Consider the following 57,244-nt stretch of genomic DNA (forward strand, 5'->3'; position numbering starts at 1 on the left):
TTGTTTCTTTATCTCGCGCGCTCCCCAAAAAACCCCCCCCCCCCCCCCCGCTCCCCCCGCCCCCCCCCCCCCCCCCCCGCGGGGGGGGGGGGCCCCCCCCCCCCCCCCCCCCCCCCCCCGCCCTTCGAGACGTGTGTGGAGAACTCAGCTCTCCTCGTCCTGGCCGTCCTGCTCCGCCAGACTCTTCTCCAGGACGCGGCCCTCGCCGGGCGCGAGAGTGCCGAGGATCCTCTCCAGGTCCTCCACCGAGGCGAACTCGACCGTGATCTTCCCGCGCTTCTTGCCCAGGTCGACCTTCACCCGGGTCTCGAACCGGTCGGACAGACGCGAGGCGAGGTCCGACAGAGCGGGAGCCATCAGAGAGCCGGCCCTCGGTCCCTTGGGCTTGGTCTCCGTCGCCGGCTGGGAGTTCATCAGCTTGACGATCTCCTCGGTCGTACGCACCGAGAGCCCCTCGGCCACGATGCGCTTCGCGAGGTGGTCCTGCTCGTCGGACGCTTCGAGCGTCAACAGGGCCCGTGCATGACCGGCCGACAGCACACCGGCAGCCACGCGCTTCTGCACGGGCGGGGAGAGCTTCAGCAAACGCAGCGTATTGGAGACCTGCGGGCGCGAACGACCGATCCGGTCGGCCAGCTGGTCGTGCGTGCAGGCGAAGTCCTGGAGCAGCTGGTCGTAGGCCGCGGCCTCTTCCAGCGGATTGAGCTGTGCCCGGTGGAGGTTCTCCAGCAGAGCGTCCAGCAGAAGCTTCTCGTCCTCGGTGGCGCGGACGATCGCGGGAATCCGCTCCAGGCCGGCTTCCCGGCAGGCCCGCCAACGACGCTCACCCATGATGAGCTCGAAGCGCTCCGCACCGGTCTGCCGTACGACGACCGGCTGAAGCAGCCCCACCTCCTTGATGGAAGTGACGAGCTCCGCGAGAGCATCCGGATCGAACACGTCACGAGGCTGCCGAGGGTTCGGGTTGATCGCCCCGATCGGCACCTCCGCGAAGAACGCACCGGCAGGCGCTTCCAGCTTCTCCGCCGCAGGCCGCTCGGGATCCCGGTCCTGTGCCGGAACCTCTGTTTCACGTGAAACATTCGACGGCAGCGCGGCCACCTTCGCTGCGGCCACCCCCCGCTCCGCCGTCAGCACCGGCGCCGCTGCCGGAGCGACGTCCGGGGCAGGAGTCTGCTTCTCCTGCGGGCCCTGCGGGAACAGCGCGCCAAGCCCGCGTCCCAGTCCTCTAGGTCGATTGCTCATTGGACACCCTCCGCCATGCTGTGCTGATTGTTCGGGTCGACAGCATGGGCGTGCTGCGCCTCGTAGAAGACACCGGCCCCCCGCAACGCGATCTCCCGCGCCGCTTCGAGATACGAAAGCGAGCCGCTGGAGCTCGGGTCATAGGTGAGCACGGTCTGCCCATAACTGGGAGCCTCCGAGATCCGGACGGACCTCGGGATGCTGGTCTTGAGGACTTCCTTGGCGAAGTGGCTCCGTACTTCTTCCGCGACCTGCGAGGCGAGCCGGGTCCTGCCGTCGTACATCGTGAGCAGGATCGTCGACACATGCAGTTCGGGGTTGAGGTGCCCGCGCACCAGCTCCACGTTCCGCAGGAGCTGTCCGAGACCCTCCAGTGCGTAGTACTCGCACTGGATCGGGATCAGGACCTCCGCACCGGCGACCATCGCATTGACGGTCAGCAGGCCCAGCGACGGCGGGCAGTCGATGAGGACGTAGTCCAGCGGCTGCTCGTACGCCTGGATAGCGCGCTGAAGTCTGCTCTCCCGTGCCACCAGGGACACCAATTCGATCTCCGCACCGGCGAGATCGATGGTGGCCGGGGCACAGAAGAGGCCTTCGACGTCCCTGACGGGCTGGACCACGTCCGACAGCGGCTTGCTGTCGATGAGGACGTCGTAGATCGAGGGAACTTCGGAGTGATGATCGATTCCCAGCGCCGTGGAGGCGTTTCCCTGCGGATCGAGGTCGATCACCAGAACCCGTGCGCCGTGAAGCGCGAGCGAGGCGGCAAGGTTGACCGTTGTCGTGGTCTTGCCCACCCCACCCTTCTGGTTGGCGACCACCATCACACGTGTCTGCTCGGGCCTCGGCAGCCCCTCGCCGGTACGGCCGAGGGCATCTACCGCCAGGTGGGCAGCACGACCAATAGGGGTGTCGTCAGGCAGGGCCGATGTTTCACGTGAAACATCGTCTCCCGCTGCTTCGGAACGGGGGCCGGGGACCGGATCGGTCATCGGTCCCGCGATGTTGGCGTCGGACCGCAAGGATTCACTCTCCTCGACTTCAGGCTCGTAATGCTCAGAGCCTGTCACGCTTTGGGGGTCGCGAACCAGTGAGGCCCGTTCTCCTGTGGAAGAACCCGCCTTTGTGGACAACCCTGTCGTCCTTTCGGGTCTTGACCCTTGCGGCGTGGCGGCCGCGCGGCCCCGGCTGATGATTCCTTGCAGCAGCGAGCGACGTTTCACGTGAAACACGATGCACGGATGGGCTCACCCGGGGCCCCCGACACTCCGCACCGCGCTTGGGCGGCAGCTTGTATGGAGCATCAGGGCCTGCAGACGACAGGGCTCTCGATGACGAGGGGGCTGTCAGCGACGGCGTCGGGAGCGTCCGGTCCTCGCGGCCTTGGCCCGCTTGGCGGCAAAACGTACCCCGCCGGGGCTCTCCCCGACCTCTACGCGCACCACCGTGGAGAGCGGGTCCACCACTCCCGCACCGACCTGGAGCACTTCGGTCTTGACCACACCGAGCTTGCTGAGCGCGGCCCGCGCACCCTTGAGCTCGTCCTCGGCGGTGTCTCCCTTGAGCGCGAGCATCTCGCCGTACGGCCGCAGCAGCGGAACGCCCCAGCCGGCCAGCCGGTCCAGCGGGGCCACTGCACGGGCAGTCACCACGTGCACGGGCTCGACCTTGCCCATGACCTCTTCGGCGCGACCGCGTACAACCGTGACGTGGTCCAGGCCGAGCAGTTCGACGACTTCCTGGAGGAAGTTCGTGCGCCGCAGCAGCGGTTCGAGCAGGGTGATCTTCAGGTCCGGGCGGGCCAGGGCCAGCGGGATCCCGGGCAGTCCCGCGCCCGAGCCCACGTCGCACACCGTGATGTTCTTGGGCACCACTTCCGAGAGCACGGCGCAGTTCAGCAGGTGCCGTTCCCACAGACGCGGCACCTCGCGCGGGCCGATCAGCCCGCGCTCGACACCCGCGTCCGCGAGCAGCTCGGCGTACCGAACGGCTTGCGGGAAGAACTCGCCGAATACCGCCCGGGCCTCTTCCGGCGCCTGGGGAAGCTCTGCTGCTGCCTCCGTCACGGGGACCGTCCTTCCGTACCGCACTGTGGTGGCTGACTATCAGGCTGACAAAGATCGGCCCCGCCTGCGAACAGACGGGGCCGAAAGGCAATGCTCCGGTCAGGCCGGGAGCACGACGACGAATCGCTGGGGCTCCTCGCCCTCCGACTCGCTGCGCAGGCCCGCCGCGGCGACCGCGTCGTGTACGACCTTCCGCTCGAAGGGCGTCATCGGGTCGAGCTTCACGGGCGCACCGGTGCTCTTGGCCTCGTTGGCGGCCTTCGCACCGATCTCCGCGAGCTCCTCGCGCTTCTTCGCCCGGAAGCCCGCGATGTCCAGCATCAGCCGGCTGCGGTCGCCGGTCTCCCGGTGCACGGCGAGCCGGGTCAGCTCCTGAAGTGCTTCGAGCACCTCACCGTCACGGCCCACGAGCTTCTGCAGGTCACGACCGCTGGAGTCGCTGATGATCGAAACTGCCGCTCGGTCGGCTTCGACATCCATGTCGATGTCGCCGTCCAGGTCGGCGATGTCGAGCAGACCCTCGAGGTAGTCGGCCGCGATCTCGCCTTCCTGCTCCAGGCGCGTCAGGGTGTCGTTGCCCTCGGCGGGTGCGGAGGAAGTGGTGGTGTCCGTCACGGGAGGACTCCTTCTTACTTCTTGGACGGGTGCTTGGGCCGCTGCGGACCCTTGCGCTGCCCGGGCTTGGCTTGGCGTGCGGAACCGGCGGGCTTGCCTGCCGACGTGGGCTTGGCGTCCTGCGGCGTGTCCTTCTTCTCCAAGGAGGTCTTGGAGTCGGAGTCCTCGGGCGTCTTGGCCGCGCCCTGCTGTGCGGTGGCGCTCTGGCGCTTCGCCTTCGTCTGGCGCTTGGGCTGCTGACGCTTCGCGGCGGGAGCACCCTCGGCCTCGGCGAGCGCGGTGGCGCTCTTCACGACCGAACCGTCCGCCTCGGCGGCCAGGCCGGCCTTGGCCAGACCGTTGATGAACTTGCGCTCGACGTCATTGCGGTCGGTGCCCTTGGCGACGATCACCTTGATGACGTTGCGCTTGCGCTTCGCCTTCACCACACCGCCCGCGTCCACCGTGGACTTCAGCAGGCGCTGGAGGTAGGAGTCCTGCGCCTTGCTGCCGGGCGTCGGGTTCTGGTTGATGACGTACATCTGCTGGCCCATGGTCCACACGTTGGTGGTCAGCCAGTAGACGAGAACACCCACGGGGAAGTTGATGCCCATCACCATGAACATCACCGGGAAGATGTACATCATCATCTTCTGCTGCTGCATGAACGGCGTCTTGACCGTGAGGTCGACGTTCTTCGTCATGAGCTGGCGCTGGGTGAAGAACTGCGAGGCCGACATCATCACGATCATGATCGCGGTGACGATCTTGACCGAGGTGGCGGAGGCGTCGAGGCTCGCGATCTTGTCCGCGCTGTCCGTGAACTTCGCGGCCAGCGGGGCACCGAAGATGTGCGCCTGACGGGCGCTCTCCAGCAGCGTCTCGTTGATGACGCCGATCTTCTTGCCATCGGCGATGCCCGACAGCACGTGGTACAGGGCGAAGAAGAACGGGGACTGCGCCAGGATGGGAAGGCACGAGGAGAGCGGGTTGGTGCCCGTCTCCTTGTACAGCTTCATCATCTCTTCGGACTGACGCTGCTTGTCGCTCTTGTAGCGCTCCTGGATCGCCTTCATCTTCGGCTGGAGCACCTGCATGTTCCGCGTCGACTTGATCTGCTTCACGAAAAGCGGGATCAGGCAGATACGGATCAGCACCACCAGCGACACGATGGACAGGCCCCAGGCCCACCCCGTGTCGGGGCCGAAAATGGCGCCGTACACCTTGTGGAACTGGACGATGACCCAGGAAACGGGCCAGGTGATGAAGCTGAACAGACTGGCAATCGTGTCCACTAATCAGGCTCCTTGAGCATTGGGCGAGGTCTCTGCGGCCGGGCTCGGGGTTTCGGGGGCCGATCCCCGAGAAGACACGCCAACGGCGGACTTCTCGCCCTTGCTACCGCGCCACGCGTCGCGCAGCGCTTCGTGCCACCGCCGTCGGGTGCGGGGCGGGACATGGTCCACACCACCGGGCGACCACGGATTGCACCGCAGGATGCGCCAGGCGGTGAGAGCAGTGCCCTTCACCGCACCGTGCCGGTCGATGGCCGTGAATCCGTAGTGGGAACACGACGGGTAGTACCGGCAGACCGGCCCGAGCATGGGGCTGATGGTCCACTGGTACAGCTTGATGAGCGCCAGCAGCGGGTACTTCATCGCGTGCCTCTTCCCCGACCTTCGGTTTGGGGATCCCCGCCCAGCAGCCGCTGAAGTGCGGCGTCCAGGTCTCGGGCCAGCTGTGCGTGGTCGGCGTCACCCGCTCCGGGCAGCGCCCGTACAACAACCAGGCTACCGGGGGGCAGCTCGGCGATCCGGTCGCGCACGAGGTGGCGAAGTCTCCGCTTCACCGCGTTGCGTACGACGGCGACACCGACGGCTTTGCTCACGACGAAACCCGCACGCGCCGGGGGAGTGCTCTCCCCTGCCGCATGCGGGTCCGTTGCACCGCTACTGCGTAGATGGACGACGAGAAGCGGGCGGCCTGCGCGGCGCCCTCGTCGTACCGCGGTCGCGAAGTCCTCGCGCCGCCTCAGCCGATTCTCGGTAGGCAGCACGTCATGATCCCTACGGGATCAGGCGGACAGCTCAGTGCGGCCCTTGGCACGGCGGTTCGCCAGGATGGCGCGGCCGGCGCGGGTACGCATGCGCAGACGGAAGCCGTGGGTCTTGGCACGACGGCGGTTGTTCGGCTGGAAGGTGCGCTTGCTCACTCGGGGGCTCCAGAAATGAATCGGGGTTGGCGGGACATCGCCTGGCTGTCACCGTGCGCCCACGAGGAAGCTCGCAACGCTCTCAGTGCACCGCTTCACGATCATTGATCATGATCTTTGCCCATCGGAGGCAGGCGGCAGCAGCCATCGACAACTCGACCTGGTTACGGTACGCGCGGCTACGCCATCCGGTCAAACCGGGGCTTGTCGGGGGTCCACTGTGCACAGGCTGTGGACAACAACTTGAACCGCGTGAGCTGCCACGACTACCGTGGCCCAACCTGGATTCAGGCTTTCGTAGGCATGCAGCCCATGTGTCCCTGCCTGTCCAGCCTGAACTTCCCGTCCCGTCCCGAGAACCACACCTTCGTGGGACCTGTGAGAGAGCGTGCCCTGTGGCTGACGTACCTGCCGATCTTGCCGCAGTGTGGCCGCACGTGCTGGAGCATCTGCTCGGCGAGGGCCAGCAGGGCGTCGAGGCCAAGGACAAACAGTGGATCGAACGCTGCCAGCCGCTCGCGCTGGTCGCCGACACCGCCCTGCTCGCCGTACCCAACGAGTACAGCAAGCAGGTCCTGGAGGGGCGCCTCGCGCCGCTCATCAGTGAGGCCCTGAGCCACGAGTGCGGCCGGCCGATCCGCATCGCCATCACGGTCGACGACTCGGTGGGCGAGTCGCCCGCACCCCAGCCGGCACCCGCGCGGCAGCAGCCCTCCTACCCGGGCCAGCACCAGAACCAGCAGCTTCACACCCAGCACCCCCAGCAGCACGACGACCCCCCGCAGCGCGACGTCCACCGCGACGCCCACGACGCGCGGGACGGCCGTGACTCCCGGGACTCGTACGACTCCTACGGGCACCGCCCCCAGGACGACGGCCTCACCGCCCGGCCCGCCTACCCCGAGTACCGCCAGCAGTCGCGCCCCGCGCCGGGTGCCTGGCCCGGGTCCCAGGAGGACCACGGCGGCTGGCAGCAGCAGCGGCTCGGCGGCTTCCAGGAACGCGACCCGTACTCCCGGCCGCCCCAGCACGACTACCGGTCGCAGTTGCCGGACCGCTCCTACGACCAGCAACAGCAGTCGTACGAGCCGCAGCGCCAGGACCGTGCCGAGCGCCAGGACCAGGGACCGCGGCACGGCGGCGGCCCCGCGCTGCCGGCCGCCAGCGGTGCCCCCGGCCCGCTCGCCGCACAGCCCGCACCTGCCCCCGGACCGGGCGAGCCGCACGCGCGCCTCAACCCGAAGTACCTCTTCGACACCTTCGTCATCGGCTCGTCGAACCGGTTCGCGCACGCGGCCGCTGTCGCCGTCGCCGAGGCTCCCGCGAAGGCGTACAACCCCCTCTTCATCTACGGCGAGTCCGGACTCGGCAAGACGCACCTGCTGCACGCCATCGGGCACTACGCGCGCAGCCTCTACCCGGGCACGCGGGTGCGGTACGTGAGTTCGGAGGAGTTCACCAACGAGTTCATCAACTCCATCCGCGACGGCAAGGGCGACGCGTTCCGCAAGCGCTACCGCGACGTGGACATCCTGCTCGTCGACGACATCCAGTTCCTGGCGAGCAAGGAGTCGACGCAGGAGGAGTTCTTCCACACCTTCAATACGCTGCACAACGCGAACAAGCAGATCGTGCTGTCCTCCGACCGGCCGCCCAAGCAGCTGGTCACGCTGGAGGACCGGCTGCGCAACCGCTTCGAGTGGGGTCTGACCACCGACGTGCAGCCGCCCGAGCTGGAGACGCGGATCGCGATCCTCCGCAAGAAGGCGGTGCAGGAGCAGCTCAACGCCCCGCCGGAGGTACTGGAGTTCATCGCCTCCCGCATCTCCCGCAACATCCGTGAGCTGGAGGGGGCGCTGATCCGGGTCACCGCCTTCGCGAGCCTGAACCGGCAGCCGGTGGACCTCGGTCTCACCGAGCAGGTGCTCAAGGACCTGATCCCCGGCGGTGAGGACGCCTCTCCGGAGATCACCGCGCCGGCCATCATGTCGGCGACCGCCGACTACTTCGGCCTGACGGTGGACGACCTGTGCGGATCCTCGCGCAGCCGGGTGCTGGTGACGGCGCGGCAGATCGCCATGTATCTGTGCAGGGAGCTCACCGACCTGTCGCTGCCGAAGATCGGCGCACAGTTCGGCGGCCGGGACCACACGACGGTGATGCACGCGGACCGGAAGATCCGGGCCCTGATGGCCGAACGCCGCTCCATCTACAACCAGGTCACGGAGCTCACCAACCGCATCAAGAACGGCTGACGACAGCGCCGTTACGCCCCAGAAGGCGCCCGGATCCATCCTCCGGGCGCCTTTTCGCGCCCGGATTCCACGCTTCGAGCGCCCGGATCGGGGGCCCGGGGGCGTTGTCCCAAGCCTGTTGATACCTGCCCGACGCCCAGCCCTGTTCGATTAACGCCAAGGGGGCTGCGGTTCTCCACAGATCTTGGGACCATGTCCCGTCCACACCCTGGGGACTGTCAGGTTGTCCCGATTCCATCCACAGGAGCAGTTGTTGAGGGTCCATCACCCCAGGTCAGGTGGTTGTGGAATTGTGGCAAACCTTAATCCACAGCCTGTGGACAGAATTTTCATCCACAGGGGTCGCGGAAGGTTGTCCACCGTCGACCCACAGCTGTCCGTAGCTTGCCCACAGCTTTTCCCCAGGGCTGTCCACTGTTCGGCAACACGACACCCCGTCTCACCGGGTCGAGTGAAAGCCGTCACACCAACGTCCCCGATTGGCCTGTGGGGAAGGTGGGTAAAGCTGGGGACACAGCTGTGGGGAAGTCAGGGGTGCCTGTGCATCGGGTGTGCAGAACTTCCGCCCGTCCACAGAAGCACCGAGTTGTCCACGGGTTCCGCCCACAGGCGCAGTGGACAAAAAAGTGGGCCTGAGCTGCGGAAACGGGGTTATCCACGGTTTCCACAGGCCCTACTACTACTCCCACTAAGAGTTAGCCCGGAATCCGCATCGAAGAAGGCCCTGTGTACAACTCGGCCCGGTGGTCCCTCGGGCCTCTCTCCACGACTTGACCCACGGCCGCACCGACTGTCGGTGGCGTACGTCAGACTGGTCCCCGGTGAACCTCCCCAGCCGACGGCCGGGAGACACCCGTCAGACGAAGAAAGCCAGCAGGGCGAGCCAGCAACAGCAGGAGGCGGTTCCGGTGAAGATCCGGGTGGAGCGCGATGTACTCGCGGAGGCGGTGGCCTGGACGGCTCGCAGCCTCCCGGCCCGTCCGCCGGTGCCCGTCCTCGCGGGCCTTCTGCTGAAGGCCGAGGAGGGCGCGCTGAGCCTCTCCGGCTTCGACTATGAGGTCTCGGCCCGGGTGTCGGTGGACGCGGAGATCGAGGAGGACGGCACGGTCCTGGTGTCCGGCCGGCTGCTGGCCGACATCTGCCGCGCACTCCCCAACCGCCCGGTGGAGATTTCCACAGACGGTGTACGGGCGACCGTGGTCTGCGGTTCCTCGCGATTCACACTCCACACCCTTCCTGTGGAGGAGTACCCGGCGCTGCCGCAGATGCCGACCGCCACGGGCACCGTCCCCGGTGAGGTCTTCGCCTCCGCCGCCGCCCAGGTGGCCATCGCCGCCGGCCGTGACGACACGCTGCCCGTCCTCACCGGTGTGCGCATCGAGATCGAGGGCGAGACGGTCACGCTGGCGTCGACCGACCGCTACCGCTTCGCCGTCCGCGAGTTCCTGTGGAAGCCGGAGGACCCGGACGCGTCCGCGGTCGCCCTGGTGCCCGCCAAGACGCTCCTGGACACCGCCAAGTCGCTGACCAGCGGTGACACGGTCACGATCGCGCTGTCGGGCTCCGGTGCCGGTGAGGGCCTGATCGGTTTCGAGGGCGCGGGACGTCGCACGACGACCCGTCTCCTGGAGGGCGACCTGCCGAAGTACCGGACGCTCTTCCCCACCGAGTTCAACTCGGTCGCCGTCATCGAGACCGCCCCGTTCGTCGAGGCGGTCAAGCGTGTGGCGCTGGTCGCCGAGCGGAACACTCCGGTGCGGCTGACCTTCGAGCAGGGCGTCCTGATCCTCGAAGCGGGTTCCAGCGACGATGCACAGGCTGTGGAGCGCGTCGACGCGAACCTCGACGGCGACGACATCTCGATCGCCTTCAACCCGACCTTCCTGCTGGACGGTCTGAGCGCGATCGACTCCCCGGTCGCCCAGCTGTCCTTCACGACGTCCACCAAGCCGGCGCTGCTCAGCGGCCGTCCTGCCGTGGACGCCGAGGCGGACGACGCGTACAAGTACTTGATCATGCCGGTGCGTCTTTCCGGCTGATCGCCCAGCAGTGCGGTGCAGGCCCGGGGCCCAGGGGGCGCCGGGCCTGACGTGCCCCTCGGGCCGTTCGCACAAGCCGGGCGTAGGCTCGGACCCGGGTACGAATCGCCTCGAAGCTTAAGGAATCTCTGATGGAGCTCGGTCTCGTCGGCCTCGGCAAGATGGGCGGCAACATGCGCGAGCGCATCCGCCGCGCAGGCCACACCGTCATCGGTTACGACCGGAACCCGGACGTCGCCGATGTCCACAGCCTGGAAGAGCTTGTGGGCAAGCTCAAGGGCCCGCGCGTCGTCTGGGTCATGGTCCCGGCCGGTGACGCCACCCAGTCCACGATCGACGCGCTCGCTGAGCTGCTCTCCCCCGGTGACATCGTCGTCGACGGCGGAAACTCGCGCTGGACGGACGACGAGAAGCACGCGGAGGAGCTCGCGGCCAAGGGCATCGGCTTCGTCGACTGCGGTGTCTCCGGTGGCGTCTGGGGCCTGGAGAACGGCTACGCGCTGATGTACGGCGGCGACGCCGAGAACGTGGCGAAGGTCCAGCCGGTCTTCGACGCCCTGAAGCCCGAGGGCGAGTTCGGCTCGGTCCACGCGGGCAAGGTCGGCGCCGGCCACTTCGCCAAGATGGTCCACAACGGCATCGAGTACGCCATGATGCAGGCGTACGCCGAGGGCTGGGAGCTCCTGGAGAAGGTCGACTCCGTCACGGACGTGCGCGAGGTCTTCCGCTCCTGGCAGGAGGGCACGGTCATCCGTTCCTGGCTGCTGGACCTGGCGGTCAACGCGCTCGACGACGACGAGCACCTGGAGGGCCTGCGCGGCTACGCCGCCGACTCCGGCGAGGGCCGCTGGACCGTCGAGGCCGCCATCGACAACGCCGTGCCGCTGCCCGCGATCACGGCCTCCCTGTTCGCGCGCTTCGCCTCGCGCCAGGACGACTCCCCGCAGATGAAGATGATCGCCGCGCTGCGCAACCAGTTCGGCGGCCACGCGGTCGAGTCCAAGAAGTAAGCGCGGTCGGGGGAAGGTCGGCGCACCACCATGCACGTCACGCATCTGTCGCTGGCCGACTTCCGCTCGTACGCCCGGGTCGAAGTTCCCCTCGACCCGGGCGTCACCGCTTTCGTGGGGGCGAACGGGCAGGGCAAGACGAACCTGGTCGAGGCGGTCGGCTATCTCGCCACCCTCGGCAGCCACCGGGTGTCCTCGGACGCGCCGCTGGTGCGGATGGGCGCCGAGCGCGCGGTGATCCGGGCGGCCGTCACCCAGGGCGAGAGGTCCCAGCTGGTGGAGCTGGAGCTGAACCCCGGCCGCGCCAACCGGGCCAGGATCAACAGATCGTCCCAGGTCAGGCCCCGGGATGTGCTGGGGATCGTACGGACGGTGCTGTTCGCGCCGGAGGACCTGGCGCTGGTGAAGGGTGATCCGGGTGAGCGCAGGAAGTTCCTGGACGAGCTGATCACGGCTCGTTCGCCCCGGATGGCCGGAGTGCGGTCGGACTACGAGCGAGTGCTGAAGCAGCGCAACACGCTTCTGAAGTCGGCGGCGATGGCGCGGCGGCACGGTGGCCGGTCGATGGACATGTCCACCATCGACGTGTGGGACCAGCACCTGGCGAAGGCGGGGGCGGAGCTGCTCGCGCAGCGTCTGGACCTGATCGCGACGCTCCAGCCGCTGGCGGACAAGGCCTACGAGCAGTTGGCCCCGGGCGGGGGACCGGTGGCGTTGGAGTACCGCAACTCCGCGCCCGGTGAGGCGCAGTCCCGCGAGGAGCTGTTCGAGCAGCTGATGGCCGGGCTCGCGGAGGCGCGCAAGCGGGAGATCGAGCGGGGCGTGACGCTGGTCGGCCCCCACCGGGACGAACTCGTCCTGAAGCTCGGCCAGTTGCCCGCCAAGGGCTACGCGAGTCACGGGGAGTCCTGGTCGTACGCGCTGGCGCTGCGGCTCGCTTCGTACGACCTGCTGCGTGCCGAGGGCAACGAGCCGGTTCTCGTACTTGACGACGTGTTCGCCGAACTGGATGCCCGACGACGTGCCCGGCTTGCGGAGTTGGTGGCTCCGGGTGAGCAGGTGCTGGTGACGGCGGCGGTGGACGACGACGTTCCGGAGGCGTTGGCGGGTACGCGGTTCTCGGTGGCCGACGGCGAGGTGACCCGGCTGTGAGCGGCGAGGAGAAGCCGAAGCCGCGCATCGGGAAGGAAGGCGCTCCGGTACCGGGGGCGTCCGCGTCGGGAGTGCCGGAGTCCTCCGGGGTCGATCTGGCCCGGCAGGCGCTGGCCGCGGCGAAGGAGCAGGCGCGGGCACGGGGCGCTGCGGCACAGCAGAGGAAGACGGTACGGCGGGGCGGCAGCCTGCGTTCGGGGTCGGGTGCGGACGGGCGGGATCCGCTGAAGCTGGGTGCCGCGCTGGACCGGTTGAAGACCGAGCGCGGCTGGGAGATGCCGATCGCGGTCAGCGGGGTGATGGGGCGCTGGAAGGAGATCGTCGGACCGGAGGTGGCTCAGCATTCGGAGCCGCTGAAGTACGACGAGGACGAGCGCATCCTCGTCGTGCAGTGCGATTCGACGGCGTGGGCGACGCAACTGAAGTGGATGTTGCCCAATCTTCTGAAGCGGCTCAACGGGGAACTCGGGCGGGACACCGTGCGGCAGATCAAGTTGCACGGGCCGTCGGGCCCGCAGCGCCGGTACGGGCCGCTGCGCGCGCCAGGGAGCAAGGGGCCCGGCGATACGTACGGGTAGTCCGGTTCTGCGATGTTTCACGTGAAACGGAGACTTCCATGTTTCACGTGAAACCGGACAGCAGGAGTGAGGCGTCCCTCACCGTAGTGGGAGGTTGACAGCCCGAAGCGCTGGACGCCGGTGTGAGCAGCCTGGGGCCCCTCCCCGAATATGGGGAGTCGTTCGGCACCGGTTCGGGGCGGCACATGCGGACTCAGGTACCGGCAAACCCCCATTCGTGTCCGCGCTACCGGTAGACTGGTGCGTAGTCCTCGCTTATGTCGCGGGGCACGTCGACTCACACAGAACGACGCAGCCGCTCCTGCCTGCCTGGGGATGGGGAACCCCCCCAGCCAAAGGCAGGGGATGGGCCTGTGCTGTGCCAGAAAGGGCGCTTCGTGGCCGATTCCGGCAACCCCAACGAGATCAGTCCGTCCATCGCCGGCGAGGGCGGCGAGGTCGTCTCCGCGGAGGTGACCTCTTCGGGGGGTACTTCCGCCGAGGTCACCTCGTCGTACGACGCCAGCGCGATCACAGTGCTTGAGGGCCTGGACGCGGTCCGCAAGCGACCCGGCATGTACATCGGCTCCACCGGTGAGCGCGGACTGCACCACATGGTGCAGGAAGTCGTCGACAACTCCGTCGACGAGGCCCTGGCCGGGCACGCGGACACCATCGACGTCACGATCCTCGCCGACGGCGGCGTCCGCGTGATCGACAACGGCCGAGGCATCCCGGTGGGCATCCACCCCGTCGAGAAGAAGCCGGCCGTCGAGGTCGTGCTGACCGTGCTGCACGCGGGTGGCAAGTTCGGCGGCGGAGGCTACGCGGTCTCCGGTGGTCTGCACGGCGTCGGCGTCTCCGTCGTGAACGCGCTCTCGTACAAGCTCTCCGTCGAGATCCGGACCGACGGCTACCGCTGGACGCAGGACTACAAGGCGGGCGCCCCGACCGCGCCGCTGGAGCGGCACGAGGCGACCGAGGAGACCGGCACCTCGGTCACGTTCTGGTCCGACCCCGAGATCTTCGAGACCACCGAGTACTCCTTCGAGACGCTGTCGCGGCGTTTCCAGGAGATGGCGTTCCTGAACAAGGGACTGACCATCAAGCTCACGGACGAGCGGGAGTCCGCGAAGGCCGTCGCGGGTGCGGACACGGCCGAGGCCGTCGACGAGGAGCAGGCCCGCACGGTCACGTACCACTACGAGGGCGGCATCGTCGACTTCGTGAAGTACCTGAACTCGCGCAAGGGTGAGCTCATCCACCCGACCGTCATCGACGTCGAGGCCGAGGACAAGGAGCGGATGCTCTCGGTCGAGATCGCGATGCAGTGGAACTCGCAGTACAGCGAGGGGGTCTACTCCTTCGCCAACACGATCCACACGCACGAGGGCGGTACCCACGAGGAGGGCTTCCGCGCGGCGCTGACCGGTCTGGTGAACCGGTACGCGCGCGAGAAGAAGTTCCTGCGCGAGAAGGACGACAACCTCGCGGGTGAGGACATCCGCGAGGGTCTGACCGCGATCATCTCGGTCAAGCTGGGCGAGCCGCAGTTCGAGGGCCAGACCAAGACCAAGCTGGGCAACACCGAGGCGAAGACCTTCGTGCAGAAGGTCGTGCACGAGCACCTCAACGACTGGTTCGACCGCAACCCCAACGAGGCCGCGGACATCGTCCGCAAGGCGATCCAGGCCGCCACGGCCCGCGTCGCCGCCCGCAAGGCACGCGACCTGACCCGCCGCAAGGGTCTGCTGGAGTCGGCGTCGCTGCCGGGCAAGCTCAGCGACTGCCAGTCCAACGACCCGACGAAGTGCGAGATCTTCATCGTCGAGGGTGACTCCGCCGGTGGTTCGGCGAAGTCCGGCCGCAACCCGATGTACCAGGCCATCCTGCCGATCCGCGGCAAGATCCTGAACGTCGAGAAGGCGCGCATCGACAAGATCCTCCAGAACACCGAGGTCCAGGCGCTGATCAGCGCCTTCGGCACCGGTGTGCACGAGGACTTCGACATCGAGAAGCTCCGCTATCACAAGATCATCCTGATGGCGGACGCCGACGTCGACGGTCAGCACATCAACACGCTGCTCCTGACGTTCCTGTTCCGCTTCATGCGGCCGCTGGTCGAGGCGGGACACGTGTACCTGTCGCGCCCGCCGCTGTACAAGCTCAAGTGGAGCCGCGACAACGTCGAGTACGCCTACTCCGACCGTGAGCGCGACGCGCTGCGCGAGGCCGGCGAGCAGCAGGGCAAGCGCATCAAGGAGGGCGACCTCCAGCGCTTCAAGGGTCTCGGTGAGATGGACGCCGAGGAGCTGCGCATCACCACGATGGACGTCGACCACCGTGTGCTCGGCCAGGTCACCCTGGACGACGCGGCCCAGGCCGACGACCTGTTCTCGGTGCTGATGGGTGAGGACGTCGAGGCGCGGCGCTCGTTCATCCAGCGCAACGCCAAGGACGTTCGGTTCCTCGACATCTGAGTCGGTCCGTCGCTGACCGCTTCGAAAGGATTTTGACCAGCAATGGCCGACGAGATCACCCCTGAGACCCCCGCTGACGAGGGTCAGACCGTACGGATCGAGCCCGTCGGGCTTGAGACCGAGATGCAGCGCTCGTACCTCGACTACGCGATGTCCGTCATCGTGGCGCGTGCGCTGCCCGACGTGCGGGACGGCCTGAAGCCCGTGCACCGTCGCGTGCTCTACGCGATGTACGACGGTGGCTACCGGCCCGAGAAGGGCTTCTACAAGTGCGCCCGCGTCGTCGGTGACGTCATGGGTACGTACCACCCGCACGGCGACTCCTCGATCTACGACGCCCTGGTGCGTCTGGCGCAGCCGTGGTCGATGCGGATGCCGCTGGTGGCCTCCAACGGCAACTTCGGCTCCCCGGGCAACGACCCGGCGGCGGCCATGCGCTACACCGAGTGCAAGATGGCGAACCTCTCCATGGAGATGGTCCGCGACATCGACGAGGAGACCGTCGACTTCACGGCCAACTACGACGGCCGCAACCAGGAGCCGACGGTCCTGCCGTCCCGCTTCCCGAACCTGCTGGTGAACGGTTCGGCGGGCATCGCGGTCGGTATGGCGACGAACATTCCGCCGCACAACCTGCGCGAGGTCGCGGCCGGCGCCCAGTGGTGCCTGGACAACCCGGACGCCTCGCAGGAGGAGCTCCTGGACGCGCTGATGGAGCGCATCAAGGGCCCCGACTTCCCGACCGGCGCGCTGGTGGTGGGCCGCAAGGGCATCGAGGAGGCGTACCGGACGGGCCGCGGCTCGATCACGATGCGCGCCGTGGTGGCCGTCGAGGAGATCCAGAACCGGCAGTGCCTGGTCGTCACGGAACTCCCGTACCAGACCAACCCGGACAACCTGGCGCAGAAGATCGCCGACCTGGTGAAGGACGGCAAGATCGGCGGCATCGCCGACGTCCGTGACGAGACCTCGTCGCGGACCGGTCAGCGCCTGGTCATCGTGCTCAAGCGCGACGCCGTCGCCAAGGTCGTGCTGAACAACCTGTACAAGCACACCGACCTGCAGTCGAACTTCGGCGCGAACATGCTGGCGCTGGTCGACGGGGTGCCGCGCACTCTGTCGCTGGACGCGTTCATCCGCCACTGGGTGACGCACCAGATCGAGGTCATCGTCCGGCGGACGAAGTTCCGCCTGCGCAAGGCCGAGGAGCGCGCGCACATCCTGCGCGGTCTGCTCAAGGCGCTGGACGCGATCGACGAGGTCATCGCGCTGATCCGCCGCTCCAACACGGTCGAGATCGCCCGTGAGGGCCTGATGGGGCTGCTCTCCATCGACGAGATCCAGGCGAACGCCATCCTGGAGATGCAGCTGCGCCGTCTGGCCGCCCTGGAGCGCCAGAAGATCGTGGCGGAGCACGACGAGCTCCAGGCCAAGATCAACGAGTACAACGAGATCCTGGCCTCCCCGCAGCGCCAGCGCGCGATCGTCAGCGAGGAACTGGCCGTCATCGTCGACAAGTACGGCGACGACCGGCGTTCCCAGCTGGTGCCCTTCGACGGCGACATGTCCATGGAGGACCTGATCGCCGAGGAGGACATCGTCGTCACCATCACCAACGGTGGCTACGTGAAGCGCACCAAGACCGAGGACTACCGGTCGCAGAAGCGCGGCGGCAAGGGCGTGCGCGGCACGAAGCTGAAGCAGGACGACATCGTCGACCACTTCTTCGTGTCCACGACGCACCACTGGCTGCTGTTCTTCACCAACAAGGGCCGGGTCTACCGGGCCAAGGCGTACGAGCTTCCCGACGCCGGACGGGACGCGCGCGGCCAGCACGTGGCGAACCTGCTGGCCTTCCAGCCGGACGAGAAGATCGCGCAGATCCTGGCGATCCGGGACTACGAGGCGGCGCCGTACCTGATCCTGGCCACCAAGGGCGGCCTGGTGAAGAAGACGTCGCTGAAGGACTACGACTCGCCCCGTTCGGGTGGTGTCATCGCGATCAACCTGCGGGAGACCGCGGACGGCAGCGACGACGAGCTGATCGGTGCCGAGCTGGTGTCGGCCGAGGACGACCTGCTGCTGGTCAGCAGGAAGGCCCAGTCGATCCGTTTCACCGCCACGGACGACGCGCTGCGCCCGATGGGGCGCGCGACCTCGGGCGTGAAAGGCATGAGTTTCCGCGAGGGCGACGAACTGCTCTCGATGAATGTGGTCAGGCCCGGTACGTTCGTGTTCACCGCGACCGACGGCGGGTACGCGAAGCGCACCCCCGTCGACGAGTACCGGGTCCAGGGTCGCGGCGGTCTGGGTATCAAGGCCGCCAAGATCGTGGAGGACCGCGGCTCGCTCGTCGGCGCGCTGGTGGTGGAGGGGACGGACGAGATCCTCGCCATCACGCTCGGCGGCGGTGTGATTCGTACGCGAGTCAACGAAGTCAGGGAGACGGGCCGTGACACCATGGGCGTCCAACTGATCAACCTGGGCAAGCGGGATGCCGTCGTCGGCATCGCGCGCAACGCCGAGGCAGGCCGTGAGGCCGAGGAGGTCGACGGTGTCGAGGACGGCCCGGAGACCGATGAGAACGGTGCGGTCACTGCCACGGCCGCGGCCGAAGTCGTCGAGGGCGCAGAGCCTTCGGCAGGGGAGCACGAGGAGTAGGTCGTGAGTGGAGCCACGGGCGCCGGAGGAAAATCTTCCGGAGCTGGAGCACCCGGTGCCCGTGGCTCTGCCGCGGACTCCCAGGGGGGAACTGTGACGGACACCCGGGGGCCGCAGCCCCAGCAGAGCTACGACGGGTACGCGGCCGGCCCGCTGCCCGGTGAGCGGGAGCAGCCGGCCCAGGGGCCGGGCTCCCAGCCGTACCACCCGCCGCAGGCCTACCAGGCGTCCCAGGGCGGTCCTGCGGGGCCGCAGGGCGGCGGGGGCACGCAAGGCGGCCAGCGCGGCGGTCAGCCGGGCGGAGGCGGCACCCAGGGCGGTCAGACCGGCGCGGTGCGCCGGCCCCGCACCGGGGCGCGGACGACGCCGCGTACGCGCAAGGCCAGGCTGCGGGTGGCCAAGGCCGATCCGTGGTCGGTGATGAAGGTCAGCTTCCTGCTGTCGATCGCACTGGGCGTCTGCACGGTGATCGCCGCGGCGGTGCTGTGGATGGTCATGGACGCCATGGGCGTCTTCGCGACCGTCGGCGGCACCATCAGCGAGGCGACCAGCTCGACGGCCGGTTCCGGCGAGAGCAGCGGGTTCGACCTCCAGTCGTTCCTGTCGCTGCCGCGGGTGCTGCTCTTCACCTCGGTGATCGCGGTGATCGACGTGGTGCTGGCGACGGCACTGGCGACGCTCGGCGCCTTCATCTACAACCTGTCGGCCGGTTTCGTCGGCGGTGTGGAGCTCACGCTCGCCGAGGACGAGTAGTCCTCGGAAGCTGCGGAGAGGCGCTCGCGGCGGGGGGCGGGGAACCGATTTTGGTACTGCCCCCCACGTGCGCTAATCTTCAGAAGTCAGCGCGCGAGCGCGGCGGGGCTATAGCTCAGTTGGTTAGAGCGCATCCCTGATAAGGATGAGGCCACAGGTTCAAATCCTGTTAGCCCCACAATTACCGGTTGGCCCGGACGAGGAAGTTCTCGTCCGGGCCAACCGCTTTTGCGTGTGCGGAAGTTGTAGCCCCGGTAGGTCACCGATCGGTATCGGCCGGTGTGTATAGTCGGCCGCCAAGAGGTCTCCTACGTCAAGGAAAGACGAGGTCGCGCGGTGAAGAAGCTTCTCCTGGTCGCACTGGCCGCCATTGGCGGGCTCCTCGTGTACCGCCAGATCCAGGCGGATCGCGCCGAGCAGGATCTGTGGACGGAGGCGACTGACTCCGTGCCCGCAGGTTCGGGTGTCTGAGCTCCAGTAGTCACCAGCAGGGCCCCGGTCGCTTTCGAGCGGCCGGGGCCCTGTGCTGTGTGCCGTTCGTTTTGCTGGACCGTGACGCGGAATCCCTGGTGTTCGCCAGTGTGAATAGATAGCTTGCGGTAGCAAAGTAGGTGAGGGGTCTTGCGGGTTCTGTGGCTGCCGGGTGTGGGTGCTGGTCGCGGGAGCCGTCGATGTTTCACGTGAAACAGCCGGCGTCGGCGTTTCACGTGAAACAGCCGGAGTCGGCTCGAAGGTTTCACGGAACTCGGCTCGCGCTGTCCGTACAGGCGCTCGATCGTGAGGCGTTCAGCCGGGCTGTGGGCGACGTACGGCCCCCAAGGGGTGCTTTCCCGTTACACCGCCCCTTCGAGGGCCGTACGGGGCCCTTCCAGGGCTTTTTGGCGGGGTGACGAACGGTCAGGAGCGCTGTGGGGCGCGATGCTTGCGAAAGTGCGGAGCGGAACGGCCGCCGATGCGGTCACCCGCACGGGCAGTGCCGCGACGGGCGGGGCAGGATGGACCGGCACCGCGACGGCCGGCAACACGACAAGGGGTGGCGCGTGATCAGGCAGCGCAGCAAGATCCGGTGGCTCCGGAGCCGCCGGGGACTTCGGGGGATGCTCGCGGGGGCGGCGGCGCTGTGCGCGGTGTCGGGACAGGCGGGACAGGCGGGACAGGCGCTGGCCGCGGGTACGCCCGCCCCGTACGCCTTCGATAAGGCCGCCCAGCCGGTCAAGGGCACGGCGGGTACCGCGGACGCACCGGCGCTTGCGGCCGGGGCGACGTACAGGGACAGCATCAAGCCGAAGAGCAAGCAGTACTACCGGCTGGACCTCGACGCCACGACGAACTCCTACGTGTCGGCCGTCGCCGTGCCCAGGACCGGGACCAAGGTCGGCATCGGTGACGACCTCAAGGTGTCGGTGCTGGACCGCGACAGCAGCTCCTGCGACCTGGGGGACAACGTGACCTTCGGGTCCGCGGAGTACCCCCGGCCGCTCAGTACCTACGGGGCACGCCTGATCGATAAGGGCTCCAGCAGCTGCCAGAAGGCCGGTACGTACTACGTGCTGGTCGAGCGGGGCAGCGGGGCAAAGTCCTCGCAGGAGGACTGGGACCTGGAGATCCGCCACCAGTCCGAGCCGGGGCTCAGGAGCGCCGGTCCGACGGCCGCGCCTTCGACCTGGCCGAGCACATCCCCCGACCCGCCCACCGGCGGGCCGCAGAACCGCAAGGGAGGCACCGGCTTCAACGACGCCACGGGCCTGACGGCCGGCGAGTGGCGTGACGGGATCAAGCCCGGGGAGTCGCTGTTCTACCGGGTGCCCGTCGATTGGGGGCAGCAGATCTTCTCCGACGTCGACCTGCACAGCGCCCCCGGGGGGAAGAACGGCTTCGTCGGCAGCGCGCTGTCCTTCGCGCTCTACAACCCGGCACGCGGCTTCGTGAAGGGCAGCGACTTCTCGTACGACGGGAAGCAGAAGACGGCGGCGATGGATCCGCTGCCGCCCGTGAAGTACGAGAACCGCTTCACCTCCCGCAGCGGTGACGGGGACATGCAGCTGGCCGGCTGGTACTACCTGCGGGTCACGCTGAGCCCGCAGGTGGGCACGACCTTCGGGAACGCGGCGTACGGGATGACGCTGCGGGTCAACGTGACGGGTACGAAGGAGCCCGGACCCGCCTACGCGGGTGCCGCCTCGGACTTCGGGGTCTCGGACGACGACCGGGAGGCCGCCGCCAACGGTCAGAGCGTGCCGCAGGCGGAGCGCAGCGGCACGATGAAGACCGTCGCGGCGGCCGGGATCGGCGCCGGCACGGTCCTCGTGCTGGGACTCGGGGTGTGGACGCTGGTGGCGCGGCGGAGGGCGGCGGGACCCGTGCCGTCGCATCCGGCGCAGGTCCGGCAGACCCAGCCGTTGCAGCAGGGCGTACCGCAGCAGGCGGTACCGCAGCCGGGCGTGCCTCAGCAGCAGGGGCAGGGTCAGCAGCCTCCGCAGCAGGCTCAGGGGTACGGGCCGCCTTCGGCCTGGTAGCGGGCCGGGCCCCGCGAGGGGCTCAGGTCTGGGTCAGGGCCCAGATGCCCACGGCGAAGCAGATCAGCGCGAGCGCGAGTACCGGGATCGCCACCTTCGGGGGCGGTCCCGGGCGTCGTTGCGGTGCCCGGCCGGCGGCAGGTGGTGCGGGCTGGGGGAAGTGCGGGGCGTGCGGGTCCGGCTGTGCGGGAGCGTGCCCGAGCGGGGCCGGGTGGGTGTAGGCGCGGGTGGGCGGCGGCCGGTGGTCCAAGGGAGCCGTGGGCAGCTGGGAGGGGTCCTGCTGCGCGCCCGGGTGGGCGGCGGCGGGGGGCGTGCCGTGGGGTGCCGGGGAGGGCGGGGCCGACGGCTGGGCCGGAGCCGGGTAGGAGTGGGGGTTGCCCTGCGGGGGTGGGGCGAGATGGAAGCTGCCCGTCTGCGACATCTGCGGGGTCGGTGCGGGGGCGGGTGGTGTCGCAGCGGCCTGGGGCAGGGGGCCGGGTGCCGATGTCGGGGTCGGTGCGGGTGCGGGTGCGGATGTCGGCGTCGGGACGTGGGCCTGTGACGGGGGCTCCGAGTGCACCTGTGACGAGGGCGGCGCCATTTGTGAGGCGGGCTGGGCCTGAGCCTGCCCCGCCTGCGCCCCCGCCTGCGACGGGGCCAGGGGCCGGGCCTGCGACTTGCTGGGGTCGGTGGACGGGGTGAGTGGTTCGGGGCGGGTCGGGCCGGTCTGGTCGAAGCCCGTGGGCAGCGGACCGATCTGGTCGAAGATCTCGACCGGGTCGTCGGCCGGGTCCGTGTCCGGCAGCATCTCCGCGGCCGTGGTGAGAGCCTTGCGGGCTCCGGTGGCACTGCGGAAGCGGGACTGCGGGTCGGGCTGGAGCATTCCGGCCACGACCTGCCACAGCGGCTCCGGAATGCCCTGCGGGGCGCCCGGCGTACCGTGCTCGACGAAGTACTCGACCAGGGCCTTGGAGTCCGGCTTCTGGCCCTGGAGGAGGTAGAGCGCGACGAGGCCGACCGCGAACAGGTCGGCGGGGAAGTCGGGTTCGGCGCCCATCATCTGCTCGGGCGCGAAGTAGCCCGGTGTTCCGACGACGTAGTCGGTCTCGGTCAGGCGGGGTTCGCCCTTGCGCATGGAGATGCCGAAGTCCGACAGCCGCAGGTGCGGGCGGCCGGTTCCGGTGGCCTCCAGCAGGATGTTGGCCGGCTTGATGTCGCGGTGCACGACACCTTCCGCGTGTACCGCGGCGAGCCCGGCGAGGAGTTGGTCGAGGAGGGTGCAGACGAAGCGGGGCGGGACCGGGCCGTAGTCCCCGATGACGTGGGCGAGCGAGCCGCCGCTCACCAGGTCCATCGTGAACAGGACCTTGTCGTCGTCCGCGGCCCAGCTGGCGGGCGCGAGGACGTGCGGGTGATCGATGCGCAGGGCCTGTTCGCGGACGAAGCGCAGCAGGGTGTGGGCGTCGCTCTGCTGGAGCACCTTGGCGGCGACGTAACGGCGCCGCCGGTGGTCCCAGGACCGCCAGACCGAGCCCATGCCGCCCCGGCCGATCGGGTCGACCAGCTCGTACCGACCCGCGAAAATCTCACCCATGCGCCGCGCCCGCTCCCCGGTCCGCTTCGTCGCTGTCGACGTCCCGTCAGCTCTGGTGTGCCTCGTAGTGGGCGACCGCCTCGGCGGTGCGTCCCGCGCCGTACACCCGCAGGAACTCTGCCAGTTCCGGATGGTCGGCGGCGAGGGAGTCGGCGGCGTGGATGATGTCCCCGGCCCCCGCCACCGAGCGCAGCAGCGACTGGATCTCGCGCACCACGCGGCGTACCGTCGGCGCACCGGAGCTGGCGGTGGTCTGGCTGGAGGCGCTGAGTACCGAGCCGCCCTGCGACTTCTTGATCTCTTCCATCCGGTCCGTTGCCTCCCCCGCGCTGACACTGCCGTCCGCGACCTGTCCCGCCAGTTCCTGGAGGGCCTGGACGCGCTGCACGACAGCAGGATTGCCGATCTTGGCGCGCTGGCCGCTCATCAGCTGGGAGAGCATGGGCGCCGACAGGCCGAGCACGGCGGCGAGCCTGGCCTGATTGAGGCCCAGGTCGTCGATGAGCCGACGGAAGAGCGCCCCCAGCGGCTCCCCGTACCAACTGCGTTGAAGCTCCCTGGCTCTTGCCGCTGCTTCCTGTTGTGCTGCGTCCATCCGCGTCTCCCCTTCGCTGCTGCGAACCTCGCGGTGCATCTTACGGAGAGTGGCCGCGCACGGGGAGTCCCAATCTGTTTGCGGGATTGTGGGGGTCACCCGCTACTCTGGTGTGCGTCGGTGGCCGAGTGCTGTTCCGCTCGGTTGCGGGCACCCTTTTTCGGGGCCTTAGCTCAGTTGGTAGAGCGCTGCCTTTGCAAGGCAGATGTCAGGAGTTCGACTCTCCTAGGCTCCACAGCACAAAGACCCCCTGAACTGCGAAAACGCAGTCAGGGGGTCTTCTTTTCGCGGGATTCTCCCCGGGTGCCTGCCCGGCCGGCGGGTGCGGTGCGGTCGCCGCCGGTGCCTGGCACGGGCCGCGATCAGCGGTCCTTCGGGTCCGCCGCGTCGCTCTCCGCCTGCTTCGCCTGCACCTCGGGGTCGAGTTCCGCCTGGCCACTGCCGTCGACCGAGGTCAACGGAGTGCGGTCGCGGACCTCGGTGGCGGCCGGGGGCTCGACCAGCCAGTCCGGGTTGGCCTGCTTGTCCCACCACTTCCACGCGGCGAAGGCGCCGCCCGCGAGCAGTCCCAGTACGACGAGCCGCTTGGCCAGGCGGCCGGAGCGGGCCCGCCGCTCGTGCTTGCGCACCAGCTTCTGGACTTCCTTCGCGGAGACCTGGCCGCGCAGTGCGGCCAGTGCGGCCGTGGAGCGGGCCGCCGCCTCCTCGCGCACCGGCTGTGCGGCGGCCATCGCGTGCTCGACGCGCGGCGCCGTGTACTCGGCGGCCTGCTTGGCGGCCTTCTTCGTCACGACGGCGGCCTTGTGCGCGGCCTCGTCGACCCGGGCCGGCACATGGGTGCGCGCCTGCTCGATACGGGGGGCGAGATGCGCGTCGTACTGCTGGCGGGCCTGCTCGGCCGCCTGCTGGGTGGCCTGGGAAACCCTGGGCGCGAGTCGTGTCCGGGCTTCGTGCGCGTAGTGCACGGCCGTCTCCTTGGCCGTGCCCGCGTAGGGCGCCACCACTTCGGCGGCGTGTCGCACGCTGTCCTTCGCCGTACTGGTCGCGTGGCGCACGCTGTCCTTACGGGTCACGGAAATCCTCCTCCTCGGTGGCGCTTCGGCTATGCGCCTTTCCACCCAAATCGAAATCATGCCCGGCACGGCCATTCCCGGCACGTGCGGGCGGGCATCCGGGTCATGAACGGCCAGGAACGTCGACCCTGGGGCAAATACGGTGCAAGGGGAACTCCGCACGACAATGCCACGCTTCGCGTCCGTGCGCGCCGGTTCCGTACGGACTCGTCCGAAGAAAGCCGGTCAGCGGGCGTCGGGCCGGGTCGGCGCCGCGAGACCCCGTGGGAGGATCGGGCCCAAGCCCGGCGGAGCATCCCCGACGGGCGCGGGACTTCGGCGGAAGGCAGGACCGTGGCCGAGCAGCTCTACGCCACACTCAGGACCAGTCAGGGAGACATCAACATCCTGCTGCTGCCGCAGTACGCCCCCGTCACCGTGCGCAACTTCGTCGAACTGGCCCGGGGCGAGCGGGAGTGGACCAACCCCTCGACCGGCGCCCGGACGAAGGACCCGCTCTACGACGGCACGATCTTCCACCGCGTGATCAGCGGATTCATGATTCAGGGCGGTGACCCGCTGGGCAACGGCCTCGGCGGCCCCGGCTACGAGTTCGAGGACGAGTTCCACCCCGAGCTGAGCTTCCGCAAGCCGTATCTGCTGGCGATGGCGAACGCGGGCCCGGACACCAACGGCTCGCAGTTCTTCATCACCGTCGAGCCGACGACCTGGCTCAACCACAAGCGCACCATTTTCGGCGAGGTCGCCGACGGCGCGAGCCGCAAGGTGGTGGACGCCATCGTGCGCGCCGAAATCAATCCGCGCACCGAGCGTCCGGTGCGGGACGTCGTTCTGGAGACTGTCGTCGTAGAGACGCGCTGACATCGAGAGAATGGTCCGCATGGAGCAGCCGCCGAAGAGCCCGGACCAGCAGCCCGCCGACGAAGCAGGCGCGGTGCCGCACTGCTATCGGCACCCCGATCGGGAGACCGGTATCCGGTGCACCCGTTGCGAGAAGCCGATCTGCACCGACTGCATGGTCGATGCCTCGGTGGGGTTCCAGTGCCCCGACTGTGTGAGCAGCGGTTCGGGGACCGGGCACGCGCCCACCGCCAACCAGCCGCGCAACGTCGTGGGCACGGCACTGCGCGGGGGTGATCCGCGGCTGGTCACCAAGATCCTCATCGGGTTGAACCTGGCGGTGTTCGCCGTCGTCTCGCTGACTCCGGCGGGCGACGCGATCGTCCGGGACTTCTTCCTCTTCGGCGGCTACAACGCGGCCCCGATGTTCAGCTCCGGCGTGGCCGGCGGCGAGTGGTACCGGCTCTTCACCGCGATGTTCCTGCACGAGGCGATCTGGCACATCGCCTTCAACATGCTCGGTCTGTGGTGGCTCGGCGGCCCGCTGGAGGCGGCGCTCGGCCGGGCCAGGTTCCTCGCGCTGTATCTGGTGTCGGGGCTGGCGGGCAGCGCGCTGACCTATGCCGTCGCCGCACCGAACCAGCCGTCGCTCGGCGCCTCGGGCGCGATCTTCGGGCTGCTCGGCGCGACCGCCGTACTGATGAAGCGCATGAACTACGACATGCGTCCGGTGATCGCGCTGCTCGTGATCAACCTGATCTTCACCTTCGGCGGCAGCAACATCGCCTGGGAGGCACACATCGGCGGCCTGGTCGCGGGTGTGCTCCTCGCGCTCGGGCTGGTGAACGCGCCGCGGGAGAAGCGGACGCTGGTGCAGGCCGGCACCTTCGGGGTGGTCATCGTCGCGGTGCTCGTGACGGTCCTGGTCAGGACGGCCTCGCTCACGATGTGAGGCCCGGCCGTTCCCGGGGTGCCGGCGGTACGGGTCCGGCAGCCTGTGGGTAGGGCTGTGGGGACTTCGTTTCTGCCACGTTGTCCACAGCGCGTGGTGAAGGCTGTGCATTCTGTGGGGAAGCGGGGGAACAACTGAGCCCCTTGTCGCTGAGCTGGGTTTTCCCGGCCGGGACAAGGGGCTTCAGAGGGGGGTGGGGTGAGGATGCGATCACACTGGCGTCAACAGCGTGGGAGTTATCCACAGATGGTCATACACTTTTCCTCAGCTGTGGATAACGCTGTGGACAGTTCTGGGCAAGGCTTGCGCGACCAGGGGTCGGAGTGCCTCGGCCGCTACTTCCACTGCGTGGAGACGCCGAAGCCGGCGGCGATGAAGCCGAAGCCGACCACGATGTTCCAGTTCTCCAGGCTCTTGATCGGAAGGTCGCCCTCCGTCACGTAGAACAGCACGATCCAGGCGAGGCCGATCAGGAACAGCGCCAGCATCACGGGTGCGACCCAGCTGCGGTTCGTCAGCTTGATCGCCGTCGCCTTCTTCGAGGCGGCCGGAGGCGTGAAGTCGGCCTTCTTGCGGATACGTGACTTCGGCACGAGGGACTCTCCTGTCGATGCGCTGCGTGACCGCGCAGGGAACTGTGGCGTGACGCCAAGGGGCAGGGCGGGAGCCGCCGGGGAGCACACTGCCTCCCCCGGGCGTCCGTTAGCGTAGTGCTTCCGCGGCGTCGAAGGAGATAAGGGTATGAGCAATTCTGCCGACGCCCCAGACGGGTCCCCGGACCGTTCCCCGGGCCTGCCCCCCGACCGTTCTCCACAGCAGTCCCGTGACGGGTTCGCGAACCCGTCCGCGGACAGTCCCCGGGGCAGCACCGGCGGCGGGTCCGCGGAGGGCTACCCGGCCGGTTTCCCGGACGGTCCGACGGGCCCTTCCGCCGAGGGGGACGCGGGGCAGTCCGCCGGGTCCGGTTCCGGTCGGCGGGGTCGGCTGCGGCCGGTCAAGCTGCTCACGGCCGCCGTCTTCGCGCTCGCCGGGCTGATCTTCGTCACCAGCTTCAGCACCGCCAAGGGCACCAACATCCGCACCGACGACTCCCTGCTGAAGCTCTCCGACCTCACCCGGCAGCGCAGCGAGAAGAACCAGGAGCTGGAGAAGTCCACCGGCCTGGTGCGCAAGGACGTGGACGCCCTCGCCCGCCGCGACGACGGCAGCACCAAGGCCGAGGACGAGAAGCTGGGCGTTCTGGAGAAGGCCGCAGGGACGCAGAAGCTGACCGGCCAGGGGCTCACCGTCACCCTCAACGACGCCCCGCCGGGCGCCACCGCCAACCCCGGCTATCCCAAGCCGCACCCCAACGACCTGGTCATCCACCAGCAGGACCTCCAGGCCGTCGTCAACGCCATGTGGGAGGGCGGCGCCCAGGGCATCCGGATCATGGACCAGCGCCTCATCTCCACCAGCGCGGTCCGCTGCGTCGGCAACACCCTCATCCTCCAGGGCCGCGTCTACTCGCCCCCGTACACGGTCACCGCCGTCGGCGACCGCGGTCGGCTCAAGAAGTCGCTCGCCGCCTCCCCCGCGCTGAAGAACTACCAGCTGTACGTCCAGGCGTACGGCCTCGGCTGGAAAGTCGACGAGCACGAGGCGATGACTCTGCCCGGCTACTCGGGCACAGTGGATCTCCACTACGCGAAGCCCGTGCAGCAGTAACGCCCGGGGCGGGAGGGGGCTGCCATGCCGGTGCAGGTGTCCGCGCGACTGGTCGTTCGGACCTTCAGCGAAATATGCATCACCGTCGGCGCCCTCATCGTCCTGTTCGTCGTGTACGTGATCTTCTGGACCGGAGTGCAGGCCGCCGGCGCCTCCGACGGGCAGCTCGACTCGCTGCGGGACGAGTGGGCGCACCGGACCGCCGCCCCGGCCCCCGTGACCACGAGCGGCAGCGGCACCTTGGAGCCCGCGCCCGCGCCCGAGTACCAGGACGGGAAACCCTTCGCCGTCATGTACGTGCCCCGCCTCGGCAAGGACTGGGACTGGCCGGTGCTGGAGGGCACCTCCACCGGCACCCTGAAGAAGGGCCTCGGCCACTACGCCGGCACCGCCCGCCTCGGCGAGACCGGCAACTTCGCGGTCGCCGGGCACCGCAGGACCTACGGCGACCCCTTCAAGGACTTCCCCGAGCTGCGGCCCGGGGACGCCGTGGTGCTCAGCGACGGCACGACCTGGTTCACGTACCGCATCGACAAGAAGCCGTACCTGACGGTGCCGAGCGATGTCGGGGTGGTCGATCCGGTGCCGCGCAAGGCCGGCTTCGACGGTCCCGGCCGCTATCTGACGCTCACCACCTGCGACCCCGAGTGGGGCAGCAGCCACCGGCTGATCGCCTGGGCGCACCTCGACGCGACGCAGCCGGTGAGCGAGGGCAGGCCGGCGGCTCTCGGCGGCTGAACCACGGCTTTCGGCAGCCGGGCCCGGACGCTTGCGCCCGCCCTTTACTCTGGTCACCACTGAACGGGAAGGGACAGCATGTACGGCTGGATCTGGCGGCATCTGCCGGGCAACGCATGGGTGCGGGCGTTGATCTCGCTCGTGCTGATCCTCGCGGTGGTCTACGTGCTCTTCCAGTACGTCTTCCCGTGGGCCGAGCCGCTGCTGCCGTTCGGTGACGTGACGGTCGACGGAAAGAACGGTTCATGAGCGCGCGCATCCTGGTCGTCGACAACTACGACAGCTTCGTCTTCAACCTGGTCCAGTACCTGTACCAGCTCGGCGCCGAGTGCGAGGTGCTGCGCAACGACGAGGTCGAGCTCGCGCACGCCCAGGACGGCTTCGACGGCGTACTGCTGTCCCCCGGCCCCGGTACGCCGGAGCAGGCGGGCGTCTGCGTCGACATGGTGCGGCACTGCGCGCAGAGCGGTGTTCCGGTCTTCGGGGTGTGCCTGGGAATGCAGTCGATGGCGGTGGCGTACGGCGGTGTGGTGGGCCGGGCCCCGGAGCTGCTGCACGGCAAGACCTCGCCGGTGCTGCACGAGGGCGCGGGTGTCTTCGCCGGGCTGCCCTCCCCGTTCACCGCGACTCGCTACCACTCGCTGGCCGCCGAGCCCGAGTCCGTGCCGGCCGAGCTGGAGGTGACCGCGCGTACCGAGGACGGCATCGTGATGGGCCTGCGGCACCGTGATCTGCCGGTCGAGGGAGTGCAGTTCCACCCGGAGTCGGTGCTGACGGAGTGGGGCCACCTGATGCTGGCCAACTGGCTCGTGCAGTGCGGCGACACGGAGGCCGTGGCGCGGTCGGTGGGGTTGGCCCCGGTGGTGGGTGCGGGCAGGGCGTCCGCGTGACGGCGCTTCGCCCCGAGCACGAAGCCGCCGGTTACGGGCCTCAGTACGGTGAGGAGTACGGCGGCGACGGCCTCGGGGCGGCGGTGGACCGGCTCGCCGATCCGCTGAACGACCCTCTGCCGGGTCAGCAGAGCGCCGGTTGGGCCCAGGAGCCTCCGACGGCGTACGACCCGTATGCGGCGCAACAGGGGGCCGTGCAGCAGCCCTCGTACCAGGAACCGCAGGAGTGGTACGACCCGCAGGGGTACCGGCGCGACTGGTACGGGCAGCAACAGGCCGCCCCTCAGCAGCAGGCCGCCACGCAGCACCAGGCTCCCGCTCAGCACCAGGCTCCCGCTCAGCACCGGCCCCCGGCGCAGCCTCAGGCGTACGTGCAACCGCAGCCGCCCGCGGTGGACGAGCCGACCTTCGCGCTGCCCACGGTGGACCCGGAGCCCAGTCGGCGAATAGCCGAGCCGGAGCGGGAAGTACCGGACCAGGGAATGCCGGAGGGCGGGGGCCGTGCGGAGCGGCGCAGGGCCGCGCGCGGCAAGTCACCGGCGCGGTCCCGGGGGAAGGGCCCGGCGAAGAAGGAGAGTGCCGGGGTCGTCGCCAGCCGTTTCGTCGGCGAGCTGTTCATCACCTTCGGTGTGGTGATGCTGCTGTTCGTGACCTACCAGCTCTGGTGGACCAACGTCCGTGCCGGGATGCAGGCGGACGGCGCCACCAACAGCCTTCAGGACGGCTGGGCGAAGGGCGGTGCACAGCCGAAGGCCGCCGGGGCCTTCGAGCCCGGCCAGGGCTTCGCGATCATGCACATCCCCAAGCTGGACGTGAAGGTGCCGGTCGCCGAGGGCATCGACAAGCACAAGGTGCTGGACCGGGGCATGGTCGGGCACTACGCGGACGGAAAGCTCAAGACGGCGATGCCCTCCGACAAGAAGGGCAACTTCGCTGTCGCCGGTCACCGCAATACGCACGGCGAGCCCTTCCGCTATGTGAACCGGCTGGTCAAGGGCGACAAGATCGTGGTGGAGACGCAGGACGCGTTCTACACCTACGAGATGACGTCGATGCTGCCGCAGACCTCGCCGTCGAACGTCGGGGTGATCCAGCCGGTGCCGCCGGGGTCCGGTTTCACCGCACCCGGGCGGTACATCACCCTGACGACCTGTACCCCGGAATTCACCAGCACCTACCGGCTGATCGTCTGGGGCAAGATGGTCGAAGAACGGCCGCGGAGCAAGGGCATGCCGCCCGCGTTGGGCAACTGAGCGACTGAGGGACGGGTGCGGTGGCAGCGAGGACCGAGCAGGACGAGCGGACGGACGGGAAGTCCGCACCACCAAGGAGCTCGGGCCCCCGGGGACGGATCGCGGGCGCCGTCAGCGTCTTCGGTGAACTGCTCATCACCGCCGGCCTGATCCTGGGCCTGTTCGTGGCGTACTCGCTGTGGTGGACGAACGTCCTCGCCGACCGCGAGGCGGGCAAGCAGGGCGACGAGGTGCGGCACGGCTGGGAGAGCAAGGAGCCCGGCGCGCGCGACATAAAGGGAGGCATCGGCTTCCTGCACGTACCGGCGATGAAGAACGGCGAGGTGCTGGTCACCAAGGGCACCGACACCAAGGAGCTCAACGCCGGTGTCGCCGGCTACTACACGGATCCGGTGAAGGCCGCCCTGCCGTGGGACAAGCAGGGCAACTTCTCGCTCGCCGCGCACCGGGACGGGCACGGTGCGAAGTTCCACAACATCGACAAGCTGAAGAACGGCGACTCGATCGTCTTCGAGACCAAGGACACCTGGTACGTCTACAAGGTGTACGCCGCCCTGCCGGAGACGTCCAAGTACAACGTGAAGGTGCTGGACCCGGTTCCGAAGGAGTCGGGGAAGGCGAAGCCGGGCCGCTACATCACGCTGACCACGTGCACGCCGGTCTTCACGTCCAAGTACCGGTACGTGGTGTGGGGCGAGCTGGAGCGTACGGAGCGGGTCAACGCGGAGCGGACTCCGCCGCCGGAGCTGAGGTAGCAAACGCCTCGTCCGCGCGGGGAAGGGCAGAGCGGAGAACGAGCGGCAACGGGGAGGGCCCCGGCACAGTCACTGTGCCGGGGCCCTCCCCGTTCGGTTCCGCGGTGCGGTTGCGGGCTCCTAGTCCCGGCCGCCGATGATGCCGTCGTGGTCGCCGCCGCCACCGCCACCCATGGTGAACAGGGTGATGGGGGTCTGCTTGGGCACGGTGCTGCCGCCGGGCGGGGTGGCGGACAGGACCTTCGCGTCGGGCTTGTCCGAGGCACCCGGAGCGAGCTGGACGACCAGTCCGAGCCCCTCCAGGATTCCCTTGGCCTCCTCGAAGGACTTGCCGACGATGTCGCCCGGGACCTGGACCTGTTCGTCGCCGGGAGGCGGGGTGGTCGCCGGAGCCTTGGCGACCACCAGCACGATCTTGGTGCTCGCGGGGGCCCTGCCCTTGGTGGACTGGGAGATCACCGTGTTCGGCGGCTTGTCCGCGCTCTCCTGCTCCTGCTTCTCGACGTTGTTGAAGCCGAGGTCGTTGAGGGTCTTCTGGGCGCCCTCGTACGGCTGGCCGGTCACGTCCGGGATGGTCAGCTGCTTCTCCGTGGCGATCGTGATGACGATCTCGGAGTTCTTCTCGGCCGACTCACCGCCCTTGGGGTTCTGGTCGATGACCGTGCCGGCGGTCTTCTCGGACTGCGCCTTCTCGACCTTGACCGTGAAGCCTTCCTTGGACAGGCGCTTGCTGGCCCGTTCCTGGGTCTGCTCCATGACATCGGGAACCTCGACCTTGGGAGCGCCGGAGGAGACGAAGACCGTGACCGACGAGGCCTTGTCGACCGAGGTGCCCTGCTGGGGGGTCTGCTTGCAGACCACGCCCTTCTCCTTGTCGGCGCAGGGCTGGTTCTCACGCTTCAGCGTGAGCCCGGCAGTCGTCGCGCTCTGCAGTGCGTCGGCGTACTTCTGTCCGACCAGCACCGGTACGGAGACCTTCTCCGGCTTCTTCTCGCTGTTGAAGATCGAGTTGCCGATCAGGACGGCACCGACGAGCACCAGGAGGCCCGCGACCACCAGAAGGATCGTCGAGGTGTTGCTCTTCTTCGGCTGCTGGCGGCGACGGCCCTGCTGGTCGTCGTAGCCGCCGCCCCCGTTGCCGTAGTCACCGTTCCCGTTGCCGCCGACGGGCGGCATCATCGCGGTCTGGCCGCCCTGCCCCGCCTGGTGCAGTGCGGTGGTCGGCTGGTCGTTGCCGCCGTACGAGTCGTAACCGCCGTAGCCGACGGCACCCATCGCCGCGGTGGCGGCGACCGGTCGGCCGTCCAGGCACGCCTCGATGTCGGCCCGCATCTCGTCGGCCGACTGGTAGCGATAGTCGGGGTCCTTGACCAGGGCCTTGAGGACGATGGCGTCCATCTCGGGCGTGATCTCGGGGTCGAAGTTCGACGGGGCCTGCGGCTCTTCCCGTACGTGCTGGTAGGCGACCGCCACGGGCGAGTCCCCGATGAAGGGCGGACGTACCGTCAGCAGTTCGTACAGCAGGCAGCCGGTGGAGTAGAGGTCGGAGCGTGCGTCGACCTGCTCGCCCTTGGCCTGCTCGGGCGAGAGGTACTGGGCGGTGCCGATGACGGCGGCGGTCTGGGTCATCGTCATGCCGGAGTCGCCCATGGCGCGGGCGATGCCGAAGTCCATGACCTTGACCTGGCCGGTGCGCGTCAGCATGACGTTGGCCGGCTTGATGTCGCGGTGGACGATCTGGGCGCGGTGCGAGTACTCCAGCGCCTGGAGGATGCCCACGGTCATTTCCAGGGTGCGCTCGGGGAGCAGCTTGCGCCCGGAGTGCAGGAGTTCACGCAGGGTTGATCCGTCGACGTACTCCATCACGATGTACGGGATGGAGACGTTGTCGACGTAGTCCTCGCCGGTGTCGTAGACGGCGACGATCGCCGGGTGGTTGAGCGAGGCGGCCGACTGGGCCTCCCGGCGGAACCGGGCCTGGAAGGACGGGTCGCGGGCGAGGTCCACCCGCAGTGTCTTCACAGCGACGGTGCGGCCGAGCCGGGTGTCCTGGGCGAGGTAGACCTCGGCCATGCCACCCCGGCCGAGCACCGAGCCCAGCTCGTACCGGCCGCCGAGGCGACGCGGCTCTTCCATAGCTAATCCAGCCCTCTCCGTCTGTCCCGACCGCACCCGTGCGTGGTCCGGCGGTGTGCTGTTCGCGCATACGGTACCGGGCGGCCCAGTGCGTACCGGCCCGTGACCGTCACCTGATACCTGACCGGTACGTCAACGTGGACGAATGGTGTGGGGTGGTGACGGGAGTCACTCCGGGACTGCTTTCGATGACCGTTTCACGTGAAACATCCAGGCTTTCGCAAGCCGTCCGTTTCACGTGAAACATCCCCGCCCCTTTCCCCGGCCCGTCGGCCGGGCCTACTTCGCGCGGTCGAGGACCGCCTGCATGACGTTCTTGGCGATGGGCGCCGCGAGACCGCCACCGGAGATCTCGCCGCGGGAGGCCGCGCTGTCCTCGACGACAACTGCTACGGCGACCGGGGAGCCCTTGTCGGTCTTGGCGTAGGAGATGAACCAGGCGTACGGGTTCTTGTCGTTGTTGATGCCGTGCTGCGCGGTACCGGTCTTGCCGCCGACGGTGACACCGTCGATCTGTGCATTGCCGCCGGTGCCCTCCTTCACCACGGTCTCCATCATCTGCTGAACCTTCTGGGCGTTGTCGGCCGACAACGGCTGGCTCATCTCGACCGGGTCGGTCTGCTTGATGACGTCCGTGCTGGGGTCCGTCAGTTTGTCGACCATGTACGGGGTCATCAGCTTGCCGTCATTGGCGATGGCCGCGGTGACCATTGCCATCTGGAGGGGGGTGGCGGCGGTGTCGAACTGGCCGATGGAGGAGAGGGCGGTCTGAGGCGAGTCCATCTTCTTGGGCCACACGCTCGCGTTGGACCGGACTGGGGTGAACTGCTCGCTGTTGAAGCCGAACTTCTCCGCAGTCTCCCGCATCTTCTCCTTGCCGAGGTCGGAACCGACCTTGCCGAAGACCGTGTTGCAGGACCACTGAAGCGCGACCCGCAGGCTGGCGTTCTCACAGGGGTGATTGCCGTCGTTGGGCAGTGGGGTGCGCGTCGTGGGCAGGTTCCACGGGAAAGGCGAATCGGTCGCCGCGTCAATGTCGGTGATCTTGTCGTGCTCCAGTGCCGCAGCGGCCGTGACGACCTTGAACGTCGAGCCCGGCGGGTAGGTCTGACGCAGTGCCCGGTTGAGCGAGATGTCGTCCGGGTTGACCTTCTTGTCGAGCTTCTTCCACTCCTCGCCGTCGCCCATTCCCGCGATCTTCGAGGGGTCGTACGAGGGGGTGCTCGCCAGTGCGAGGATCTTGCCGGTCTTCGGGTCGAGGGCAGCGACGGCGCCCTTCTTGCCCTTCAGGCCCTCGTAGGCGGCGCGCTGGGCGTCGCCGTTGAGGGTGGTGATGACGTTGCCGCCCCGCTTCTCCTCGTTGGTGAAGAGCGAGAGCGTGCGGTCGAAGAAGAGGCGGTCGTCGGTGCCGGTGAGGATGCCGTCGTTGAGGTTCTCCAGCTGGGTGGCGCCGTAGACCTGCGAGGCGAAGCCGGTGACGGGGGCCCACATGGGGCCGTCCTTGTAGGTGCGCTTGTACTTGAGGTCGCCGCTCTTGGCCTCGACGGACCCGGTGATGGCCTTGCCGTCGACGATGATGTCGCCGCGCGGGTGGGCGTAGCGCTCCACCAGGACGCGTCGGTTGTCCTTGTGGCTCTTGAGTTCGTCGGCCTGGACGAACTGAACCCAGTTGACGCGGACGAGCAGCGCGAGGACCAGGATGCCGCAGAAGATGGCAACCCGGCGCAGGGGCTTGTTCACGGTCGGACCACCTGGGTCATCTCGGCGTCGGGGGACGGTGCGGGCGCGGGCGCGGGGCGCCGTGCGGTGTCGCTGATGCGCAGCAGGATGGCCACCAGCGCCCAGTTGGCGATCACGGAGGAACCACCCTGGGCCAGGAACGGCATCGTCATACCGGTGAGCGGGATGAGGCCGGTGACGCCGCCGGCGACGACGAAGACCTGGAGGGCGAAGGCGCCGGAGAGGCCGATGGCGAGGAGCTTGCCGAACGGGTCACGGGCGGCCAGCGCGGTACGGATGCCGCGCTCGATGAGCAGGCCGTACAGCAGGACGATCGCCATGACGCCGGTGAGGCCCATTTCCTCGCCGATGGTGGCGAGGATGTAGTCGCTCTTGGGGGCGATGCCGCCGATGAAGCGGGAGTAGCCCTGGCCGAGGCCGGAGCCGAAGAGGCCGCCGGAGCCGAAGGAGAACATGGCCTGGGCGGTCTCGGTGACGCCGCCGTTGGACGCGTGGGCGAGCGGGTCGAGCCAGTTGTTGACGCGGCTCTGCACGTGGCTGGCGAAGGTGGCCACACCGACCGCGCCCGCCGCGCTCAGGGTGAGGCCGAAGACGACCCAGCTGGTGCGCTCGGTGGCGACGTACAGCATGATCACGAAGAGGCCGAAGAACAGCAGCGAGGTGCCGAGGTCGGTCTCGAAGATCAGGATCATGAGGCTGAGCGCCCAGATCGCGAGGATCGGACCGAGGTCGCGTCCGCGCGGGAGGTACATGCCCATGAAGCGGCGGCTGGCCAGGGCGAGCGCGTCGCGCTTCACCATCAGATAGCCCGCGAAGAAGATCGCGATGATGATCTTGGCGAACTCTCCTGGCTGGAGCGAACCGATGCCGGGGATGGTGATCCAGATGCGCGCGCCGAAGCGGGCTGGGAAGAACACCGGCAGGATCAGCAGGATCAGCGCCACGACCATGGAGATGTAGGTGTAGCGCTGCAGGACGCGGTGGTCCTTGAGGAAGAACAGGACAGCCAGGAAGAGCGCGACACCGACGGTCGACCACATCAGCTGCTTGGCGGCCATCGGTCCGCCGAGGCTGGCGGTGGTGATGGACGGTTCCTGGTCGAGCCGCCAGATCAGCACCAGCCCGAGCCCGTTGAGCAGGGTGGCGATGGGCAGCATCAGCGGGTCCGCGTACTTGGCGAACTTGCGCATCATCAGGTGCGTGACGCCTGCGAGGAGGCTGAGCCCCACCCCGTATCCGAGCATGCCCGCGGGCAGGCTGCCGTCCTTGGCGAGACCCACGTTGGCGTACGCGAAGACCGGGATGGCGACGGCGAACGCGAGCATGATCAGCTCGGTGTTGCGCCTGCTCGGTGCTTCGATCGCACCGATGGTGGTCGTGTTGGTGACAACGCTCATGTGTGTGGGTCCCCCTACGGTGTGGCCGGCTTACTGCACTGCGAGGCCAGTTCCTGCTCTTCCTCGGAGAGGGTGGGACCGGGAGCGGGGGCGCTCGGAGTGGGCTTTGCTGCGTTCGGCGGAGTCTTGGTGCCCGGCTTGGGCGTGGTCGGCGGCTTCGTCGGCGTGGCCGGGGGCGCGGGGCGCTGCTCGGACTTCTTCTTGCAGGCGGACGCCTGGAGCGCGAGCTTCTCGATCCTCTCGCGCGCCTGGGCGAGGTCGCTGGCGGGCAGCGTGTCCCTGACCTCCTTGGCCTGGAAGTCCGGGAGGTACTTGAGTTCGATATCGGGGTGATCCTTCTCGATCTTCGAGAGGGAGACCCACGGGAGGTCCTGGTCGACGCCCCGGTAGAGCGCGACGTGTTCCGCGTTGGCCCCGACGTAGTACTGGGTCTGGGTCCAGCGGTAGCCGCCGTACAGACCGCCGCCGACGACGATCAGGGCGAGCGCCAGGTAGAGGGATCTTTTGAACCACTTGCGGCCGGGGGACTTCACGAAGTCCTCGCCGTTGTACATGTCGAACGTGTCGTCCGGCAGGCCGCCGCCGAACCCGCCGCCGCTGCCCGCGGGGCCGAAGCTCCCGGACGGGGACTGTGCCTGCGGCGGGGCCGCGGGACGGCCGAGACCGGCCGCCCGGCCGGCCGGGGTCTGCATGGCGCGGGTGTCGCCGAGCTGCATCTGGTTCTCGGCGACGGCGCCGACGACGACCGGGGTGTCGTTGAGCTGGGCGGCGAGGGTGTCGTTGCCGTCGACGTCCAGGACGTCGGCCACGATGCAGGTGATGTTGTCGGGGCCGCCGCCGCGCAGCGCCAGCTCGATGAGGTGCTGGACGGTCTCCTGCGGGCCCTGGTAGCTGGCGAGCGTCTCTTCCATCGTCTGGTGTGAGACGACGCCGGAGAGGCCGTCGGAGCAGATCAAGTACCGGTCGCCGGCCCGCACTTCACGGATGGAGAGGTCGGGCTCGACGTGGTCGCCGCTGCCCAGCGCACGCATGAGGAGAGACCTCTGCGGGTGGGTGGTGGCCTCTTCCTCGGTGATGCGGCCCTCGTCGACGAGGCGCTGCACCCAGGTGTGGTCCTGCGTGATCTGGGTGAGGACGCCGTCGCGCAGCAGGTACGCGCGCGAGTCCCCGACGTGCACGAGGCCGAGGCGCTGGCCGGTCCACAGCAGGGCGGTGAGCGTGGTGCCCATGCCCTCCAGCTGGGAGTCCTCCTCGACCATCATGCGCAGCTGGTCGTTGGCCCGCTGAACGGCGGTGCCCAGGGAGGTCAGGATGTCCGACCCGGGTACGTCGTCGTCGAGCTGGACCAGCGTGGAGATCACCTCGGAGGAGGCGACCTCGCCGGCGGCCTGGCCGCCCATGCCGTCGGCGATCGCGAGAAGTCGGGGGCCGGCGTAGCCGGAGTCCTCGTTCCCCTCCCGGATCATGCCCTTGTGCGATCCGGCGGCGAAGCGCAGGGACAGACTCATACGCACCTCGCCCGTCGGCTCCGGGTACACCGGGTTTCGAGCCACACTGCCCACCCTCCGGTCGGGAGCGCGCTCCGGCCCGTGGCCAGGGCGCTGTGGCCCTGTGCCGGGGCCGCTGCGGCTCGCTCGCTCCGCTCGCTCATTGTCGTACTACTTCCGCAGCTCGATGACGGTCTTGCCGATGCGGATCGGTGCGCCCAGCGGAATCGGTTGCGGCGTGGTGAGCCGGTTCCGGTCGAGATAGGTGCCGTTGGTGGATCCAAGGTCCTCGACGATCCAGTTGCCGTCGCGGTCCGGGTAGATCCTGGCATGCCTGCTGGACGCGTAGTCGTCGTCCAGCACGATCGTCGAATCGTGCGCCCGGCCCAGCGTGATCGTCTGTCCCTGGAGTGCCACCGTGGTTCCGGTGAGGCTGCCCTCGGAGACGACCAGCTTGGTCGGAGCGCCGCGGCGCTGCCGCTGCTGCTGGGGCGGGGCGGCCTGCTGGCGTCCCCCGCCGGTGTTCTGCTGCTGGGCACGCGTGTCGGACGCATTGCCGCGGCGCGAGCCGCGTTGCGTGACACGCGTGCCGAAAAGGTCGCTGCGGATGACCTGGACGGCCACAATTACGAATAGCCACAGGACAGCTAGGAAACCTAGCCGCATGACCGTCAGGGTCAGCTCTGACATTGCCCCCGCTTCACCCTTCGGCTTGCCGGTAAACGATGGTGGTGCTGCCCACGACGATCCGCGAGCCGTCGCGGAGCGTAGCGCGGGTGGTGTGCTGCCCGTCCACCACGATCCCGTTGGTGGACCCGAGGTCCTCGATCGTCGAGGGCGTTCCGGTGCGGATCTCGCAGTGCCGGCGCGAGACGCCGGGGTCGTCGATCCGTACGTCGGCTTCGGTGCTGCGGCCCATCACGAGGGTGGGACGGGAGATCTGGTGGCGGTTGCCGTTGATCTCGATCCAGCGTCTGGTCTGGGTGCCGGGCAGCGGGCCGGGGCCCCCTCCGGGTGCGCGGCGGTCGGCCGCCGCCCCGGGGCGCGGGGGGCCACCGGGGCTTCCGGGCGGGGCCTGGGGCATGGGCGGTGCGCCCGTGGACGGCGAGGGCGGGTAGCCGTATCCGCCGCCACGGGGGGCGGAGGGGGCACCGGGCCCGGGGTCCGGGGCGGCGACCTGCGACGTGCTTGAGGCGAGCGTGCGGCTGCGTACCCGGTAGAGGCCCGTGTCGAGGTCCTCCGCCTTCTCCAGGTGGACCTTGATGGGTCCCATGAAGGTGTACCGCTGCTGCTTCGCGTAGTCGCGGACCAGACCGGAGAGCTCGTCGCCCAGCTGACCGGAGTACGGGCTGAGGCGCTCGTAGTCCGGGGTGCTGAGTTCGACGATGAAGTCATTGGGGACGACGGTCCGTTCGCGGTTCCAGATCGTCGCGTTGTTGTCGCACTCGCGCTGCAGGGCGCCGGCGATCTCGACGGGCTGGACCTCGGACTTGAAGACCTTGGCGAAGGTGCCGTTCACCATGCCTTCGAGCTTTTGCTCGAAACGCTTCAGGACTCCCATGGGGCACCTCCTCCGTCGTTGTCGTCCTGGTACTGCTTACTGATCGTATCCACGCGCCGGGAAAACGGCTGGTTCCCCTTGTCCGCCCAGTCCATGAGTGTCACCCCTCACAAGGGATCGTAGAGGTGGCTTCCTGACAGTGTCCCGTACGCGTCCCCCTCCCTTGAGGAGTGGGTGGTGGAGGCGGACGTTCCACTCCCGGGTCCCCGCAAACTATGCGTGTGAATCCACCCCGGCCAGCGTGCTAATCTTCTTCTTGTCGCCAGCCGGTCGCACAAACCAGTGCGGCAAATCGAACGACATCACTCATGCGCGAGTGGCGGAACGGCAGACGCGCTGGCTTCAGGTGCCAGTGTCCTTAGGGACGTGGGGGTTCAAATCCCCCCTCGCGCACTTCAGAGAATTCGGGTCTCACCGTGAAGACGGTGGGGCCCGTTTCTGTATGTCCGTTTGCTGTTCGTTGTGTGTGCCGTGCTGCTTCGTGGCGCGGTGCTGTGGTCGGAGGCGGTTGTGGGGCGGTCGGGTCTGTTCGGTGTCGGTGCGGTCGTACTGACGGTGCTGGCAGCGGCGCAGCAGGTGATGCTGGCCGTCGGGCTCGGAGGCTGGCTGCCCGGGTGGCAGCCGTGGCCCTATCTGCTGCTCGCCGCGGTGCTGTGGCTGCTGGCGAAGCCCTGGTGGCTGGAGAACGGGCCGCGCGGCGAAGGAGTTCCCGCCGCCGGGGTTCTCGGTGCGTCCGGTTTCTGGACGCGTACGGAGATGTGGCTACGGCGGATCCCGGTGTGGGTGTACGTCGTCGTGGTGCTGGCCATGGTCACCTGTGCGTGGGCCTGGCTCCAGGACTTCGAGCCGTACCTCGGCCATGAGGAAGCGGTCTACGCGAACAAGGCGAGGTTCTGGCTGGACGGGACGCCGGACGCGGGCTGGGGCGTCTACCGGCCGGTCGGACTGCCCGCCCTGGGCACGGTCGCGCTGTGGATGTCCGGCTACGAGGGGTACGCCTCCGGCGGTGGCACCGGGGCACTGAGGGCCGTGGCCCTGGTCCTGGCGCTGGTGATGCTCGGCACCACTTATCTCGTGGCACGCGCGTGGACGACCCCGCGACGGGCCGTGGTGGTGGTCCTGGTGCTGCTCAGCGGACTGGGATTCCTGCGCCGGGTGCCGGAGTACCTCAATGACATCGGCTCCACGGCCCTCCTGCTGATCGTGGTCTTCCTCCTGGTCAGGGCGGTGGAGAAGGCCGGTACGAAGGCAGGTGGGCGGGCGCTGCTGCTCGTGCCCTTCGTGGTGCTGGCCGCCTTCTACCTGCGCTACGGAGTGGTGGGAAACCTCCTGGCGGTCGCCCTGGCGGGCGTCTTCGCCTACGGGCCGCGGGCCTGGCTGGCGCTCGGCTGGCGGCTGTGGGCGGCGGTCGCGGTGATCGCCGTCGGACTCGTACCGCACTTCCTTTATGCCGTGGAACGCACCGGTAAACCCCTCGGGATGATCCTGTCGGCGACTTCGCAGGCGAACCGGGAGTACGTGGGCGACGGGCTGGTCTATTACCTGAGCGTCTTCCCGTACCGGCTGGCCGGGGATCTGGGCGCGGTGGTGATGGCGGCCGGGGTGTGCGCCGCCTTCGCTGCCTGGCGGCGGGTGCGCGGGGCCGGGCGGCAGGCCGCGGGTGCGGCGGATTCCGGGACTCCGGCCAAAGCCGCGGGGCTCGTGGAGGACCGGCGCAGGGTTTTCCTGGGCTCTGCGGCGCTGATGGTGTTCGTGGTGCTGGGGGTGGCGACGGACGGGGAGCCCCGCTTCGTCTACCTGCCGGTGACGCTGCTCACCGTTCTCGGCGTCCAGGCTGTGGCGGAGCTCACGCGCGCGTGGGCGCCCCGGGTGCTCACCGTGGTGGCCGCGCTGGCCGGTCTGACGGTGCTCGGCACGGCCCAAGTGGTGGCGCACGGGGCGATGCCGGGGCCCACCTCGCTCGGTGCCTCGACGGTGCCGGTCGCGCGGGCGCTGGCCGCACAGGCCGGGGAGCGGTGCCTGATCGTCACCGGGTACGAGCCGGAGTTCGGCTGGTACTCCGGGTGCGACGCGGTGACGTACCGGCAGTACGGACAACTGCGCGCCGGGGGAGAGAAGTTGGCCCCGGGCACGCGCGTGAGCTTCGTACGGTTCGAGAAGGGACGGCTGCAGCCGGACGCGGCGGAGGTGCGCCGGCTGATCGGCGGTCGCGACGCGAAGCTGCTGCGGATGCCGGCGGTGGACGGCGGCTCCGTGGGGGCGGCGACGGTGTGGAGCGTGCGGCTCTAGGGAGTTGGGGCCTGGTCTGGGGCTGTCGGTGCCCCTGGGGTGTCGGCTCAGGGGGCTGTGGGCCTCGGAGGGCCCCTGGGGCTGCGGGGTCGGGTCAGGGCTCAGGTGCCGCTGCTGTCGTTGTAGCGCAGCAGGTACGAGGCGAAGCGGGCCAGGTCGTCCTCGCTCCAGGCGGCGAGCCGCTCCTGGTACGCGGCGTGCCTGCTGGCGTGGGTCGCGGTGAGGGTGGCGGCGCCCGCTTCGGTGGGGTGCAGGACCTGGACGCGGTGGTCGGCGGGGTCGGGGCGGCGCTCGACCAGACCGAGCTTCTCCAGGGCGGTGAGCTGTCTGCTGACCGTGGACTTGTCGAGCATGTAGTGGGCCGCGAGGTCGGTCGCGCGGCAGCCCTGCTGGTCGTGGATGTGCGCGAGAAGCGTGTACGAGACCAGGGGCAGGTCCGGGTGGAGCCGGGCGGCGGTGGCGCGGGCCCGGCGGGCGAAGGCGGTCAGCTCGCGCTCGATGGTGTCGACGGCCGACGTGCGCCGTGGGTTCTGCGTGGTCATTGGGGTGGTTTGCCCTCCGCTTGATTAGTTGTAGAGTACATTCATCAAGGTGGTTGTAATTGCCAACCACTATGCCTGTGTGTGCTGGAGTCTGTTGATGTCTGCGTCCCCCCTGAACCGGAGCGGTACGGGAGCGGCCCTGCGCCACGTCCTCGGCCACCTCGTCACTCCGCTCCTGATGTGCGTCGGCATGGGGCTGGCCTACCTCGGCGCCTTCCACGCCCCCGAGCCGCACCAACTGCGGGTGGACGTCGTCGGATCCGGGCCGAGCGCCCAGGTCCTGGCGCAGACGCTGCACGACAAGGGCGCGGGCGCGCTCGACGTGCGTACGGTCGCCGACCGCGAGGAAGCGCGCTCGCAGCTGAGGGACCGGGAGATCTACGGGGCCTACGTGCCGGGCGCGAAGCCCGAGCTGATGGTGGCCACCGCCGGTTCGGACACGACCGCCACGGTCGTCGAGAAGGTCTTCACCGGGCTGGCCGCCGAACAGGGTGCGCCGCTCGCGGTGACGGATGTGGCACCGGTGGCGAAGGGCGACCCGACGGGGCAGGGCCTGTTCTTCCTGCTCGTCGCGCTCAGCATCGGTTCGTACGCCTCGGTCGCGGTGATCGGCGGCGCCGGTGCGGTGCTGCCGCTGCGGCTCAGGGCGCTGCTCGCGGTGGGGATGTCGCTGGTGGTGAGCGCGATCGGCGCGGTCTTCGCGGGGCCGCTCTTCCACCTGGTGGACCAGGGTCTCGCCGGGGTGTGGGCGATGTCGTGGCTCTACTCGGCGGGCATCCTGCTGATCGGTGTCGGGCTGCACACCTTCCTCAAGCGGTGGACGACGCTGGGGGTGATGGTGCTGTTCGTGATGCTGAACTTCACCAGTTCCGGCGGCATTTTCAGGCCCGAGCTCCAGTCCGGCTTCTTCGCCGCGCTGCACTCCTTCTGGAACGGGGCCGGCTTCATCGAGGGCGCACGCGGCCATGTGTACTTCGACGGGAACGGGGTGGGGCGCAGCGTGCTCGTGCTCACGCTGTGGTTCGTGGCGGGCCTGGCCGTGATGGGGGTCGCGGGGCTGAGTGAGGCGGCGGGGCGGCGCAGGGCGGATTCGACGGTTCCGGCGGGGCGGTCGGCGGCGGTGGGGTCCGCGGAGCCGGTGGGGTCCGCCGAGTCGGGGCGGTCGGCGAAGTCCGTGGAGTCCGAGTCCGAGTCCGAGTCCGTGGAGGAGGAGATGGAGGAAGCGGTCGGCGTGTGAGCCGGATGCGAACGAAAGTGACGTAGTGGGAGTGGTGGGAGCGGCCTCGGACCAGGTCCGGGGCCGTTCTTCATACTTTTCCCGGGTTGTCCACAGGTGGCTGAGATGGCTGAGGGACAACGGCGCTACGGTCATGGGGAGTTGATTTCACGGCAGCCTCGAACCGCCGCCGCCGAGCTACGGGCGAGGTGCGCGCGAGGCATGGACGAGGTACGGAACGGGGGTGGCGGCACGTGATGAGCGAGGCCGGTTACGGAGCGGGGACGGCCGGGCGGATTCCGGTGGTCGAGGGGTTCGCGCCGCGTGCGGCGGGAGCAGGGCGGCCGAGCGCGGGCAAGGCGGTCGGGAAGGCGCTGCGCGACCGGGTGCCGCGCTCGGCCCACCGGGAGCTGACGCTCGACGAGGGGCGGCCGGACGCGGTGCGTGCGGTGGAGGAGTCGAACCGGGGCCGGGTCGCCTCGCTCACACCGATACGGGTGGGCCGGATGGCGGCCGGTCCGTTCTCCTTCCTGCGCGGTGCGGCCGGGCTGATGGCGCACGACCTGGCGGGCGGGCCGGTCACGGGGATAGCCGCCCAGCTGTGCGGCGACGCGCACGCGGCGAACTTCGGTCTCTACGGGGATGCCAGGGGTCGGCTGGTCATCGACCTCAACGACTTCGACGAGACGGTGGTCGGGCCGTGGGAGTGGGACGTGAAGCGGCTCGCGGCCTCGCTGGTGCTGGCGGGGCGTGAGGCGGGGGCCGACGAGGACACCTGTCGGCAGGGGGCGTTCGACGCCGTCGGCGCCTACCGCCGGACGATGCGGCTGATGGCGAAGCTGCCCGCGGCCGATGCGTGGAACGCGATCGCCGACGAGGAACTGGTCTCCCACACCGACGCCCGCGACCTCCTGGGCACGCTGGAGCGCGTGTCGGAGAAGGCGCGCAAGAACACCAGTGCCCGGTTCGCCGCCCGCTCCACGGAGGAGGCCGAGGACGGCAGCCGCCGGTTCGTGGACGCACCGCCGGTGCTGCGCCGGGTGCCGGACGCGGAGGCGGCGGCAGTGGCCGCCGCGCTCGGCGAGTACCTGGGGACGGTCGCCGAGGACCGGCTGCCGCTGCTCGCCCGGTACGCGATACACGACGTGGCGTTCCGGGTGGTCGGCACCGGCAGCGTCGGCACCAGGTCGTACGTGGTGCTGCTGCTCGACCACCGCGGCGAACCGCTGGTGCTCCAGGTCAAGGAGGCGCGGGCCTCCGCCCTGGCCCCGTACCTGCCGAAGGCGGGCTTCGGGATACCGGAGCCGGTGCACGAGGGCCGGCGGGTGGTGCTGGGGCAGAAGCGGATGCAGGTGGTCAGCGACATCTTGCTCGGCTGGTGCACCGTGGACGGACTTCCCTTCCAGGTAAGGCAGTTCAGGAACAGGAAGGGGAGTGTGGACCCGGCGGCGCTCGCCGCCGATCAGGTCGACGACTACGGGCGGATGACGGGTGCGCTGCTGGCCCGTGCGCACGCGCACAGCGCCGACCCGCGGACCGTCGCCGGCTACCTGGGGAAGAACGAGGAGTTCGACGAGGCGGTCGCCGGTTTCGCGGTGGCGTACGCGGACCGTACGGAGGCGGACCACGGGGTGCTGGTGGAGGCGATCAGGAGCGGGAGGATCGCGGCGGAGCTGGGGGTGTAGGAGCGGCGGGCGCGTCCGCCGCAGGTAGGCGGGCCGCCTTCCTCGGTGGGGTCGGCGGGTTGCGTTCCCGGCGGGTCCGGCAGGGGGTTGTTCCCCGCAGGTCCGGCACGGGTGCTCGCCGCGGGTCCGGCACGGTGCGGGTTCGCCGTGCCGGGGCGGGGGACGGCGCCTTCGGCGGGGGCGGGACCGTAGGCTGGACGAGTGACTCAGGATGCCGCCGGGGGACCGGTTACCCCCAACGAAGATGTGCAGACCGCTGAGGGTGCGGGCGACGCACGGCCCGAGGCGCGCCTGGAAAGGGCGGTGGGGGCGGCCGAGCAGGCGTTGATCGAGTTCGAGATCGCGGTGGACACCTTCCGGATCGAGGTCGAGAACTTCTCCCGGCTGCACCACCAGAAGCTCGGCCCGATGTACACGCGGCTGGACGAGCTGGATGCCCAGATCGCCGAGGCGCGGGCCCGGCGGACCGGGGACCCGAAGGACCTGGCCAAGGCGCAGGAGGCGCGGGCGCTGGTCATGCCGATGCCCGGTGTGGAGGAGCTGTTCCACGACTGGATGGACTCCGACGGGCTCTCGCCGGAGGCCGCCGCGATGCTGACCGAGCAGCCGGTCCGGCCGCCGGAGCGGGTGCGGCCCAGCGAGGAGGCCCGCAAGCTGTACCGCGACCTCGCCCGCAAGGCGCATCCCGACCTGGCGCGGGAGGAGGGCGAGCAGCGGCGGCGCGAGGAGTTCATCAGCCGGGTCAACGCCGCGTACGCGCGGGGTGACGAGAAGCTGCTGATCGAGCTCGCCGAGGAGTGGGCGGCGGGCCCGGTGCCCGAGGTGCGGCTCAGTGAGAGCGAGGAGCTGTACGCGCGGCTGGAGTGGCTCTCGCAGCGCAAGGAACTGCTGACGATCGTCGCGCGCGACCTGGAGGACAGCGCCATCGGGTCGATGCTGCGGATGGCGCCGGACGACCCGGACCGGCTGCTGGACGAGATCGCCGAGCAGTTGCTCGCCCAGGTCTCCGAGCGTGAGGCCGAACTGGCCCAGTGGGTGCAGTAGCGTTCCCAGGCGGTCGTGGTGCCCCGGTCCGAGGTACCCGATCGCGGCCGGAGCGGCCGGACGCCGGTGGGGCCGGCGTGAGTGATCTGTCTGTGCTTGTACGAGAGAAGGCTTGACCCATGAATTTCGCCTCCATGCCCTCGGTGGACGTCGCGTCGGTACCGGCCGACGGCCTGGTGCTGGACGTCCGGGAGGCCGACGAGTGGGCGGCCGGCCATGTCGAGGGTGCGCTGCACGTGCCGATGAGCGACTTCGTCGCCCGGTTCGGTGAGGTCACCGAGGCCGTGGCGGAGGGCCGCCGCGCCCATGTGATGTGCCGGGTCGGCGGCCGGTCCGCGCAGGTCACGCAGTACCTCGTGCAGCAGGGCATCGACGCGGTGAACATCGAGGGCGGGATGCTCGCCTGGGACGGCGCCGGACGGCCGATGGTGGCCGACGGCGACGCCCCGGCGTTCGTGCTCTGACCCACGGGCCCTAGTTGAGGGGGTGGGCGGCCAGGAGGTCGCCCAGGGTCTCCTCGTGGGCGGCGGCCGGGCCGAGGCTGAGTTCCAGCTGTTTGGCCCAGGCGTGGTAGCGGTGCAGCGGGTAGTCGGTGTCCGCGCCGAACCCGCCGTGCAGGTGCTGTGCCGTCTGCACCGTGCGGCGGACGCCGTCGGAGGCCCAGATCTTGGCCACCGCCACGTCTCCGGCGAGGGGCAGCGCCCCGTTCGCTTCCGTGCCCAGGCGCCATGCGGCCTGCCACAGGGTGGCCTCCATGGCGCGCAGGTCGATGTACCGGTCGGCCGCCTGGACGGCGACCGCCTGGAACGTGGCGACGGGGAAGCCGAACTGTTCGCGCCGCGAGGTGTACTCGGCGGACATGGTCAGCACCTTTTCCCCCAGGCCGAGGGCCTGTGCGCAGGTGCCGACGGTGAGCAGGGCGCGCAGCCTTTCCGATGCCTCCCCGTCGGTGATGACCTCGTGGGGCTGTGCGGTGACGGAGTCGAGGGTGACCTCGGCGAGGAGTTCGCCGCTGGTGGAGTACTGGTCGGCGTGCGTGAGGCCGGTGCGGTCGCGGGGGACAAGGGCCAGGACGGTGCGGCCGTCTCCCGTCCTGGCCGGGATCGCGATCAGGTCCGCGTGCTGTGCCCACGGCACTGCTGTCTGTACGCCCTCCAGCACCCAGCTTCCGCCGGCCGCCCCGGTGTCGGTGCCGTCCGTCATGTGCCTTGCGGTGACGGCCAGTTCGGCCGGGTCGTGGCCGGTGCGGCCGTTGGCTCCGGCGGTCAGGACCAGTTCGCCGCGCCCCACCGCGGGCAGTACCGCCTGCGCCAGTTCCTTGTCGCCGTAGCGCTGCACGGTCAGGGCGACCGCGCTCGTCTCCAGGAGCGGCACCCGGGCGAGTACCTTCGCGGACTCCCGCAGGACCAGACACAGCGCCACCGGGTCCAGCCCCGCCCCGCCGTGCTCCGGTGAGAGCAGCAGGCTCAGCAGGTCGGCGGAGGCGAGCTTCGCCCACAGCGGGCGGTCGAAGTCGTCGGCCACCGCGCCCCTGGTGAGCGCGGGGCTGGGCACCGCGTCCGGTGCCACTCCGGAGAAGACGGCCCGCGCCGCCTCCGTGGCCGCCTGCTGCTCCTCGGTGAAGGTGAAGTCCACTGCCCTGCCCTCCCGTTGCCGTGCCCGCGGTCGTACCGCACAGATATCTGACGGTGCGTCAAGATAGAACACGTTCTACGGGAAGGGAATGGCAGGGGCGGTGCTCGTGGGACGGCACTCCTGGCGGCGCACCGCCTCAGCGGTCGAAGTCCAGCTCCACTTCCCCGGTGGCCGGGTGGGACTGGCAGGCCAGTACGTAACCCGCCTCGGTCTCCTCCGCCTCCAGCGCGTAGTTGCGCTCCATCCGCACCTCACCGCGCACCAGGAACGCCCGGCACGTCCCGCACACCCCGCCCTTGCAGGCGTACGGCGCGTCCGCGCGGGCCCGCAGCACCGTCTCCAGGAGCGATTCGCCGTCCTGCACGGGCCAGGTCCCGGACCGTCCGTCGAGCGTCGCGGTCAGGGTGCCGCCCACGGCGGCCGGCACCGTCGCCGCGGGAGCCCCGGCGGCAGGGGTGTCGTCGACGTGGAAGATCTCCTCGTGGATGCGGTCCCGGGAGACCTCCAGACCCCGCAGCGCCCGCTCGGCGCCCTGGACCAGGCCGAGCGGCCCGCACAGGTACCAGCCGTCGATCTCCGACACCGGCAGCAGCGCGGGCAGCAGCTGGGTCAGCCGCTCCTCGTCGAGGCGCCCGGACGGCAGCCCCGATTGCTGCTCCTCCCGGGACAACGCCGTGACCAGCTGGAACCTGCCCGGGAAGCGGTCCTTGAGGTCGGCGATCTCCTCCAGGAACATCGTAGAGGCGGCCGTCCGGTCGCTGCGGATCAGGCAGAACCTGGCGCCCGGCCGCCGGGCCAGCAGCGTCGTCGCGATGGACAGCACCGGGGTGATCCCGCTGCCGCCGACGACCGCCGCGAAGTAGCCGTCGCGCGGCTCCAGGGTGAACCGGCCCATCGGGGGCATCGCCTCGACGGTGTCCCCGACCAGCAGCTCCTTGATCGCGTACGTGGAGTAGGCGCCGCCGTCGACCAGCCGGATGCCTACCCGCAGCACCGGTTCCCCGGGGGCCTCGACGGCGGGCGCGCAGATCGAGTACGTACGCCGGATCTCCTGCCCGTCCACGATCCGCCGCAGTGCCAGGTGCTGGCCCGGTACGTGCCGGAAGGTCTCGCGCAGCTCGGGCGGCACGGCGAGGGTGACGGCCACCGCATCGTCCGTGAGCCGCTCGATGCCTTGGACCCGGAGCGGGTGGAACGGCATCTACAACTCCTTGAAGTGGTCGAAGGGTTCGCGGCAGGAGACGCAGCGGCGCAGCGCCTTGCACGCGGTGGAGGAGAAGCGGCTGAGCAGCTCGGTGTCGATGGAGCCGCAGTGCGGGCAGCGGATGGCCAGCGACAGCGGTATCGGTTCGCTCGCCACCTCGCGGGTGGTGCGCGGCGGCGCGATCCCGAACTCGGCCAGCTTGCGCCGTCCTTCGGCGCTGATGTCGTCCGTCGACCAGGCCGGTGAGAGCACCGTGCGCACGGAGACCTCGGCCATGCCGCCGCTGTCGTGCAGTATCCGTTCGATGTCGCAGGACATGGCCTCGATCGCCGGGCAGCCGGTGTACGTCGGGGTCAGCTCGACCTCGACCCTGCCGGGTCCGGGGACGTGTACCGAGCGCAGCACCCCCAGCTCCGCGAGGGTGAGTACGGGAAGTTCCGGGTCCGGCACCGAACCCGCGAGCCGGCGGAGCTCCTCCTCCAGCGGGGTCGGCCCGGCCGCCGGGGTGCCGGTCACCATGTCGCCCCCGGGTGGCTGCGATGCAGATGCTGCATCTCGGCGATCATGCGCCCGAAGGACTCGGTGTGCAGTCCCTGCCGCCCGGCGCCCGCGGCCCACGCCCCGGTGCGCGGCCCTTCGGGCACGGTCAGTGTCGCCCGCTCCAGCACACCGGTCACCGAGGCCAGCCAGTCCGCTTCCAGGGCCTTCCAGTCGAACTCTTCCAGGCCCTCGACCCGCTGGAACGGCTCGCCGGTGAAGCGCCACAGCGCGTCTACGGCGCCCTGCATCCTGCGGTGGCTCTCCTCGGTGCCGTCGCCCAGCCGCAGGGTCCACTGCTCGGCGTGGTCGCGGTGGTACGCCGTCTCCTTGACCGCCTTCGCGGCGAGCGGGGCGAACTCGCTCCCGCCCTCGGCGAGCCGGCCGTGCAGCAGGTGCTGGTAGGTGGAGAAGTAGAGCTGCCGGGCGATGGTGTGGGCGAAGTCGCCGTTCGGCTGCTCCACGAGCTGGAGGTTGCGGAAGGCCCGCTCCTCGCGGAGGTAGGCCAGTTCGTCCTCGTCTCCGACGAGGGAGAGCAGGATGCGGGCCTGCCCGAGGAGGTCCAGCGCGATGTTGGCCAGCGCGACCTCCTCCTCCAGGACGGGGGCGTGGCCCGCCCACTCCCCCAGCCGGTGGGAGAGGACCAGCGCGTCGTCGCCGAGGGCGAGGGCGGCGGGGTGCGTCGAGGGTGCCGTGGTCACAGGTGCTTCACCCCGTCCGGGATCTCGTAGAAGGTGGGATGCCGGTAGGGCTTGTCACCGGCCGGCTCGAAGAAGGAGTCCTTCTCGTCCGGCGAGGATGCGGTGATCTCGGCGGACGGCACCACCCAGATCGAGACACCCTCCGACCTGCGGGTGTAGAGGTCGCGGGCGTTGCGCAGGGCCATTTCCGCGTCCGGGGCGTGCAGGCTGCCGGCGTGCGTGTGGGACAGTCCGCGGCGCGAGCGCACGAACACCTCCCACAGCGGCCAGTCGTGGTGCGAAGCCGTGCCGGTCATGCTGCCGTCCCCCTCGTGTTCTCCGCGCTCGTACGGCGTGTGCCGCTCGCGCTGTGCTTGTCCGCGTACGCCGCGGCGGCGTCGCGCACCCAGGCGCCCTCGTCGTGTGCCCGGCGGCGCTGGGTGATCCGCTGCTCGTTGCAGGGGCCGTTGCCCTTGAGCACGTCCCAGAACTCGGCCCAGTCGATGGCGCCGAAGTCGTGGTGCCCGCGCTCCTCGTTCCACCGCAGGTCGGGGTCGGGGAGGGTGAGACCCAGGGACTCGGCCTGCGGGACGGCGATGTCGACGAAGCGCTGGCGCAGCTCGTCGTTGGAGTGGCGCTTGATCTTCCACTCCATGGACTGGGCGGAGTGCGAGGACTCGTCGTCGGGCGGGCCGAACATCATCAGGGACGGCCACCACCACCGGTTCACCGCGTCCTGTGCCATCGCGTGCTGCTCGGGAGTGCCGTTCGACAGCGCGAGCAGGGACTCGTACCCCTGGCGCTGGTGGAAGGACTCCTCCTTGCAGATGCGGACCATGGCGCGGGCGTAGGGCCCGTAGGAGCAGCGGCAGATCGGGACCTGGTTGGTGATGGCGGCGCCGTCCACCAGCCAGCCGATCGCACCGACGTCGGCCCAGGTCAGGGTCGGGTAGTTGAAGATCGACGAGTACTTCTGGCGGCCGGAGTGGAGCTTGTCGAGCAGTTCTTCGCGGCTGGTGCCGAGCGTCTCGGCGGCACTGTAGAGGTACAGGCCGTGGCCCGCCTCGTCCTGCACCTTCGCCATCAGGATCGCCTTGCGGCGCAGGGAGGGGGCACGGGTGATCCAGTTCGCCTCCGGCTGCATGCCGATGATCTCGGAGTGCGCGTGCTGGGCGATCTGCCGGACCAGGGAGGCACGGTAGGCGTCCGGCATCCAGTCCCGCGGTTCGATGCGCTCCTCGGCGGCGACCGCGGTGTTGAACGCCGCTTCGTTGGCCGCTTCGGTCGCGGCTTCCGTCCCGGGCGGAGTCTGCCCTGCCGTCACTGTCGTCATCCTGGCCCCCTGTGCCACCTACCGACCGATCGTTCGGTTCAATGGCTTCAATGGTGGGGCGGCGGCCCGTAGGGTGTCAACCTCTGTGGATAACTGGCCGACACGTGCTGATCGGGGCGGGATGGATTCGTACGACGAAAAGGCCGGGACCGGCCCCGTCACCAGCGACGGAGCGGTGCCCGCCGATTCGGCCGAAGCCTCGGAGAAGACCGGAATCGCCGGCCTCTCCTTCCGCTCCCGGGTCGTCGCGGCGCTCGCGCTCGCGCTCATCGGGGTCACCGCTCTGGTCCACCTCGGCATGGTCTTCCTGCACGTCAGCCCGTCCAACACGGTGAGCAAACAGAACGCGCGGGCGATCGACGCCTGGATCAATCCCGAGTTCGAGCAGAACTGGAAGCTCTTCGCGCCCAACCCGCTCCAGCAGAACGTCGCCGTTCAGGCCCGCGCCCAGATCCGCACCAAGAGCGGCCAGTGGCGCACCACCGAGTGGATCGACCTGACCGCACGGGACGCGGCCGAGATCCGCGGCAGCCTGCTGCCCAGCCACACCGTCCAGAACGAACTGCGCCGCGGCTGGGACTTCTACCTCGGCTGGCACGACGAGAAGAACCGGTCCCTCGGTATGCGCGGCGACCTTTCCGAGCGCTACATACGGCGCATCGTGCTGGACCGCATGTCCGAGCTCGACATGGGCGGCGCCGTCGTCCGCATCCAGGTGCGCTCGCGCACGACCGTGGTGAAGCCCCCGCCGTGGAGCACGGAGAAGGTCGCCACCACGCCCTCGTACCGGTTGCTGCCCTGGTGGACGGTGACACCGGCCGACCTCACGAAGGACGCCGAAGAGGCAGGGGTGACCAAGTGAGCACGCAGAATCCCGCGACCGCCCCGGCCCCCGCGTCGGCACCGACCCCTGCGGCCACGCCCAAGAAACGCTTCCGCGGTCTCGACCGCAAGCTCCTCGGCAGCCTGCGGCGGGGCGTCCAGCGCGTCACCTCGGCAGCCCTCGGCCCGTACCAGACCGCCATCATCCGCATCGGCTTCTCCGGGACCTGGCTGCTCTTCCTGCTGCGCGAGCTCCCGCACCGTCACGAGCTGTACGGGCCCCGGGGCCCGTGGGGCTGGGACATGGCGCAGCAGATCGTCACCGACAACAAGGCGTTCAGCGTCCTGATGTGGTCGGACAGCGCCTTCTGGTTCGAGTTCGTGTACGTCGTGTCGATGGCGGCCTGTGTCCTGCTGATGCTCGGCTGGCGCACCCGGACCATGTCCGTCCTGTTCATGATCGGCGTGCTGTCGCTCCAGAACCGCAGCGTCTTCATGGGCGACGGCGGCGACAACGTCATCCACCTGATGGCGATGTACCTGGTGCTGACCCGCTGCGCCCAGGTGTGGTCGCTGGACGCCCGCCGGGTGCGGGCCGCGGGCGGGGCGGTCGCCGCGGTCGTACGGGACCGGGTGGGCCCCGCACTGTGGACGGTGCTCGGCGTCGCCCTCGCGGCGGTCACCTTCGCCGACGTGATGAGCTGGGGCTGGCTGCTGGTCTTCTGGACGCTGCTGCTGGCCCACGCCCTCTGGTGGGCGGTGTGCCGGTACGCGGACGGCGAGCCGAGGCTCCTGCTGGACGTCCTGACGAACCTCCTGCACAACGCGGCACTGCTCGTCATCATGGCCGAGGTCTGCTTCGTCTACGCGACGGCCGGCTGGTACAAGGTGCAGGGCTCGCGCTGGCAGGACGGCACCGCGATCTACTACCCGCTGCACCTCGACTACTTCACCCCCTGGCCGGGCCTCTCCGGGCTGCTCGCGACGAGTGGGGTGATGGTGATGCTGGTGACGTACGGAACGGTGATCGTGCAGGTCGCGTTCCCGTTCACGCTGTTCAACCGGCGCGTGAAGAACGTGCTGCTGGCGCTCATGATCGTGGAACACGCGAGCATCGCCGTGCTTCTCGGGCTGCCGTTCTTCTCGCTGGCGATGATCGCCGCGGACGCGGTGTTCCTGCCGACGGTCTTCCTCGTGTGGCTGGGCGGACGCGTCACACGGCTGCGGGACAAGGTGCTGGGGTCCCCGGCGGACAAGGCGGTGCGGCAGCGCCGTACGGACCCGGAGGAACAGCCCCGTACGCTCGTGGGGTGAGCAGCGAGAACACCACAGACGCCGAGCCGGACGGCGACGAGCCGACGCAGTACGACGAGGGCTTCGGCACCGCGATCGGTGTCGGGCCGCACCCCGAGCCGTGGCCGGAGGGCGAGCGGTACGACCCGGAGCTGCTCGCGCACGGCGACCGCCGCAATGTGGTGGACCCCTACCGCTACTGGACGCGTGAGGCGATCGTCGCCGATCTGGACACCCGGCGGCACGACTTCCATGTGGCCGTCGAGAACTGGGGCCACGATTTCAACATCGGGTCGGTGGTGCGGACGGCGAACGCTTTCCTCGCCAAGGAGATCCACATCGTGGGCCGCCGCCGCTGGAACCGGCGCGGGGCCATGGTCACCGACCGCTACCAGCACGTCCGCCACCATCCCGACACCGAGTCGCTGACCGCGTGGGCGGTGGCCGAGGACGTACCGATCATCGGCATCGACAACCTTCCCGGTGCGGTGCCCCTGGAGCGGACGGTGCTGCCGAAGCGGTGTGTGCTGCTGTTCGGGCAGGAGGGGCCGGGGCTGACCGAAGAGGCGCGCAAGCACGCGTCGATGGTCTGCTCGATCGCCCAGTTCGGTTCGACCCGGTCGATCAACGCGGGCGCCGCGGCGGCCATCGCGATGCACGCGTGGGTGCAGCGGTACGCGGAGATCTCGTAGCGCGTTGCCGTGTTTCACGTGAAACGTCGCGTCGTCGGCGGGGCGTCGTCGGCCGGTGGACGGTGTGCTCCGCTCGGGGCGTCGTGTTTCACGTGAAACGAGGAATGCCGTGACCCGGCTTGGGGGGCTCGGGGCACGGCATTCGTTCTCGGGGTCGTGCGTCGGGGGTCAGGCCTGGCGGCGAACCTCCACCGTCCGGAAGCGGTTGGCGACGAACGCGGCGTCGCAGAGGGCGGCGTTGGCCGCAGGGTTGCCGCCGGAGCCGTGGAAGTCGGAGAAGGCGGCGGTCTGGTTCACATAGACCCCGCCCGTCAGGTTGAGGGAGAGCTGCGCGGACTCCTCCAGGCAGACCTCCTCGACGGCCCGCTCCACCTCGGGAGAGGTGGTGTACGCGCCGACCGTCATCGCACCCTTCTCGCGGACGGTGCGGCGCAGCAGGGCGAGGGCGTCGTCCGTGGAGTCGACGGCGACGGCGAAGGAGACCGGGCCGAAGCACTCGGACATGTAGGCCGCCTCGGCGTCCGGCTTGGCGCCGTCCAGCTTGACCATGACGGGGGTGCGGACCGTCGCGTCCGGGAAGTCGGGGTTGCTGATCTCCCGGCTGGCCAGGGCTACTTCGCCCAGCCCGGCCGCGGTCTCCAGGCGGGCCTTCACGTCCGGGTTCACCAGCGCGCCGAGCAGCGCGTTCGCGCGGGCGTCGTCGCCGAGCAGACCGCCCACCGACTTCGCGAGGTCCTCGACGACCTCGTGGTACGACTTGGGCCCGGCGTCCGTGCCGATGCCGTCGCGCGGGATCAGCAGGTTCTGCGGGGTGGTGCACATCTGGCCGCTGTACAGCGACAGCGAGAAGGCCAGGTTGGAGAGCATGCCCTTGTAGTCGTCGGTGGAGTCGACGACGACCGTGTTGACGCCGGCCTTCTCCGTGTAGACCTGCGCCTGACGGGCGTTGGCCTCCAGCCAGTCTCCGAAGGCAGTCGAACCCGTGTAGTCGATGATCTTGACCTCGGGGCGGGTGGCCAGAGTCTTGGCGATGCCCTCGCCCGGCCGCTCGGCGGTCAGGGCGACCAGGTTCGGATCGAATCCCGCCTCGGACAGCACCTCACGGGCCGTCTTCACCGTCATGGCGAGCGGCAGCACGGCGCGCGGGTGCGGCTTGACCAGCACCGGGTTGCCGGTGGCCAGCGAGGCGAAGAGGCCCGGGTAGCCGTTCCAGGTGGGGAAGGTGTTGCAGCCGATCAGCAGGGCGATGCCGCGCGGCACCGACGTGAACGACTTCGACAGGTTGAGCGGGTCGCGCTTGCCCTGCGGCTTGGACCAGTCTGCGGTGCCGGGGACCCGGGTCTGCTCCGCATAGGCGTACGCCACCGCCTCCAGACCGCGGTCCTGGGCGTGCGGACCGCCCGCCTGGAGCGCCATCATGAACGCCTGCCCGCTGGTGTGCATCACCGCGTGCGCGAACTCGTGCGTACGGGCGCTGATCCTGGCCAGGATCTCCAGACAGACCACGGCGCGCGCCTCCGGGCCCGCGTCCCGCCAGGCGGCCATGCCCGTGCGCATCGCGGGCAGCAGCACGTCGATGTCGGCGTGCGGGTAGGAGATCCCCAGCTCGGGGCCGTAGGGCGACACCTCGCCGCCCTCGGCGGCCGAGCCGCCCACCCAGGCGTCGGTGCCGGGCTGGTCGCCCAGGTCGAAGCGGGTGTTCTTCAGCGCCTCGAACGCGGCGAGGCCGTCCGCCGCCGCGCTCTCCCCGTACGCCTTCGGGTGCTCGGGGTGCGGCGACCAGTACTCACGGGTGCGGACCGCGTCGAGGGCCTTCTCCAGTGTGGGCCGGTGGGCCTCGGTCAGCTCTGTCAGTTTCCGGGACGACTGCATTGCGGCGGACCAACTCCTCGACGGGCGAAGGCGGGCGGAAAGAGGCGGACAGAAGTTAGAGTAACCGAACGATCGGTCGGGACAAGGGGGCCGACGTAAAGCCCTGCACATCTCGTCCGGGAGGATTGGCCGTATGACAGCAATCGAGCGCGACCGCACC

General features: G+C 69.4%; 53 protein-coding genes and 3 tRNA genes (1 of these 56 cut by a window edge). 30 read left to right on the forward strand and 26 right to left on the reverse strand.

From position 1 onward, the window contains the following. Window positions 1–144 precede the first annotated feature (144 nt). The 8 genes from ACFYVL_RS31875 to rpmH all read right to left on the reverse strand — a co-directional run bounded on the left by ACFYVL_RS31875 (window position 145) and on the right by rpmH (window position 6,120). On the reverse strand, window positions 145–1,245 hold the full coding sequence (locus tag ACFYVL_RS31875) for a ParB/RepB/Spo0J family partition protein (protein ID WP_389251043.1): 1,101 nt from the start codon (window positions 1,243–1,245) through the stop codon (window positions 145–147). Then, entirely contained in the window at window positions 1,242–2,318 is a 1,077-nt protein-coding gene (locus ACFYVL_RS31880) for a ParA family protein (protein ID WP_389251045.1), read from the reverse strand. Before ACFYVL_RS31880 ends, ACFYVL_RS31875 begins: the two co-directional genes overlap by 4 nt. Window positions 2,319–2,594: 276 nt before the next feature. Then, window positions 2,595–3,314 (reverse strand): 16S rRNA (guanine(527)-N(7))-methyltransferase RsmG, encoded by a 720-nt coding sequence (gene rsmG / locus ACFYVL_RS31885; RefSeq protein WP_389251047.1) that lies wholly within the window; start codon window positions 3,312–3,314, stop codon window positions 2,595–2,597. Between the two features lie 99 nt (window positions 3,315–3,413). After that, on the reverse strand, window positions 3,414–3,929 hold the full coding sequence (locus tag ACFYVL_RS31890) for a protein jag (protein WP_389251049.1): 516 nt from the start codon (window positions 3,927–3,929) through the stop codon (window positions 3,414–3,416). A 14-nt stretch (window positions 3,930–3,943) separates the two neighbouring features. Continuing rightward, window positions 3,944–5,203 (reverse strand): membrane protein insertase YidC, encoded by a 1,260-nt coding sequence (gene yidC, locus ACFYVL_RS31895; protein ID WP_389251051.1) that lies wholly within the window; start codon window positions 5,201–5,203, stop codon window positions 3,944–3,946. A 3-nt stretch (window positions 5,204–5,206) separates the two neighbouring features. After that, window positions 5,207–5,566, reverse strand: coding sequence for a membrane protein insertion efficiency factor YidD (gene yidD / locus ACFYVL_RS31900; protein ID WP_389251052.1), 360 nt, complete (start codon window positions 5,564–5,566; stop codon window positions 5,207–5,209). Continuing rightward, entirely contained in the window at window positions 5,563–5,964 is a 402-nt protein-coding gene (gene rnpA / locus ACFYVL_RS31905; RefSeq protein ID WP_389251054.1) for a ribonuclease P protein component, read from the reverse strand. The genes yidD and rnpA overlap by 4 nt, the downstream gene beginning before the upstream one ends. Before the next feature lie 18 nt (window positions 5,965–5,982). Further along, window positions 5,983–6,120, reverse strand: coding sequence for a 50S ribosomal protein L34 (gene rpmH, locus ACFYVL_RS31910; protein WP_014137019.1), 138 nt, complete (start codon window positions 6,118–6,120; stop codon window positions 5,983–5,985). A 395-nt stretch (window positions 6,121–6,515) separates the two neighbouring features. Here rpmH and dnaA point away from each other — a divergent pair, with 395 nt between their 5' ends. The 11 genes from dnaA (at window position 6,516) to ACFYVL_RS31965 (ending at window position 21,543) form a co-directional block, all read left to right on the forward strand. After that, complete coding sequence (gene dnaA / locus ACFYVL_RS31915; protein ID WP_389251056.1) at window positions 6,516–8,375, forward strand: chromosomal replication initiator protein DnaA; 1,860 nt, start codon at window positions 6,516–6,518, stop codon at window positions 8,373–8,375. 908 nt (window positions 8,376–9,283) lie between these two features. Further along, window positions 9,284–10,414 (forward strand): DNA polymerase III subunit beta, encoded by a 1,131-nt coding sequence (dnaN, locus tag ACFYVL_RS31920; protein ID WP_389251058.1) that lies wholly within the window; start codon window positions 9,284–9,286, stop codon window positions 10,412–10,414. Window positions 10,415–10,545: 131 nt separating this feature from the next. Further along, entirely contained in the window at window positions 10,546–11,424 is an 879-nt protein-coding gene (gene gnd, locus ACFYVL_RS31925) for a phosphogluconate dehydrogenase (NAD(+)-dependent, decarboxylating) (protein WP_389251060.1), read from the forward strand. 30 nt (window positions 11,425–11,454) lie between these two features. Beyond that, a complete protein-coding gene (gene recF, locus ACFYVL_RS31930; protein WP_389251062.1) occupies window positions 11,455–12,576 on the forward strand; it encodes a DNA replication/repair protein RecF in 1,122 nt (373 codons plus the stop codon). A 26-nt stretch (window positions 12,577–12,602) separates the two neighbouring features. Beyond that, the gene (locus ACFYVL_RS31935; RefSeq protein WP_389251415.1) at window positions 12,603–13,154 is read left to right on the forward strand and encodes a DUF721 domain-containing protein; all 552 of its coding nucleotides are present in this window, start codon (window positions 12,603–12,605) and stop codon (window positions 13,152–13,154) included. 353 nt (window positions 13,155–13,507) lie between these two features. Further along, window positions 13,508–15,613: a DNA topoisomerase (ATP-hydrolyzing) subunit B gene (gyrB, locus tag ACFYVL_RS31940; protein ID WP_389251064.1), complete on the forward strand. Its 2,106-nt coding sequence runs from the start codon at window positions 13,508–13,510 to the stop codon at window positions 15,611–15,613. A 42-nt stretch (window positions 15,614–15,655) separates the two neighbouring features. Beyond that, window positions 15,656–18,274, forward strand: a complete 2,619-nt coding sequence (gyrA, locus tag ACFYVL_RS31945) for a DNA gyrase subunit A (RefSeq protein WP_389251065.1) — start codon at window positions 15,656–15,658, stop codon at window positions 18,272–18,274. Window positions 18,275–18,367: 93 nt separating this feature from the next. Next, window positions 18,368–19,027 (forward strand): DUF3566 domain-containing protein, encoded by a 660-nt coding sequence (locus ACFYVL_RS31950; RefSeq protein WP_389251067.1) that lies wholly within the window; start codon window positions 18,368–18,370, stop codon window positions 19,025–19,027. Window positions 19,028–19,131: 104 nt separating this feature from the next. Next, window positions 19,132–19,205 (forward strand) — tRNA-Ile (locus tag ACFYVL_RS31955). 158 nt (window positions 19,206–19,363) lie between these two features. Next, entirely contained in the window at window positions 19,364–19,498 is a 135-nt protein-coding gene (locus tag ACFYVL_RS31960) for a DLW-39 family protein (protein WP_003958712.1), read from the forward strand. 569 nt (window positions 19,499–20,067) lie between these two features. Further along, window positions 20,068–21,543 carry a hypothetical protein gene (locus ACFYVL_RS31965; protein ID WP_389251069.1) on the forward strand — a complete coding sequence of 492 codons (1,476 nt, stop codon included), beginning with the start codon at window positions 20,068–20,070 and terminating at the stop codon, window positions 21,541–21,543. 22 nt (window positions 21,544–21,565) lie between these two features. Here ACFYVL_RS31965 and ACFYVL_RS31970 read toward each other — a convergent pair whose 3' ends face one another. Both ACFYVL_RS31970 and ACFYVL_RS31975 read right to left on the reverse strand, forming a co-directional pair. Further along, entirely contained in the window at window positions 21,566–23,116 is a 1,551-nt protein-coding gene (locus ACFYVL_RS31970; protein ID WP_389251071.1) for a protein kinase, read from the reverse strand. 46 nt (window positions 23,117–23,162) lie between these two features. Further along, window positions 23,163–23,711 carry a DNA-binding protein gene (locus ACFYVL_RS31975; protein ID WP_389251073.1) on the reverse strand — a complete coding sequence of 183 codons (549 nt, stop codon included), beginning with the start codon at window positions 23,709–23,711 and terminating at the stop codon, window positions 23,163–23,165. A 162-nt stretch (window positions 23,712–23,873) separates the two neighbouring features. Between ACFYVL_RS31975 and ACFYVL_RS31980 the strand changes: the two genes are divergently transcribed. After that, window positions 23,874–23,946, forward strand: a tRNA-Ala gene (locus ACFYVL_RS31980). A 127-nt stretch (window positions 23,947–24,073) separates the two neighbouring features. Here ACFYVL_RS31980 and ACFYVL_RS31985 read toward each other — a convergent pair. After that, window positions 24,074–24,784, reverse strand: a complete 711-nt coding sequence (locus ACFYVL_RS31985; protein WP_389251075.1) for a DUF5324 family protein — start codon at window positions 24,782–24,784, stop codon at window positions 24,074–24,076. A 333-nt stretch (window positions 24,785–25,117) separates the two neighbouring features. On the opposite strand from ACFYVL_RS31985, the gene ACFYVL_RS31990 reads away from it, so the two are divergent. Then, complete coding sequence (locus tag ACFYVL_RS31990) at window positions 25,118–25,645, forward strand: peptidylprolyl isomerase (protein ID WP_389251077.1); 528 nt, start codon at window positions 25,118–25,120, stop codon at window positions 25,643–25,645. Between the two features lie 19 nt (window positions 25,646–25,664). Further along, a complete protein-coding gene (locus ACFYVL_RS31995; protein ID WP_389251079.1) occupies window positions 25,665–26,576 on the forward strand; it encodes a rhomboid family intramembrane serine protease in 912 nt (303 codons plus the stop codon). Window positions 26,577–26,911: 335 nt separating this feature from the next. Here the strand turns inward: ACFYVL_RS31995 and crgA are convergent, their stop codons facing one another. Next, a complete protein-coding gene (gene crgA, locus ACFYVL_RS32000) occupies window positions 26,912–27,169 on the reverse strand; it encodes a cell division protein CrgA (protein ID WP_389251081.1) in 258 nt (85 codons plus the stop codon). A 391-nt stretch (window positions 27,170–27,560) separates the two neighbouring features. Between crgA and ACFYVL_RS32005 the strand changes: the two genes are divergently transcribed. From ACFYVL_RS32005 to ACFYVL_RS32030, 6 genes are all read left to right on the forward strand, one after another. Further along, complete coding sequence (locus ACFYVL_RS32005) at window positions 27,561–28,283, forward strand: DUF881 domain-containing protein (RefSeq protein WP_389251417.1); 723 nt, start codon at window positions 27,561–27,563, stop codon at window positions 28,281–28,283. 36 nt (window positions 28,284–28,319) lie between these two features. Further along, window positions 28,320–29,021: a class E sortase gene (locus tag ACFYVL_RS32010; protein WP_389251419.1), complete on the forward strand. Its 702-nt coding sequence runs from the start codon at window positions 28,320–28,322 to the stop codon at window positions 29,019–29,021. A 78-nt stretch (window positions 29,022–29,099) separates the two neighbouring features. Further along, window positions 29,100–29,270, forward strand: coding sequence for a hypothetical protein (locus tag ACFYVL_RS32015; RefSeq protein WP_389251084.1), 171 nt, complete (start codon window positions 29,100–29,102; stop codon window positions 29,268–29,270). Next, entirely contained in the window at window positions 29,267–29,911 is a 645-nt protein-coding gene (locus ACFYVL_RS32020) for an aminodeoxychorismate/anthranilate synthase component II (protein ID WP_389251086.1), read from the forward strand. The genes ACFYVL_RS32015 and ACFYVL_RS32020 overlap by 4 nt, the downstream gene beginning before the upstream one ends. Further along, a complete protein-coding gene (locus ACFYVL_RS32025; protein ID WP_389251088.1) occupies window positions 29,908–31,164 on the forward strand; it encodes a class E sortase in 1,257 nt (418 codons plus the stop codon). Before ACFYVL_RS32020 ends, ACFYVL_RS32025 begins: the two co-directional genes overlap by 4 nt. Window positions 31,165–31,184: 20 nt before the next feature. Further along, window positions 31,185–31,919 carry a class E sortase gene (locus tag ACFYVL_RS32030; protein ID WP_389251091.1) on the forward strand — a complete coding sequence of 245 codons (735 nt, stop codon included), beginning with the start codon at window positions 31,185–31,187 and terminating at the stop codon, window positions 31,917–31,919. Window positions 31,920–32,039: 120 nt separating this feature from the next. Here ACFYVL_RS32030 and pknB read toward each other — a convergent pair whose 3' ends face one another. The 6 genes from pknB to ACFYVL_RS32060 form a co-directional block, all read right to left on the reverse strand. Next, window positions 32,040–34,055, reverse strand: coding sequence for a Stk1 family PASTA domain-containing Ser/Thr kinase (pknB, locus tag ACFYVL_RS32035; protein WP_389251093.1), 2,016 nt, complete (start codon window positions 34,053–34,055; stop codon window positions 32,040–32,042). 279 nt (window positions 34,056–34,334) lie between these two features. After that, on the reverse strand, window positions 34,335–35,795 hold the full coding sequence (locus ACFYVL_RS32040) for a peptidoglycan D,D-transpeptidase FtsI family protein (RefSeq protein WP_389251096.1): 1,461 nt from the start codon (window positions 35,793–35,795) through the stop codon (window positions 34,335–34,337). Then, window positions 35,792–37,192 carry an FtsW/RodA/SpoVE family cell cycle protein gene (locus tag ACFYVL_RS32045; RefSeq protein ID WP_389251098.1) on the reverse strand — a complete coding sequence of 467 codons (1,401 nt, stop codon included), beginning with the start codon at window positions 37,190–37,192 and terminating at the stop codon, window positions 35,792–35,794. Before ACFYVL_RS32045 ends, ACFYVL_RS32040 begins: the two co-directional genes overlap by 4 nt. 14 nt (window positions 37,193–37,206) lie before the next feature. Next, entirely contained in the window at window positions 37,207–38,700 is a 1,494-nt protein-coding gene (locus tag ACFYVL_RS32050) for a Stp1/IreP family PP2C-type Ser/Thr phosphatase (protein ID WP_389251100.1), read from the reverse strand. Between the two features lie 150 nt (window positions 38,701–38,850). Beyond that, window positions 38,851–39,369, reverse strand: coding sequence for an FHA domain-containing protein (locus tag ACFYVL_RS32055; RefSeq protein WP_389251102.1), 519 nt, complete (start codon window positions 39,367–39,369; stop codon window positions 38,851–38,853). 10 nt (window positions 39,370–39,379) lie between these two features. Then, on the reverse strand, window positions 39,380–40,240 hold the full coding sequence (locus ACFYVL_RS32060) for an FhaA domain-containing protein (protein ID WP_389251103.1): 861 nt from the start codon (window positions 40,238–40,240) through the stop codon (window positions 39,380–39,382). A 310-nt stretch (window positions 40,241–40,550) separates the two neighbouring features. Between ACFYVL_RS32060 and ACFYVL_RS32065 the strand changes: the two genes are divergently transcribed. After that, window positions 40,551–40,633, forward strand: a tRNA-Leu gene (locus ACFYVL_RS32065). Between the two features lie 78 nt (window positions 40,634–40,711). Continuing rightward, window positions 40,712–42,529, forward strand: coding sequence for a glycosyltransferase (locus tag ACFYVL_RS32070; protein WP_389251105.1), 1,818 nt, complete (start codon window positions 40,712–40,714; stop codon window positions 42,527–42,529). A gap of 101 nt (window positions 42,530–42,630) precedes the next feature. Here ACFYVL_RS32070 and ACFYVL_RS32075 read toward each other — a convergent pair whose 3' ends face one another. Beyond that, window positions 42,631–43,071 (reverse strand): MarR family winged helix-turn-helix transcriptional regulator, encoded by a 441-nt coding sequence (locus tag ACFYVL_RS32075; protein WP_389251107.1) that lies wholly within the window; start codon window positions 43,069–43,071, stop codon window positions 42,631–42,633. 97 nt (window positions 43,072–43,168) lie between these two features. Between ACFYVL_RS32075 and ACFYVL_RS32080 the strand changes: the two genes are divergently transcribed. From ACFYVL_RS32080 to ACFYVL_RS32095, 4 genes are all read left to right on the forward strand, one after another. Further along, the gene (locus ACFYVL_RS32080; RefSeq protein ID WP_389251109.1) at window positions 43,169–44,308 is read left to right on the forward strand and encodes a hypothetical protein; all 1,140 of its coding nucleotides are present in this window, start codon (window positions 43,169–43,171) and stop codon (window positions 44,306–44,308) included. A 236-nt stretch (window positions 44,309–44,544) separates the two neighbouring features. After that, on the forward strand, window positions 44,545–45,972 hold the full coding sequence (locus ACFYVL_RS32085) for a DUF2252 domain-containing protein (protein WP_389251110.1): 1,428 nt from the start codon (window positions 44,545–44,547) through the stop codon (window positions 45,970–45,972). A gap of 201 nt (window positions 45,973–46,173) precedes the next feature. Then, entirely contained in the window at window positions 46,174–47,016 is an 843-nt protein-coding gene (locus tag ACFYVL_RS32090) for a hypothetical protein (RefSeq protein ID WP_389251112.1), read from the forward strand. 119 nt (window positions 47,017–47,135) lie between these two features. Further along, window positions 47,136–47,480, forward strand: coding sequence for a rhodanese-like domain-containing protein (locus ACFYVL_RS32095; protein ID WP_389251114.1), 345 nt, complete (start codon window positions 47,136–47,138; stop codon window positions 47,478–47,480). A gap of 10 nt (window positions 47,481–47,490) precedes the next feature. Here ACFYVL_RS32095 and ACFYVL_RS32100 read toward each other — a convergent pair whose 3' ends face one another. From ACFYVL_RS32100 to paaA, 6 genes are all read right to left on the reverse strand, one after another. Continuing rightward, on the reverse strand, window positions 47,491–48,651 hold the full coding sequence (locus ACFYVL_RS32100; RefSeq protein ID WP_389251116.1) for an acyl-CoA dehydrogenase family protein: 1,161 nt from the start codon (window positions 48,649–48,651) through the stop codon (window positions 47,491–47,493). A gap of 136 nt (window positions 48,652–48,787) precedes the next feature. Further along, a complete protein-coding gene (locus ACFYVL_RS32105; protein WP_389251118.1) occupies window positions 48,788–49,852 on the reverse strand; it encodes a 2Fe-2S iron-sulfur cluster-binding protein in 1,065 nt (354 codons plus the stop codon). Beyond that, window positions 49,853–50,374: a 1,2-phenylacetyl-CoA epoxidase subunit PaaD gene (gene paaD / locus ACFYVL_RS32110; RefSeq protein WP_389251119.1), complete on the reverse strand. Its 522-nt coding sequence runs from the start codon at window positions 50,372–50,374 to the stop codon at window positions 49,853–49,855. Then, complete coding sequence (gene paaC, locus ACFYVL_RS32115; RefSeq protein ID WP_389251120.1) at window positions 50,368–51,093, reverse strand: 1,2-phenylacetyl-CoA epoxidase subunit PaaC; 726 nt, start codon at window positions 51,091–51,093, stop codon at window positions 50,368–50,370. The genes paaD and paaC overlap by 7 nt, the downstream gene beginning before the upstream one ends. Then, window positions 51,090–51,389 (reverse strand): 1,2-phenylacetyl-CoA epoxidase subunit PaaB, encoded by a 300-nt coding sequence (paaB, locus tag ACFYVL_RS32120; protein WP_389251122.1) that lies wholly within the window; start codon window positions 51,387–51,389, stop codon window positions 51,090–51,092. Before paaB ends, paaC begins: the two co-directional genes overlap by 4 nt. Beyond that, window positions 51,386–52,405, reverse strand: a complete 1,020-nt coding sequence (gene paaA / locus ACFYVL_RS32125; RefSeq protein ID WP_389251124.1) for a 1,2-phenylacetyl-CoA epoxidase subunit PaaA — start codon at window positions 52,403–52,405, stop codon at window positions 51,386–51,388. The genes paaB and paaA overlap by 4 nt, the downstream gene beginning before the upstream one ends. 121 nt (window positions 52,406–52,526) lie before the next feature. Between paaA and ACFYVL_RS32130 the strand changes: the two genes are divergently transcribed. Genes ACFYVL_RS32130 through ACFYVL_RS32140 form a run of 3 tightly spaced genes read left to right on the forward strand, consistent with a single transcriptional unit; the run spans window position 52,527 to window position 55,212 of the window. Next, window positions 52,527–53,267, forward strand: coding sequence for a DUF5819 family protein (locus ACFYVL_RS32130; protein WP_389251126.1), 741 nt, complete (start codon window positions 52,527–52,529; stop codon window positions 53,265–53,267). After that, window positions 53,264–54,541 (forward strand): HTTM domain-containing protein, encoded by a 1,278-nt coding sequence (locus ACFYVL_RS32135; RefSeq protein ID WP_389251128.1) that lies wholly within the window; start codon window positions 53,264–53,266, stop codon window positions 54,539–54,541. The genes ACFYVL_RS32130 and ACFYVL_RS32135 overlap by 4 nt, the downstream gene beginning before the upstream one ends. Continuing rightward, the gene (locus tag ACFYVL_RS32140) at window positions 54,538–55,212 is read left to right on the forward strand and encodes a TrmH family RNA methyltransferase (RefSeq protein ID WP_389251130.1); all 675 of its coding nucleotides are present in this window, start codon (window positions 54,538–54,540) and stop codon (window positions 55,210–55,212) included. The genes ACFYVL_RS32135 and ACFYVL_RS32140 overlap by 4 nt, the downstream gene beginning before the upstream one ends. A gap of 168 nt (window positions 55,213–55,380) precedes the next feature. Here the strand turns inward: ACFYVL_RS32140 and paaN are convergent, their stop codons facing one another. After that, window positions 55,381–57,084: a phenylacetic acid degradation protein PaaN gene (gene paaN, locus ACFYVL_RS32145; protein WP_389251132.1), complete on the reverse strand. Its 1,704-nt coding sequence runs from the start codon at window positions 57,082–57,084 to the stop codon at window positions 55,381–55,383. A gap of 133 nt (window positions 57,085–57,217) precedes the next feature. Between paaN and ACFYVL_RS32150 the strand changes: the two genes are divergently transcribed. After that, window positions 57,218–57,244, forward strand: partial view of a 3-hydroxyacyl-CoA dehydrogenase gene (locus tag ACFYVL_RS32150; protein WP_389251134.1) — the 5' portion only. Its footprint extends 1,482 nt past the window's final position; 27 of the gene's 1,509 nt are visible here — the first part of the coding sequence; the start codon lies at window positions 57,218–57,220; its stop codon lies off the right edge, out of view.

This window comes from Streptomyces sp. NPDC004111 (assembly GCF_042874215.1).
Lineage (GTDB): Bacteria > Actinomycetota > Actinomycetes > Streptomycetales > Streptomycetaceae > Streptomyces.

Bases quoted from the DNA above. Each gene is read 5' to 3' on its own strand.
- ACFYVL_RS31875 (WP_389251043.1), bottom strand. From the start codon at position 1,245: ATGAGCAATCGACCTAGAGGACTGGGACGCGGGCTTGGCGCGCTGTTC.
- yidD (WP_389251052.1), bottom strand. From the start codon at position 5,566: ATGAAGTACCCGCTGCTGGCGCTCATCAAGCTGTACCAGTGGACCATC.
- gnd (WP_389251060.1), top strand. From the start codon at position 10,546: ATGGAGCTCGGTCTCGTCGGCCTCGGCAAGATGGGCGGCAACATGCGC.
- recF (WP_389251062.1), top strand. From the start codon at position 11,455: ATGCACGTCACGCATCTGTCGCTGGCCGACTTCCGCTCGTACGCCCGG.
- gyrA (WP_389251065.1), top strand. From the start codon at position 15,656: ATGGCCGACGAGATCACCCCTGAGACCCCCGCTGACGAGGGTCAGACC.
- ACFYVL_RS31970 (WP_389251071.1), bottom strand. From the start codon at position 23,116: ATGGGTGAGATTTTCGCGGGTCGGTACGAGCTGGTCGACCCGATCGGC.
- ACFYVL_RS31975 (WP_389251073.1), bottom strand. From the start codon at position 23,711: ATGGACGCAGCACAACAGGAAGCAGCGGCAAGAGCCAGGGAGCTTCAA.
- ACFYVL_RS31995 (WP_389251079.1), top strand. From the start codon at position 25,665: ATGGAGCAGCCGCCGAAGAGCCCGGACCAGCAGCCCGCCGACGAAGCA.
- ACFYVL_RS32015 (WP_389251084.1), top strand. From the start codon at position 29,100: ATGTACGGCTGGATCTGGCGGCATCTGCCGGGCAACGCATGGGTGCGG.
- ACFYVL_RS32020 (WP_389251086.1), top strand. From the start codon at position 29,267: ATGAGCGCGCGCATCCTGGTCGTCGACAACTACGACAGCTTCGTCTTC.
- pknB (WP_389251093.1), bottom strand. From the start codon at position 34,055: ATGGAAGAGCCGCGTCGCCTCGGCGGCCGGTACGAGCTGGGCTCGGTG.
- ACFYVL_RS32045 (WP_389251098.1), bottom strand. From the start codon at position 37,192: ATGAGCGTTGTCACCAACACGACCACCATCGGTGCGATCGAAGCACCG.
- ACFYVL_RS32050 (WP_389251100.1), bottom strand. From the start codon at position 38,700: ATGAGTCTGTCCCTGCGCTTCGCCGCCGGATCGCACAAGGGCATGATC.
- ACFYVL_RS32055 (WP_389251102.1), bottom strand. From the start codon at position 39,369: ATGTCAGAGCTGACCCTGACGGTCATGCGGCTAGGTTTCCTAGCTGTC.
- ACFYVL_RS32060 (WP_389251103.1), bottom strand. From the start codon at position 40,240: ATGGGAGTCCTGAAGCGTTTCGAGCAAAAGCTCGAAGGCATGGTGAAC.
- ACFYVL_RS32075 (WP_389251107.1), bottom strand. From the start codon at position 43,071: ATGACCACGCAGAACCCACGGCGCACGTCGGCCGTCGACACCATCGAG.
- ACFYVL_RS32080 (WP_389251109.1), top strand. From the start codon at position 43,169: ATGTCTGCGTCCCCCCTGAACCGGAGCGGTACGGGAGCGGCCCTGCGC.
- ACFYVL_RS32085 (WP_389251110.1), top strand. From the start codon at position 44,545: ATGAGCGAGGCCGGTTACGGAGCGGGGACGGCCGGGCGGATTCCGGTG.
- ACFYVL_RS32095 (WP_389251114.1), top strand. From the start codon at position 47,136: ATGAATTTCGCCTCCATGCCCTCGGTGGACGTCGCGTCGGTACCGGCC.
- ACFYVL_RS32105 (WP_389251118.1), bottom strand. From the start codon at position 49,852: ATGCCGTTCCACCCGCTCCGGGTCCAAGGCATCGAGCGGCTCACGGAC.
- paaD (WP_389251119.1), bottom strand. From the start codon at position 50,374: ATGGTGACCGGCACCCCGGCGGCCGGGCCGACCCCGCTGGAGGAGGAG.
- paaB (WP_389251122.1), bottom strand. From the start codon at position 51,389: ATGACCGGCACGGCTTCGCACCACGACTGGCCGCTGTGGGAGGTGTTC.
- paaA (WP_389251124.1), bottom strand. From the start codon at position 52,405: ATGACGACAGTGACGGCAGGGCAGACTCCGCCCGGGACGGAAGCCGCG.
- ACFYVL_RS32130 (WP_389251126.1), top strand. From the start codon at position 52,527: ATGGATTCGTACGACGAAAAGGCCGGGACCGGCCCCGTCACCAGCGAC.
- paaN (WP_389251132.1), bottom strand. From the start codon at position 57,084: ATGCAGTCGTCCCGGAAACTGACAGAGCTGACCGAGGCCCACCGGCCC.